The following is a 57,671-nucleotide window of genomic DNA, read 5'->3' as shown; positions in this document are numbered from 1 at the left end:
AAAACGGTACTCTTTCCTTCAATAATGCGGTAAAATAAAAAAGAAAAAGGTTGTGTGTCCATTGAAACGTTGGCTGTTTTCCATCAGCTGCGCGGCATTGTTGTTAGGCGGCTGCACGGCCAAAAGCGAGCCGAAACAGGCCGAGCCGGCCAAATCGAATCATGCACAGGAGCCGTCGTCTGAGCGCCCGGCGGAGGAGACACAAACGTCTCCGTTGACCGGATTGCCGGCGAAAGGGGACATCCATCAACGGGTCGTCGGCGTGATGATCAACAATCATCCGAAGGCGCGGCCGCAATCAGGGCTCCGTGCGGCGGACATCGTGTATGAGGTGCTCGCCGAGGGCGATATCACCCGTTTTTTGGCGTTGTACCAAAGCGAATTGCCGGAGCGGGTCGGACCGGTGCGAAGCGCACGCGATTACTATATCGATTTGAGCGAAGGCTACCATGCCCTGTATGTATGCCACGGCTGGAGTCCGGAGGCGAAAGAGCGGCTTGAGGGGGGCGGAATCGACTATTTGAACGGATTGTTTTACGACGGCACGCTGTTTCAGCGCGTCCCGTTCCGCAAGGCGCCGCACAACTCGTACATTACGTTTGCCAACATTGAAAAAGGGGCGGAACAAAACGGATATGCCTGGACGGATGAAGTCGCGCCGCTATCGTTTCGCGCCGATGAACCGAGCGGCGAGAAAGTGGAGACAGTGCGCATCGCCTATTCGCACCGAGCTTATGCCCAGGTCGAATACAAATATGTTCCTGAACAAAAAGGGTATTACCGGTACAGCGGCGGCGAGCAAACGATCGATTACGATACGCGTAAGCCGGTTGTCGTGCAAAACGTCATGATCATCGCCGCCCGCCATCAAGTGATCGACAGCCATGGGCGGCGCGACATCGACCTTGCTTCCGGCGGCAAGGGGTATTTGCTGCAGGGCGGTGTTATGCAACCGATCGAATGGAAAAACGTCGACGGCCGGCTGCTGCCGTACCATAACGGGGCTCCGATCGGATTCGTGCCGGGAAAAACGTGGATCAATATCGTGCCAGAATTGGAGATCGTTCAATGGAAATAGCGAAACCGCCTGCTTTGTCCGCTGCAAGGCAGGAGGAGCCGTGGATCGACACATCGGCCGGCAGTTGGAAGACGGCTGCCGACTACCACATTTTTTGCGTCAAAAGCAAGGAGGAAACAGCTATGCAAATCGACAAACTGCGCGGCAGAGAGTTGGATCAACTGTTTAAAGCGATTTTGTCGCTGCGCGATTTAGAAGAGTGTTACCGTTTTTTCGATGATTTATGCACCGTGAATGAAATCCAGGCGCTCGCCCAGCGGCTCGAGGTCGCCCGCATGCTGCGCGAAGGATATACGTACCATAAAATCGAAACGGAAACTGGGGCGAGCACGGCGACGATTTCGCGCGTCAAGCGCTGCCTTAACTACGGCAATGACGCTTACGCCATGGCGCTCGATCGCATTAAAGAGGAGCAACAGCAAGAAGAGAAAGAAGCCAACGAAGCGGTCACAGACTGACGCGGCAAGGAGATTCCTTCCATTTGCAAAGGAACTCCTTTTCTTTTTGCGGATTTGTTATAATGGAACAATGGAGAAATGAGTGGAGGGTTACCGCTATGGAGGAGATTCGCGCTTGGCGCCATGTGTTTAAACTCGATCCGAATAAACCGATTGATGACGAGCGTCTTGAGCGCCTCTGCGAGTCGGGCACGGATGCGGTCATCGTCGGCGGAACCGACGGGGTGACGATCGACAACGTGCTTGATTTATTGGCTCGCATCCGCCGTTTTTCCGTGCCATGCGCGCTCGAAGTCACCGACGTTGAAGCGTTGACGCCGGGGTTTGACGTGTATTTCATTCCGATCGTGTTAAACAGCGGGCGGGCGGAGTGGATCGTCGGCCGCCATCATGAGGCCGTGAAACAATACGGCGATATCATGAACTGGGACGAGATTGTCGCAGAAGGTTACTGCATTTTAAATTCGGAATGCAAAGCGGCCAAGCTGACGGAAGCCGACGCGGAGCTCAGCGTTGACGATGTTGTAGCATATGCCCGTTTAGCCGAGCATTTGTACAAGCTGCCGATTTTTTACCTGGAGTATAGCGGGGCGTACGGCGATCCGGCTCTCGTGGAAAAAGTGAAACAAGCGCTCGGTCGTGTGCAGCTGTTTTATGGCGGCGGCATCACAACGCCCGAGCAGGCGGCGGATATGGCGCGCTATGCTGATACAGTCGTCGTCGGCAACGCGATTTATGATGCGTTCGAACAGGCGTTGTCAACCGTAGCGGCGGTCAAGCAGACAGCTGGTCAACGGAGCAGAGATGGTGTAAAATAGAACATATGTTTTATTGGTGGTGGAGACGATGAACTTTTTGTCAGAAAAGCTGCTTTCGCATTTAAACAAAGAGCAGCAAGAAGCCGTGAAGACGACGGAAGGTCCGCTGCTCATCATGGCGGGGGCGGGGAGCGGCAAAACGCGCGTGTTGACGCACCGGATCGCCTATTTGATGGCGGAAAAACAGGTGGCGCCGTGGAATATTTTGGCCATTACGTTTACGAACAAAGCGGCGCGCGAGATGAAAGAGCGGGTGCAGGCGCTCTTAGGCGGAGCGGCGGAAGAGGTGTGGATTTCAACCTTCCACTCGATGTGCGTCCGCATTTTGCGCCGCGATATTGACCGCATCGGCATTAACCGCAATTTTTCCATCCTCGACCCGACGGATCAGCTTTCGGTCATCAAAACGATTTTGAAAGAAAAAAATATCGATCCAAAAAAATTTGAGCCGCGGACGATTTTAGGCACGATCAGCGGGGCAAAAAACGATTTGATCACGCCGGAGCAATTTGCGAAGCGGGCATCGACGTACTACGAAAAGATCGTCGCCGACGTGTATCAAGAGTACCAACAACGCCTTCTCCGCAACCACTCGCTCGACTTTGACGATTTGATTATGACGACGATCCAATTGTTTGACCGCGTGCCGGATGTGCTTCAATATTACCAGTATAAGTTTCAGTACATTCATATCGACGAGTACCAAGATACGAATCGCGCCCAATATACATTGGTGAAAAAGCTCGCTGAGCGGTTCCAAAACATTTGCGCCGTCGGCGATGCCGATCAGTCGATTTACCGCTGGCGCGGGGCGGACATTCGCAACATTTTATCGTTTGAGCGCGACTACCCGAACGCGAAAGTCATCCTGCTTGAGCAAAACTACCGTTCAACGAAGCGCATCTTGCAGGCGGCAAACGAAGTCATTGCGCATAACGTCAACCGAAAGCCAAAGCGGCTGTGGACGGAAAACCCGGAAGGAAAGCCGATCGTCTATTATGAAGCGATGAATGAAGCGGACGAAGCGCAATTTGTCGCCGCCCGCATTCAAGAGGTGGTTGAGCGCGGGGCGCGCCGCTACAGCGATTTTGCCGTGCTTTACCGGACGAACGCCCAGTCGCGCGTCATCGAGGAAATGTTTTTAAAGGCGAACATTCCGTACCAAATCGTCGGCGGCTTAAAGTTCTACGACCGGAAAGAAATCAAAGACATCCTCGCCTATTTGCGCGTCATCGCCAACCCAGACGATGATTTGAGCCTACTTCGCATCATCAACGTGCCGAAACGCGGCATCGGGGCATCAACGATCGACAAACTCGTCCGCTATGCGGCCGAGCACGAGCTGTCGCTGTTTGAAGCGCTTGGTGAGCTGGAGATGATCGGGTTCAGCGCCAAAGCGGCTGGGGCGCTTGCGGCGTTCCGCGGTCAGCTTGAGCAATGGACGCGGCTGCAAGAATATGTTCCGGTCACGGAACTCGTTGAAGAGGTGCTCGAAAAGTCAGGCTACCGCGAGATGCTCAAGGCGGAGCGGACGATCGAAGCGCAAAGCCGGCTCGAGAACTTGGACGAGTTTTTGTCGGTGACGAAGCATTTTGAAAACGTAAGCGATGATAAATCGCTCGTCGCCTTTTTAACCGACTTGGCGCTCATTTCCGATTTGGACGAGCTGAATGGGACGGATCAGGCGGACAAGAACGATGCCGTCGTCTTAATGACGCTGCACGCCGCCAAAGGGCTTGAGTTTCCGGTGGTCTTTTTGATCGGCATGGAAGAAGGCATTTTTCCGCACATTCGTTCACTTGAAGATGATGATGAAATGGAAGAAGAGCGGCGGCTGGCGTATGTCGGCATCACCCGTGCTGAGGAAGAGCTCGTGTTAACGAACGCACAAATGCGGACGCTGTTTGGCAACATCCAAATGAACCCGCCGTCGCGCTTTTTAGATGAGATTCCAGCGCATTTGCTGGAGACGGTCTCGCGCGGAAAACCGTCCGTTTCTCGTTCGGCGCCTGCTGGCTTGCAGGCAGGCGGCGCTGGCGGGACGTGGAAAGTCGGCGACCGGGCGAACCACCGGAAATGGGGAGTGGGCACCGTCGTCAGCGTCCGCGGCGAAGGCGATGACCAAGAACTTGATATTGCCTTCCCGAGCCCGATCGGCATTAAACGGTTGCTCACCAAATTTGCGCCGATTGAGAAAGCATAGGAAAGGAGAACGGGTGAACGTATGGATCGCCAACAAGCCGAACGGCGCGCGGCCGAGCTGCGCGAACTATTGAACCGCTATGGCTACGAATATTACGTGCTCGACCGGCCGTCCGTCCCGGACGCCGAGTATGACCGGCTCATGCAAGAGCTCATCGCTATCGAGGAACAATATCCGGAATTGAAAACGAGCGACTCGCCGACCCAGCGCATCGGCGGCCCGCCGCTTGAGGCGTTTCGCAAAGTGACGCACCGCGTGCCGATGATGAGTCTCTCGAACGCGTTTGACGAAGGGGATTTGCGCGATTTTGACCGCCGCGTTCGCCAAGAAGTCGGCCAAGCGGCGTACGTGTGCGAATTGAAAATTGACGGCCTCGCCGTCTCTGTCCGCTATGAAGACGGCTATTTCACTCAAGGGGCAACACGTGGTGACGGAACGACCGGCGAGGACATTACGGAAAATTTAAAAACGATCCGCTCGCTGCCGCTTCGCCTGAAAGAGCCGGTGTCGCTGGAGGCGCGCGGCGAAGCGTTCATGCCGAAAGCATCGTTTTTACGTTTGAATGAGGAGCGAAAAGCCCGGGGCGAAGAGCTGTTTGCCAATCCGCGCAACGCCGCGGCCGGCTCGCTTCGCCAGCTCGATCCGAAAGTGGCGGCATCGCGCCAGCTCGATTTGTTCGTCTACGGCTTGGCCAATGCCGAAGAACTTGGCATTGAGTCGCACAGCGAGGCGCTCAACTACTTACAGGCGCTCGGGTTTAAAGTGAATCCAGAGCGGCGGCGCTGCGCGAACATCGATGAGGTGATCGCCTTCATCAACGAATGGCATGAAAAACGACCGCAGCTGCCGTACGAGATCGACGGCATTGTCATTAAAGTCGATTCGTTTGTCCAACAGCGGCAGCTTGGCGTCACGGCAAAAAGTCCGCGCTGGGCGATCGCCTACAAATTCCCGGCTGAAGAAGTGGTGACGACGCTCATCGGCATTGAGGTCAACGTCGGGCGCACCGGCGTCGTCACTCCGACGGCGATTCTCGAGCCGGTCCGCGTCGCCGGCACGACCGTGCAGCGCGCCACCCTTCACAACGAAGACTTTATCCGCGAGAAAGACATTCGCATCGGCGATGCGGTCATTATCAAAAAAGCGGGCGACATCATCCCGGAAGTCGTCGGCGTCGTCGTGGACCGGCGCAACGGGGACGAAACGCCGTTTGCGATGCCGACGCACTGCCCGGAATGCCAAAGCGAACTCGTCCGCTTGGATGGAGAAGTGGCGCTTCGCTGCCTGAATCCGAAATGCCCAGCCCAGCTGCGCGAACGGCTCATCCACTTCGCGTCGCGGGCGGCGATGAACATTGAAGGATTGGGCGAAAAAGTGGTCACCCAACTGTTTAACGCCGGCCTCGTCCACGATGTCGCCGATTTGTACCGATTGACGAAAGAACAGCTCATCGGTTTGGAACGGATGGGCGAAAAGTCAGCAGCCAACTTGCTTGCCGCCATTGAAGCGTCGAAGCAAAACTCGCTTGAGCGGCTGTTGTTTGGCCTTGGCATCCGCTACGTCGGGGCGAAAGCCGCCCAGCTTTTGGCCGAGCATTTTGAAACGATGGAGCGGCTCGAGAAAGCGACGAAAGAGGAATTAATGGCCGTGCCGGAAATCGGGGAAAAAATGGCCGACTCGATCACCGCCTTCTTTGCCCAGCCGGAAGCGGCCGAGCTGTTGAATGAGCTGCGGCTTTATGGCGTCAACATGGCATACAAAGGGCCGAAGCGGGCGGCTGAGGCGCCCGCTGACTCCGCCTTCGCTGGCAAAACGGTCGTCTTGACCGGAAAACTTATGTCCATGTCGCGCAACGAAGCGAAAGAACAAATCGAACGGCTCGGCGGGCGCGTCACTAGCAGCGTCAGCCGCAGCACCGATCTTGTCATCGCCGGAGAGGATGCCGGATCGAAGCTCGATAAAGCCCAGCAGCTTGGCATTGAGATTTGGGACGAATCACGATTTTTGCAAGAGATCAGCAGGGAGGAACGATGAAACAGATTCTATCACTTCGTAGCTTAGTTGCCCGTCGTTGGACGAACCGGGCCCGAAAGCGGTTGGCTGCCATCGGGCTCGCCTCCATCTGTTTGTTGTCTGCTTGTGCGCCGAAGTTTGATCAAGGTCAAGTAGTGCAAAATAAGGGCGATAAAGAGCAAGAAGCGGTCATTCCGAAATACAACATTTCCGACTCGTACTACCGCGTCGTATTGCCCTTTAAACCGTCCGGGGCGCGCGGGGAGGTTGTCAATGATTTAAACACGCGCCTTGATGTCGACGAGTTTGAGACGGGACTCATGCGCCTGGCCACGGAGCAGTTTCCGACGGATGAGTACTTGTTCCAAGAAGGGCAATATTTGGACAGCGAGACGGTCGGAAAATGGCTCGCTCGCAAGAAGACGGACCGCCAGCTAAAGGAAGAGAAAATGAAGCCGGAAGACAACATCGGCTTAAACCCACCGATCAGCGACACGGGAACAAACGAACAAAAAAACAAACAAAGCCCGATTTATTTGGCGAGCATTTTGGAACATGATTATTTGGTGAAGATCGACAACGACAAAGTGAAGCTCGGCGGCATCGCTATCGGCCTGGCGTTAAACTCCGTCCACTATTACTCGACCGAACAAGGCTATCCGCGCGAGGTCAAAATCAAAGACGATGTCATCGAACGGGAAGGAAAGCGGATCGCCGCTGAGGTGTTGAAGCGACTGCGGAGCATGAAAGGGCTCGGCAGCGTGCCGATTACGATCGCTTTATACAAACAAGCGCCCCGTTCATCTGTCGTTCCAGGCCACTTTTTTGCCGTCACCCATGTCGATGAAGGAAGCAGCACCATCGATGATTGGGAGGCGGTGAACGAGGAATATTATTTATTCCCGTCCGATGAGGCGGAAGAGAACCATCGTGATGACTGGCTCAAATTCAACAATTTTAAATCAGACGTTGAAGACTTTTTCCCGAACTACACCGGCATCGTCGGCAGAGGGTTGTACGTCAACGACCAGCTTCAGAAGTTAACGATCAACATTACGATGCCGTTTTACGGCAAAGCGGAAGTGATCGGCTTTACCCAATACGTGACCGGCTTGGTGATGGAAAAATTCCCGGACTACATCACCGTCAATGTCTACATCGCCTCGGCCGGCCAGCCGGAAAGCCTCATCGTGCGCCAGGCGAAAGCAGACGAGCCGTTTGTGCATATTTATCAATGACAACGCGTCGCATCCTCTCTGGACGAGCCGGAGGGGATGTGTTTTTTGCGATGTTGCGCTTCTAAAAGGCTGGTGAAAACGGATTAGCTGGCAGCCTGTCGACGTGATTTGCCGGATGGGGGGACAGATTGGTAAAATAATGAATATCTGGATATGAGTAAAGGTGTGTCATGATCATGAAAGCCATTTGTGTGTTTTGCGGATCAAGTTATGGACAAAGGATGAAATATAAGGAAGCGGCCCAAGAGCTCGGAACGTTTTTAGCCCGAAGCGGCATTACGCTCATTTACGGCGGCGGGACGCGGGGCTTGATGGGAGAGGTTGCTGAGGCGGCGCTAGGCCATCAAGGGCGCGTGGTCGGGATCATTCCGCAATTTTTGAAAGACCGGGAAGTGGCGCATGATCGGTTGACCGAACTGTTGGTCGTCGATACGATGCATACGCGCAAGGCGAAAATGTACGAGGCGGCCGACGGGTTTATCGCCATGCCCGGGGGCTATGGAACGTACGAAGAGCTGTTTGAAGTGCTCTCGTGGTCGCGCGTCGGCCTCCATCAAAAGCCGATCGGCCTGCTCAATGTGGACGGGTTTTTCGACCCGCTCCTTGACTTGCTTCGGCATACCGTCGAAAACGGATTTGCCGCGCCGGAAGATCTCGGTCTGATTGTCAGCGCTGAGGATGTTTCGACGCTGTATGAGCGGATGAAAATGTTCTGCCATCACCGCCGCTCTTGACGATTGGGGGGAGGCGGAACGGTTCGCCGCCTTTTCTATTGCTGGGCGAAGGGCGCTATGGCTATTTATCCGGCTGGTAAGTCGTTCACTTCATGAGCGACGCGGATGCCGGATTCGATGGCTCCTTGAATCCAACCGTGATGAGTGGAAGCATGCTCCCCGGCAAAATGCACTCTTCCTTCGGGAGCGGCGATATACGGCGACAGCTCTGTCACTTGGTTCGGCTTCATCATCGTGAAGGCGCCGCCGGAGTATGGATAGCGCGATCAAGTCCTAATGTTTGTGTAAAATCCGACTCTCATCCAGCGAACTTAAGTTTCCGGAAAATAGAACCGCTTGGTGCTACGGCCCCGCTTCTTTTTACACAAATTCTTGGACTTCATCTAAAAAGGATCAAGTCCTGATTATTGTGTAAATTTTCATTTCTTGGTTCAGCGATTTGGAGAAATCAAACTACTTTTTCCGTTTCTTTTTACACAAAATCTTGGACTTAATCGATAGCGCACCCAACTATGGCTTGTTCCCGTTTCAAATTCACGGTAGACTTGTTCGCCATGGATGACAGCTAAGTTTTTTAGCGTATATTCAAGCCGCTCCCCATCGCCTAAGCTGTCCCATGGGATCGTGTCATCTTCCCACGTATAACTGGCTAGTACAACGCCCGGTCCCGTAGTGCCGATGCCTTGGCTTGGGTATTGGGTGTATCGAATCGGCAAGTCCGAGACCGTTTTGCCGCCGAACATCCCTTCCTTTTCCCAAAACCGTGTTTTAAACTGGATGCCGGTTTTCGTTGAACCGGCATAATGCAGTTCGCGAATGGCTTTCCATTTGTTTTCGGAAAACGAATGGCGCGGCTCCATTTCAACAAACTGCAAAATTGAAAACGGGATGGTGATGATCACGCGATCTGCTGTGATTTGAAACGGCTGGAGAATTTTTGTATGGGTGGCGTGGATGGTGACGCTGTTTTCGTGCTGAACGATTTTTTGCACTTTATGGCTAAAGAAGATCTCATCCTTCAGTTTTGGCAGAAATGCCTTTGGAAGCCGATCGTTTCCGCCGGCAATTTCGCCGCCCTTGCCGTTTTCACCGCGCCAGGATGAAGGCGCGGTTAATTCCATCTTATTCGGCGGCAAAGGGGAGTATGTGAGAACAGGAATGTCCGTCACGATCTGGAAACGATATACGTCCCGCCATCTATTTCAATGCGGTGCTGCTCCTGTATACCCACAAGCCGGCACAAAAACGGACGCGTCGACGGCTGGCGGTGGGCTGGGCTTCATAAAAATGAAGGGTAATGCCGCCGACGGCTAGTTCAGCGTACGCACCTGCCTCATCGCGCCCAAAGCGGGGGTCAGGAAGGCCAAACAGCCGCCGATACACGTCGATGGTGCGGCGAAGGTCGAGCGTATAGACGCTGATGGACGACAAAGAAAGAGACCCAACCGGGTGGCGAATCAGCGGCGCCAGCTCATTCATCCGCACGTCATCGTCATCGCCCCACTGGATAAAAAACGGGTAACGGAACGCCCCGTCTATGTCGTCTTCTATAAACAGCATGGTCCACGTCAATCGTTTGCCATCATAGCGCTGGCGGCTGCCAGGGAGCGGCCCGATCGGGGTGAACCCTTTGTTTTTGAGCTGTGCGGCCAACGTTTCGATATCGTTCGTTCGAAAGGCGAACTGGGAAAAGCCGTTTCCGTCTTCGCGGTCGGCGACAAGCTGGGCGATGAGCGGATTTCCGCACGTTTTTGCCGTCTGCTCATCGGCAATGCCGATCCATTCGATGTAGCGCAAATGGTCGAAATAACACAAAGCATTATACGTTCCCCATGACGGATGGCGGCCGCCATGGATGGATGTAAACCCCAACTGTTCAAACGCAGCTTTCGCCTGTTCCGGCCGCTCGGTCAAATGGACGAGATGGTCAAACGCAACATTCATGGCGGCGGGCTCCTTCCGTATTGAGAATCGATTAACGAAACAGCATTTCTTTGAGCTTGTAAATGATTCGTTCGTTATCGACGGTGCGGTGGGCGATGAAATTCAAGTCCAGTTTGATGTCTTCGATCTGGGCGGCCAATTGCTCGTAGCGGGAGTCCATTTTTTGTTCGAGGTGTTCCACCGTTTGCTTCAATGAAGCGAATTCCTGATGAAGATGGTGGACGTCAGCGGCGAGAGCTTCCAGCTTCGCGTCCGTTTCGTCTTGACGATGAAGAAGGGCGGTCACGATGCCGTTCAATTCCTTTTGTCCGGTGCGAAGCGAATCTTGTTCTTGGCGCAGACGCTGTTGTTCCAAACGGATTTCTTGCTGCTCTTTGCGAATCTCTTGTTGTTCTTTTCGAATCTCCTGTTGCTCTTTCCGGATTTCTTGTTGCTCTTTCCGGATTTCTTGTTGCTCTTTCCGGATTTCTTGCTGTTCCTGGCGAATGGCGATTTGTTCCCGCTCAAGCCGCTCTTGGCCTTCCACGAGCTTTTGCAGTGTCCCGTCCATCGCGTTCAAGCGGTCGAGCACTTGGGCGAGCAAGGCTTCACTCATCGTCATTATTCCCCCTTTTTCATCAGTTATGGCTATTATAGTACATATGTTCGGACGTGTCAATGGGCAACAAAGCAAATGTTGGCTGGAATGTTGCTTTATTTCCTTAACGTTTGGTATCATCATAGTATTGTGGAAGGTCGACCATGCGGAGGTGAACAAAATGTCGCGAATTTCGATTGAACAAGTGAAACATGTCGCCGATTTGGCACGGTTGGCGATTACGGATGAAGAGGCGGAGATGTTTACGAAACAGCTCGATGCGATCATTACGTTTGCCGAGCAGTTGAATGAATTGGATACGGAGAACGTTCCGCCGACTTCACACGTGCTCGATATGAGAAACGTCATGCGCGAGGATGTTCCCGAACCGGGGCTGCCGCGCGAGGAAGTGTTGAAAAACGCACCGGACCAGCAAGACGGCCAGTTCCGCGTGCCGGCCATTTTAGAGTAAGGAGGGGGATTTATGCCGCTTTTTGATCATACGGTGTCGGAATTACATACGTTGCTGCAGAAAAAGGAAGTATCGATTTCCGATTTAGTCGACGAATCGTTCCGCCGCATCGGCGAAGTGGAAGAGAAAGTGCAAGCGTTTTTAACGTTAAATGAAGAACAGGCGCGGGCGAAAGCGAAAGAGTTGGATGACCAGCTCGCCAAGGGCGAAGAAACGAACCCGCTGTTCGGCTTGCCGATCGGCATTAAAGACAACATCGTCACCAAAGGACTGCGCACGACATGCGCAAGCAAAATTTTATACAACTTTGACCCGATCTACGACGCCACCGTCATGGAGCGGTTGCACGCCGCAGGGACGATCACGGTCGGGAAGCTGAACATGGACGAGTTCGCCATGGGCTCGTCGACGGAAAACTCTGGTTTTCAACTGACGCGCAACCCGTGGGACTTAGAGCGCGTTCCGGGCGGCTCGAGCGGCGGTTCGGCGGCGGCGGTGGCGGCCGGTGAAGTGCCGTTTTCGTTAGGCTCGGATACGGGGGGGTCGATCCGCCAGCCGGCGGCGTTTTGCGGTGTCGTCGGACTGAAGCCCACATACGGCCGCGTCTCGCGCTTTGGCCTCGTCGCGTTTGCGTCGTCGCTCGACCAAATCGGCCCGATTACGCGCACGGTCGAAGACAACGCCTATTTATTGCAAGCGATCGCTGGCGTCGACCCGATGGACTCGACGTCGGCGAACATTCCGGTGCCGAACTATGTCGAGGCGCTGACAGGAGATATTAAAGGTTTAAAAATTGCCGTGCCGAAAGAATATGTAGGCGAAGGCGTCGAAGAAGGCGTGCGCCAGTCGGTGTTTGAGGCGCTCAACGTACTTGAGAAGCTCGGTGCGACGTGGGAAGAAGTGTCCCTGCCGCATTCGAAATATGCGCTCGCGACGTACTATTTGCTTGCTTCGTCGGAAGCATCGGCGAACCTCGCTCGCTTTGACGGCGTGCGCTACGGCTACCGGACGGACAACGCGAAAAACTTGATCGATATGTATAAACTGACACGAAGCGAAGGGTTTGGAGCGGAGGTCAAGCGCCGCATTATGCTCGGGACGTTCGCGTTAAGCTCGGGCTATTACGATGCGTACTACAAAAAAGCACAAAAAGTGCGGACGTTAATCAAACGAGATTTTGAGAACGTCTTTGAACAATATGATGTCATCATCGGTCCGACAACGCCGACGCCGGCGTTTAAAATCGGCGAGAAAACAAACGATCCGCTGACGATGTACATGAACGACATTTTGACGATTCCGGTCAACTTGGCAGGCGTGCCGGCCATTTCTGTGCCGTGCGGCTTTGTCGACGGCTTGCCAGTCGGCTTGCAAATCATTGGCAAGCACTTCGATGAAAGCACCGTCTACCGCGTCGCCCATGCGTTTGAGCAGGCGACGGACTACCATAAGCAAAAACCGGTGTTGTAAGGGGGGTTAGGTGATGAACTTTGAAACGGTCATCGGACTTGAGGTGCACGTCGAGCTGAAAACGAAATCGAAAATTTTCTCAAGCAGCCCGAACGCGTTCGGCGCGCCCCCGAACACGCAAACGAACGTCATCGACTTAGGGTATCCGGGCGTGCTGCCGGTCTTGAACCGCCAGGCGGTCGAATTTGCGATGAAAGCGGCGATGGCGTTAAACTGCGAAATCGCGACCGAAACGAAATTTGACCGCAAAAACTACTTTTATCCGGATAACCCGAAAGCGTACCAAATTTCGCAATACGATCAGCCGCTCGGCAAAAACGGCTGGATTGAAATTGAAGTGAACGGGAAAAAGAAAAAAATCGGCATCACCCGGATTCACTTAGAAGAGGACGCCGGCAAATTGACCCACACAGGCGACGGCTATTCACTTGTCGACTTTAACCGCCAAGGGACGCCGCTCATCGAGATCGTCTCGGAACCCGACATCCGTTCGCCGGAAGAGGCATACGCCTACTTGGAAAAACTAAAAGCGATCATCCAGTACACGGGCGTCTCCGACTGCAAAATGGAGGAAGGGTCGCTCCGCTGCGACGCGAACATTTCGCTTCGCCCGATCGGATCGGACAAGTTCGGCACGAAGACGGAGTTGAAAAACTTAAACTCGTTCAACTTCGTCCGCATGGGGCTCGAGTACGAAGCGAAGCGGCAGGAGAAAATTTTGCTTTCGGGCGGCGTCATCCGCCAAGAAACGCGGCGCTTTGACGAAGCGACAAAAACGACGGTGCTGATGCGCGTTAAAGAAGGATCAGAAGACTACCGCTACTTCCCAGAGCCCGACTTGGTTATGCTTTACATTGACGACGAATGGAAAGCGCGCGTCCGCGCCTCGATTCCGGAGCTGCCGGACGCCCGCCGGAAGCGGTATGTCAAAGAGCTCGGCTTGCCGGAATACGATGCCAAAGTGTTGACATTGACAAAAGAAATGGCGGACTTCTTCGAAGCGACCGTTGCGAACGGCGCCGATCCGAAACTGGCGTCAAACTGGCTCATGGTCGAAGTATCCGGGTACTTAAACGCCGAGCAAAAAGAGCTCCATGACATCGCCTTGACGCCGGAAAGCTTGGCTGGGATGATCAAACTGATCCAAAACGGTACGATTTCGTCGAAAATCGCGAAAAAAGTGTTTAAAGAACTCGTCGAACACGGCGGCGACCCGGAGAAAATCGTCAAAGAAAAAGGGCTCGTGCAAATTTCCGACGAAGGAGCGCTGCGCAAAATTGTACTCGAAGTGCTGGACGCCAACCCGCAGTCGGTCGAAGACTATAAAAACGGCAAAGACCGTGCGCTCGGCTTCCTCGTCGGGCAAGTGATGAAGGCGACGAAAGGCCAAGCAAACCCGCCGCTTGTCAATAAGCTGCTCGTGGAAGAAATCAAGAAGCGCTAAATGACAAGAAAAGCCCGCCAATCAGCGGGCTTCTCCTATAAGGAGATTTTTTAGATTTTTTGAAAAATACAATTGACAGCCCACAGCGGAAATGGTAGATTTTTATATAAAACCAACTGAATTAGTTGGATATAGACACCAGGATGAGCGGGAGAGGAAGAAACAAAAAAGAGGGGGATAAAAACGATGAGTGAAGAACGCGCTTTCCGCCCGGAGACGCTCGCCGTTCACGCCGGGCAAAAACCGGATGCGGAGACGGGCTCACGGGCGGTGCCGATTTACCAAACGAGTTCATATGTGTTTCGCGACAGTGAGCATGCGGCCAATTTGTTTGGCTTGAAAGAGGAAGGATACATTTACACCCGCATTATGAACCCGACGAACGATGTGCTCGAAAAGCGGATCGCCGCACTCGAAGGCGGGATCGGGGCGCTCGCGCTCTCATCAGGGCAGGCGGCAGTGTTTTATTCGATCATCAACATCGCCTCGGCGGGCGATGAAATCGTCTCGTCTTCGTCCATTTACGGCGGCACGTACAACTTGTTCGCCCATACGATGCGCAAGTTCGGCATTACGGTGAAGTTTGTCGATTCGTCCGATCCGGAAAACTTTGAGCGGGCGATCACCGACAAAACGAAAGCCTTGTTCGCCGAAACGATCGGCAACCCGAAAAACGATGTGTTGGACATTGAAGCGGTGGCTGACATCGCCCATCGCCACGCCATCCCGCTGATTGTCGACAACACGGTAGCGAGCCCATACTTATTGCGGCCCATTGAGTTTGGCGCCGATATCGTCGTCCACTCGGCGACGAAGTTTATCGGCGGGCACGGCAATTCGATCGGCGGCGTTATTGTTGACAGCGGCAAGTTTGACTGGAAAGGAAGCGGCAAGTTCCCGGAGTTCACCGAACCGGACCCGAGCTACCACGGTTTGGTGTATGCGGATGCCGTCGGTGAAGCGGCGTACATCACCAAAGCGCGCATCCAGCTGTTGCGCGATTTAGGAGCGGCGCTGTCGCCGTTTAATGCGTTTTTGCTTTTGCAAGGGCTGGAGACGCTCCATTTGCGGATGCAGCGCCATAGTGAAAACGCCCTCGCCGTCGCCAAGTTTTTAGAAGAGGAAGAGGCGGTCGAATCGGTCAGCTATCCAGGCCTTCCAAGCCATCCGTCGCATGAACTGGCGAAAAAGTATTTGCCGAATGGGCAAGGGGCGATCGTCACGTTTGAAATCAAAGGCGGCGTTGAAGCCGGCAAAAAACTGATCGACTCGGTCAAGCTGTTCTCTCATTTGGCCAACATCGGCGATTCGAAATCGCTCATCATCCACCCGGCCAGCACGACGCACGAGCAGCTGAGCCCGGAAGAACAGCTGTCCGCCGGCGTCACCCCAGGCCTTGTGCGCCTGTCCGTCGGCACGGAAGCGATCGACGACATTTTGGACGACTTGCGCCAAGCCATTCGCCAAAGCCAGACGGTGGCGGTGAAGTAGCGGACATCAGGAGATGCTTATTCAACGCCATATTACACGATGATCAATATGCTAGATTCTTTAAGGCATTTCCTTTGGTGGAAATGCCTTATTAACATGTTTATTGCAAAATAAAAATGCAGAGATCTGCAGAGAATTTGGCTTAGGCCAACTTGACATGGAGTGGGGGGTGTGATAGCCTTTTTAGGCATAGCCAGCCCTTGATATTGCTGGCTTCCTGGCTTTTTAATCACGCCCCCAGAGGCTCCATGTCAAGTTGTCATTCTCTGCACTTGTCCTTGCAAAACTCTGTATTTTTTCGTTGCAGAAAACATTATTAACTATAGATACAACGAAGAAGTTTAACATATCCTTGACGGAAAAGCGGTTTGTCCATTTTCGGCTGTCGAAGGCAAGCGACAGGCTTGCCTCCGTCACGTCAAGGCGTGACGGAAGACTGAACAACCATGCGCTTTACAGACCTAGGGATCTGGAAGCGCGTTCTTCGTTCGCTCGACAGTCGAGCAAACGTTCGATAAGAGTGACAAATGTTAAAGCTTCAAGGTATCTGTGAATAATCGTTTATAATACCGCCATAAAACCATATTCCAAGCCCCCTGACGCTTCATCATTGTTCTGTTCACTTCTATAAGCATGGATAAAATCCCTAGTTTGAAATTTTTGATATAGAGACATTTGGTGTTAATTTTGTTAAATTATTGTTTTTTTTTTTTTAGCTTTATAATATTTCATAGGACCGGTCCTGCGTTTTCAAAAATTGATTAGGGGAGAGGGGATCGAATCATGAAGCAAAGACTTAAAAAAGTTGCTGCTTTGCTTGCTTTTATCTCATTCATTGTGGTAGGGGGAGTCAGCGCCGCATCTTATGTTACGTATGCTGGGGTTCTCCCTCGCTTTCAAGGCGATACGGAATTAGCAAGCGCCAATAAAGCGACGAACAGTAAAAGCAAAGTGGAAAATTCGGTTGTTGGCGCTGAATATAAAGCCAATATGTGGATTCAGCAAGGCTCGACGAAAGTGTCGCCAACGGCAAAGGATGTAACCGACAATGACACGCGTTATTTCACGGTCGATCAAAGCGCTGTTGGTAAAAAAGTTTCATTAGTGGCGGAAAATGCATCCTTCACTTACGTTACGGTTGACATCGCAGGCAAATTTTATCCCGACAATTGATTGAGTTATAGATATGTTCGGTCAACTTGGATAAGAAAGCGGTTTGCTTCATCGGGTTCGTCTTCTTCCATTATCACGAAGAAGACGGACCTTAACAGAAGAATTAGGGGATGATATGATGTATGCGGAATTGCTCAAACTTTTGAAAAATAGGAACCTTTATATTAGCGTGGCTTGCCTGTTGTTGCTCGTCATTGGCGCCGTTGTGTTGGGGGTGAAAGATTATCGTGAAAACGTGCAGTTGCTTCAACGAATTTATCATCACGACCCAAATGTTTTCGCCTTGACTTCCCCCCACCTTGAATGGGTTGGTCTAGGGGGCTACCGCTTTAATGTACTTTCATCTCTATATTACTTTCTTTTTCCACTATTGTTGTCGATTCCATTGGTAGATTCGATTTATCGTGAGCGAAAGAGCGGAAATGTTCATTATCAATTGACGCGGATGGGAAGAAACGTTTATTACAGAAGGAAATTTCTGTTTGCTTACATTAGTGCTTTCCTCCTGTTCCTCCTTCCTCTCGTGCTGGGAGTTGTGCTGGTGAATCTTTTGACGAACCATTGGGATTATTCGAGTTTTTCACAGGCCTACCGGCAATTGGTCAATGGCACGTTGCCGTTGCCAGACAATTCATTTGAAGGGGAAAAGAAACTCCTGTTTTCTCCTTTATTGCAAATCTCCCCTTATTGGTATGTTCTCGCGTATTATGTCATGGGCGGGTTGTTTGCCGGCGGCTACGTTTGTCTTGGTTTGGGATTTTCTTTTTTATTGAAAAATCGATATTTGATTACTTTGATGCCGCAAATCATTTATATGGTTTGTTGGGCGGCGCTGACTATCACCAGCCAACTTGGCTGGGATCCGTTTAATTTCTTAATTCCTTCACAGCCAGTGGAAGGATTGTCCTATTGGAAAATCGTCATCGTGTTTGTCCTCCAATTGTTGATTGCGGTAGGGGTATTTTCATATGGAGTGAAGAAAAGTGAAGATGTTCTCTAGACAGAACGTTTTTTTCGTCTGGCAAGATTTGATGTTACAACGAGCCGTTCTCAAGATTATTTTGGGTGTTATGGCTTTGTTGATGGTGGCGGGCATCTTTCCGTTAGGAATGGTGACGGTTGGGAAGTGGCACAGTCTTAAAGATTTTATCTTGCTCTATCGATATGAATTTTTTCATCTGCCTGCGTTTTTGTTTCTTTTAGGCTCCGCGCTTCAAACTAATGCGTGGGTAGTCCTAAGAAGGTATCGCACGCGAAGGCAAATCGGGCTGCATAAAGCGTTGTTGGTCATCGTTCTGGCAGGGGGCGTGTCTCTCTGGGTTGCCGCAGTAGGCGGATTATGTACAACGTTTGCGAAATACATCATCTATCCCAATATACAAAACGTCCATGCGGCTTTTTTGTACGTGCCGCATAGCGGAGATAAAAGCTCGTTTCCCTACTTTCTTGTTATGTATTTTTTTATTACAGCTATATACGGATTGTTGTTTATAGCGTTCATTGATTTTGGATGGAATCGCTTTTTCGCCTTCGTTGCCGTCATCATACTGGCTATATTGGATATGTTCACTGTGCACATGCTCCCTTATTTGTTTTACATAAGCGAACGGACGGCTCCCGTTTGGACAATTTTGCTTCTCATTATGATGATGGTGGTGTTGGTCTATATCATTTGTCTTTCGTCAAGCCAAAAAAACTACTATGTTCAGGATGATCTTTTATGAAGCCGATGGATTTGGAGTTTACCCTGATCAAAATCGATGCTAAAAGAATTTTCATCACCTGCCTCCTGTTTCCACTGTTGGGCGCTATGATGTCCAGTCGGTCAGAGGCGTTTTCTTCCCAACGCCTATCGGAGTTGTTCGCCCGCTTATTTGGAGCGGTGACGTTTTCCAATTGGATGTATTGGTTGATGATTTGTTTCGGCTATATCGTGTTGCTCCAAATCGTTTGGAAAAAACGGGATAAATATTTTGAGCATAAACTGTTCCTTGTGTTGAGGGATGCGACGTCATATACAATGGCTAGGCTGCTGGCAGGGGCCCTGTTTACATTGGGATATGTCTTGTCGGTGTTTTTGATCGCTGGCGGCTTCGGCCTTTTTGTGGCGCATATGTCGTTTTCGTTTGACCGTTCGCTGGTGCTCATGTTCATTGGCATCGCCGTGAATTTATATTGGCATGCCGGTTTGTGGATGTTGTTGAACGTGTATGCCAACCATCATGTAGCGAATGCCGTCATTCTCGCTTTGTTTTTTGTGGGTGTCAAGATGCCGATGCCTTTTGTTCCTTTGTACTACAGCATGGTGGATCTTGTGCGGAGCAGTTCGATATGGTGGTCTGCCTTGATCGTGGAACTCTTGTCAATCATTGCGTTCGGGTATTGGACGATCAAGAGAGTGAAGAACGCGGATTATATTTAGGAGGTTTTTGACATGAAGGCAGTCGTTTTGTCCAATGTTTCGAAAACGATAAAAGCAAGGGAAGTTTTGCGCAATATCAACTTAGAGTTGGAGAAAGGAAAGATTTATGGATTCGTCGGGCCGAACGGATCGGGGAAAACGATGTTATTTCGAGTCATAAGCGGACTTGTCAAACCGTCCAGCGGCACAGTGACGGTATTTGGGCAGACGTTGCATCAAGACGTATCGTTTCCGAGCGATATTGCTGTTTTGTTGGAAAAACCGGGTTTCCTTGAGCAATACTCAGGATTCGATAATTTACATTTTTTAGCCATGATTCAAAACAAAATCGGCAAGCGTGAGGTGGAAGAAGCAATCGAACGGGTGGGTCTAGATCCGCGTGATAAAAGGCCGGTGAAGGCGTATTCTCTCGGAATGAGACAAAGGCTGGCCATCGCGCAGTGCATGATGGAGAAGCCGCAACTCATGTTGCTCGATGAACCGATGAATGGGTTGGATGAAAAATCGGTAGACCAAGTGTATGAGATTATCAGGGAAGAAAACGAAAGAGGCTGCACCATTTTGTTGACGTCTCACCACAAAGTAGATATCGAGTCGCTATGCCATCATGTGTATTCCATGAACGAAGGGGTCATCACAGGTATGACAACGCTGCGTTCAAAATAATCCGATCTCAGAACACAAGCGTGAGAGGGTGTGGACAAAATTGGAAAAAGGTTTTGCTTGGAACGACTCGTTGCTGAGCCGTTTGGGTGATGGCCCCATTCCGTTGGCCGCCGTTTCTGATCGGGTAAAAGCGTTACGTAGAGTGTCTTAGTCGTCCGTTCTATTGACCCAAGCTGGCCTCTTTTGATGAATCATCACGAACAAGCCGCTGTTTTTGGAAGACGGTGAGGGTCGCTTTGTCAGCGGCCAAGGGGGCTGACCTAAAAGGTAATTTTCACAGAGAAAAGAAGATGTCCTGATCGTTTGGGGACACCTTCTTCAAGTTGTTTTTAATCATAGAACATTTTGCGTAAGCGCGGTCGTGTTTGTGGGCTGTGAGGCGGTATGTGTTTCGAATTAGGAGTCGACGCTCACGGATCGTTTACAGTCCTTTCGGCGTCACTTTCTTTTCGACTTTGCGCAGCAGCCAGTCAAACAAAATCGCTAATATCGCAGCGGGGATGGCGCCGGCTAAAATCAAGTTTTTGTCGGCGATGCGCAAGCCGCGGTCGATCAAGTCGCCAAGCCCACCGGCGCCGATGAATGTCGCCAACGCGGCGACGCCGATTGTCAGCACCGTCGCCGTGCGCACGCCGGCCATGATCACCGGGAGCGAGAGAGGAAGCTCGACCATCCATAAAATTTGTCGCGATGTCATCCCCATCCCCCATCCAGCGTCCACAAGCGCCGGATCGACGCCGAGAATGCCGGTATACGTATTGCGCAAAATCGGCAACAGGGCGTACAGCGTCAAGGCGATGATCGCCGGCAGTTTGCCGATGCCGAAAATCGGAAGCATAAACCCAAGCAAGGCCAAGCTCGGAATCGTTTGAATGATGGCGGCGACGCCGATGATCGGCTCGGCGAGCTTCCGGCAGCGCGTCAAAACGACGCCAAGCGGTACGGCGACGGCAATCGCGATGCCCATGGCAATGGCCGATAGCAGCACATGCTCTTGAAAGGCGATCCAAATTTCTTCTTTTCGTTCGATAAACGTTTGTAATAACTCCATTGTATCCCTCCTTGGCGGAAAAAGCGGCAGCGCTTAGCCGCCGCTTAGTCATGGATTGAGGACGAAAGATGGATAAGGTTCATTTTCGCCAACGGCCGATTCCTGTCGGCAGACGGGCCGTCTTTTTGAAAGGAGCCGCGGCCGAGCCAAGTTCCTAGCACCAGGCAGCGGCACGGTGTTTCCACCGGCTATTTGCCCGCTGTTCCTTACGCGCGCTGCTGGAACGTCCACTCAGCGAGCGCCCGCATCATGCTCGAGCGTGTAATCCCGCCGACAAGTCGGTCGCCGTCCAACACCGGGATAATGCGCACATCCGGGTTTTGAAACAAGGCGGCGACGTTCGTGACGTCCGCTTCTTTCGCCAATGTTGTCACATCGTAATCGGCGATGTCGGCGACTAACAAATGCTCTTCATTATAGCGCTGTTCGATTTGTTTCAGCGTGACGATGCCGAGAAAGGCTTGCTTTTTATCGACAACGACCAAACTATCTACTTTTCTCGCTTTCATCAATCGGAACGCTTCGGCCAAGCCGCGCCGCGGGGAGATGGTCGCGACATCCGCCGACATTAAATCTTCCGCCGTCGGCACGGCCGTCTGCTTTGTAAGCAATCGGTTTTCCCCAATAAACTCGCGCACAAACGAGTTCGCTGGCCGCCGAAGCATTTGGTCGGGTGTGGCGAACTGGATGATTTCCCCGTCTTTCATGAGCGCGATCCGATCAGCGATTTTAATCGCCTCATCCATATCGTGGGTGACAAAGACGATCGTTTTGTGGATTTCCTCTTGCAGGCGGACGATGTCATCTTGCAGCTGCTCGCGGCTGATCGGGTCCAAGGCGCTGAACGGCTCATCCATTAAAATGATATCCGGCTCGGCGGCCAAGGCGCGGACGACGCCGACGCGCTGCTGCTGACCGCCGCTGAGCTCCGATGGATAGCGGTGCTTGAACGTCGAAGGGTCTAACCCGACGAGCTCGAGCAGTTCGTCAACCCGTTTTTCATAGGCGTGTTTTTCCCATTTTTTCAGCTTCGGCACGAGGGCGATGTTTTCCGCGATCGTCATGTGCGGAAACAAGCCGATTTGCTGGATGACATAGCCGATGTTGCGCCGCAGTTCGACCGGGTCAAGCTCGGAAATGTCTTGCCCGTCGATATACACTTTGCCCGATGTCGGCTCGATCAACCGGTTGATCATCCGCATTGTCGTCGTTTTTCCGCACCCGCTCGGCCCAATCAAGGCAACAAGCTCCCTCTTGCGGATGTCAAGATTGATATTTTTTAAGGCGACAAACCCGTCTTCATACTGTTTCGTCACGTTTTCAAAGCGAATCATGGGCATTCCTCGCTTTCTAGTCAATCAGTCCTTCCTTCTTCAAGAAGTCAATCGCCACCTCGCGCGGCTGCTTTCCTTCCAAGTTGACTTCGCCGTTTAATTTCATCATTTTTTCATCGGTCAAAATGTTGGTCAGTTTGTTCAGTTTTTCTTCCAGTCCTGGGTTGGCATCGAGCACCTCTTGGCGGATGATCGGCACAGCGTGGTACGGCGGGAAGTAATGTTTATCATCTTTTAATACAACAAGATCATATTTTTTAATGCGGGCATCGGTCGTGTAGGCGGTGATGACGTCAATCTCGCCGTTTTTCGCCGCTTCGTATTGCAAGTCCGGGTCGATATTGACCGTTTTTTTGAAGTGAAATCCGTACGTATCGACAAGCCCGTCATAGCCGTCGCTTCGCTCAAAAAACTCGGCGTCCGACCCGAACGTGAGGGAGGACGAATGCTTGACCAAGTCGGAGTACGTTTTCACCCCGAGCTTTTCGGCGAGGTCTCTTCTCATCGCCAACGCATACGTGTTGTTAAATCCGAGTGGTTTGAGCCAAGCGATGTTGTATTTTTCCTTATATAGTTTCTTCGTTTCGTTGTAAATTTGTTCGGGCGTCTTTGCGGGATCGTACGGCTGTTTTAAAATGTTCAAATACCCAGTCCCCGTGTATTCGACATACATGTCGACATCCCCGTTTTCGATGGCTTGCTGGAGCATAAACGCGCCGCCTAAACTGTCTTTCACCTCAACATCCAAATCCGTGTTGGCTTTCACATACTCCGCCAGCAAATGCGTCAAAATGACTTGCTCGGTAAACTTCTTTCCAGTAATCACGATTTTCCCTTTCGCATCACTTTCTCCGCTGCAGGCTGCCAATCCGAAAACAAGCCCGACAGCGAGCAAAGACATGAACCATTTTCGCAACACCATTTTCCTCCTTTTTCCGTTAGTGTCATAAGGGGGGATGAAAAAAAGAAAAGGCGGCAAAAGGACGCGGAGGGGATGAAAAAGCGTCGCAAACAAAGGATACCGTAATTTGGGCACAGCTGGCAAATTTGGTATCGGTCGATATCGTTGCCTGTCGCTTTCTCTCACGGCGATGAACGCTCTCTCCTTTCCGATGCTGAAAAATGCTCCGGAATGCTTTCGAATCCTCCCGAATACTCCGAATTCGAGATGTTCGAACAGGTGTTTTTTCTTTCTCCATGAGCGCCATTAACGACGAGAGGCGTGGTTGTGTCATTCAACGTTTATGATAAGGCCAATGGTTCCGTGGGCTTCGCATAAAAAACGGCAGCCTACGGCTGCCTAGTGAAAAGGGAATAGGTGTTGAACATTTCTCTGTGGGGAACGCGTTACGCATGAACAAGGCGATGAAGGGCGCTTTCCGTTTTGAAGACGCGGGCGTTTAAAACATGCAATCCCGCTTCATGTTCGGCGAGGGCAGGCAGCACTTTTTCTTCCAAGATGGATGTGATATGGGTGAGGTCGCCTTTCATATGGTGAAGATCGTGGGCCATCGCCTCGTATTTTGCGGCCAGCACTTCTTGCCCGTGGCGGAGCGCTTCCGCAATCGCCTTCGTTTCGTTCGTGCGCTCATAAAGCAGGTCGATTCGTTGTTCAAGGGTGTTTGTCTGCTCGTTCAACTGAGCGACTTGACGTTCAACAGAGTCCATGCGCTCATTCAACTGGGTGACTTGATGTTCGACAGTGCCCATGCGCTCATTCAATTGGGCGGCTTGATGTTCCACGGTGCCCATGCGCTCATTCAATTGGGCGGCTTGATGTTCCACGGTGCCCATGCGCTCGTTCAATTGGACGACTTGGTGTTCAACAGAGCCCATGCGCTCATTCAGCTGAGCGACTTGGTGCTCAAGGTTGCTTGTCCGCTCGTTCAGCTGAGTGACTTGGTGCTCAAGGGCGCTCGTTCGCTCATTGAGCTGGGCCATTTGCGCTTCGAGAGCGCCCGTTCGTTCATTAAGGTTGGCCACTTGCACTTCAAGGGCGCCCGTTCGTTCATTGAGATTGGCCACTTGCACTTCAAGGGCGCCCGTTCGTTCATTAAGGTTGGCCACTTGCACTTCAAGAGCGCCCGTTCGTTCATTGAGATTGGCCACTTGCCCCTCCAAGGCGCCAACTCGCTGCTCGAGCGACTCGACCGCCACGCGCGTCGCTTTCACTTCATGCAAAATTTCTCTTAGCAACGCCTCCATTTGTTTCACCTCCTTTTCGCCTCTATTTTACAAAAAACGCGCACCGATGGCGAGAAAAAATAGGAAAATGGTTTTGGCTAGAAAAAGAGCGGGATGAATCGTTACAATAGACATAGGAAAAAACGGAAGCGAAGGTGGACGGAGATGGACGCCTCATGGTTGAAGCCCATTGTCGAAACAAAATATTTATCGACCGAAAACGCGCACCGCTACCGGGCGATTTTGCGCTATTTCTACATTCAGCACGAGCGGATGCGGCAATATTTGTTTCCGGAAGAAGTGTACGCCTTTTTAAAGCAGCACGAGGAATTTGCCGATTACACCGAGGAGGAGCTGCAACAAGACCTCGACCAGCTCGTCAAATGGAACAACTTGATCGCCCGCCAAGAGACCTCTCATGTGCGGACGATAGAAGAGTTTAAGAAAAAGCGGTTTCGCTATCAGTGCAGCCCGTATACGGTTGAAATCGAACGGATGATCCGCACGCTCGAGCAGCTTGGGGATTCGTTTGGGGGGTCGCTGGAGAAAACGCGGTTTGACCGCTTGTATGCCTCCCTTTCCCGCATCGAAACGATCATCGCTTCTGATTTTCAAGAAAAACCGGACGAAATGCATCAAGTATGGGAAGAGACGTTCGATTATTTCAAGAAAATCATTCAAAACTCAGCCGACTATATCGCTTATTTGCATAGCGAAAACTTGGAAGAGCGAATGACCTCAGAGTCGTTTCTCGTCTATAAGGAGCAGTTTACCGCCTATTTGCGCGATTTTATCGTCGCCTTGCAAAAAACGTCGATGCAAATTGAACAATTGCTCGAAGACCTGCCGGAAGACGGGATTCACCGATTCATCGAGCATGTTGTCGACTATGAGCGCTCCATCCCGCGTTTTGCCGATGCATTGCCGTCGCGTGCCGAACTCATCGAGGAGAAGCGGGAGACGTGGCGAAGTCTGCGCGAATGGTTTTTAGGCCGTGACGGGCGCGAGAGCGAGCTTTCGTTTTTGCAATATCAGACGAACGAGGCGATTCGCCGCCTGACGCGCGTCGTGCAGCGGCTTGGCGAGCGGCATCACCATTTCCGCAGCCGCAAGGGCGACTACTTGCATTTGGCGCGCTGGTTCTCGCGGCTTTCTTCGATCGAAGAGGCGCATTGCCTGTCGGCGGTTGTGTTCGGCTGTTTCCATACGAAACATCTCGTCGCCGATACGGGGGCGACCGACAATATATACCGCGACGTGTGGGACGAGCTGCCAGCCGAATGGGTGACAAAACCGCGCGTCCGCCATTATGGGGAAAAGAAAAAGCCGCAGGCGATTGAAGAGAAAGAACGGGAAAAAGAAGAAGCGCGCCTTCGCTATTTGGAAGAAAAAGCACGCGAGGAAGCCGAGCTGAAGCAGCTTGTGACCGATGGAAAAATCGTGCTCGCCGAGCTTCCAGAGGTGACCCCATATGTGCGGAAAACGTTGCTTAGCTGGATCGCCAAGGCGATGGGGCGCGAGGGACAAACGGTGAAGACGGAAAACGGTTGGAAAGTGAACGTCATTCCACGTGAAGGCACGGTTTGCCTTCGTGCGGAAGACGGGGAACTCGTGATGCCCAACTATGAAATTCGCTTGCTTTCGGGAGGGGAATGAGCGTGGAGTCGGCGTTTGACGACAAAGCGAAAGAAGCGCTCGCCGCGCTGTTTGAACAGTTTTGGATCGTTCGTGACAAAGAGCCGGAGCTGTACCAGCTCGTCCGCGAGCGTGAACATGTGCTCAAGCGATACGTTGAGGAAAAGTTCGGCTATCGGCTCATCGTCCACCGCTATTTCGCCAAACTGGAGAAAATCCCAGCTGATCCCGAGCCGTGGATGGGAATCGAAACGTTTCAAGAGCCGCTTGATTATGCATTGTTTTGCTGCTTGATGGCGTATTTGGAAGGCAAGGCGGTGGAAGAAAAGTTTTTGCTTTCTGACGTATGCGAGGAAATCCGCGCCATGTATCCGGGCGACGTGCCGCTCGATTGGACGAACTACTCGCACCGGCGCGCGCTCATTCGTGTGTTGAAAACGGCCGAACAAATCGGGCTCATCCGCCGAATGGACGGGGAGATTGAGGCGTTCGCCCATCATGTGGAGGAAGAGGCGCTGTACGAAGTGCCAGTGCTGGCCCGTTATTTTATGCGCACATATCCGAAAGATTTGCTGCAATATGAATCGATCGACGAATTGCTCGCTGAGGAATGGAAAGCGGCGCCGCAAGACTATCGGCGCCATCGCCTGTATCGAAAGCTGTTTTTATCCCCGGCGGTGTATCGGACGGAGGGAGACGAGCAAGATTTTTACTACTTGCGCAACTTCCGCCATCGATTGCGCGACGATATCGAAGCGCATACGCCGTTTCATTACGAGCTGTATAAAAACGCCGCGATGCTGACATTGCCGGAGCGGCAGGCGCCGTACAACGTATTTCCCGACCAGAAAGGGACGTCGGAGATCATTCTTCATTTTGCCGCTTTGGTGCGCGAGCGGTTGGAGTTGTTTCCACCTGATGAGTACGGCCGCATCCAGTTGACGCCAGAGCAGTTTTCCGCTTGGCTTGTCGACTGCCGCCGCCGCTATGGGGCTGGGTGGGGGAAAACGTACCGCGACATGTCGTCCGCTGAGCTTGTCCGCGAGGTGCTTTCGGCGTTGAAAGAATGGCGCATGGCTGATGTGGAACACGACACCGGAACGATCGTCCTCTATCCGCTCCTCGGGCGGCTTTGCGGGCGGTATCCGGATGATTTTGACGCGAAAGAGGGGGAAGATGATGGCCAATCCGTGGGTGCTCCATCGCGCCGGGCTGATTAATTTCTGGTATTACGATGAGCAATATTTCTATTTCGCCGATGGCAAGCTGCTGTTAAGAGGAAGCAACGGGGCGGGCAAGTCGGTGACGATGCAAAGCTTGATCCCCGTGCTTTTGGACGGCAAAAAGACGCCCGATCGGCTCGACCCGTTCGGCTCGCGAGCGCGGCGGATGGAAGACTACTTGCTTGGAGAAAAAGATGTCGTGGACCGCGATGAACGGACGGGGTATTTGTTTTTGGAATATAAGCGAAAAGAATCCGACCAGTACGTCACAACCGGCATCGGCTTGCGCGCGAAGCGGCAAAAAAGCCTCGACTTCTGGGGGTTTGTCATTTTCGACAACCGCCGCATCGGGCATGATATCACCCTATATAAAAAGGAAAAAACTGGGGAGAAAATCCCGTTAACGAAACGTGAGCTGGCCGCAACGCTTGGCGTGGGCGGAACGGTCGTCGAGACGCAAAAAGACTATATGGAGCTCGTCAATAAACATGTGTTTCGCTTTGAATCGCTTGAGGCGTTTCAAGAATTGATCGAGTTGCTCATTCAACTGCGCAGCCCGAAGCTGTCAAAAGACTTTAAGCCGACAGTCATCTATGAAATTTTGGAAAGCTCGCTGCCTCCGTTGACCGATGATGAACTTCGCCATTTGTCCGAGACGATCGAAAACATGGATCAAGCGAAACAGCAACTCGAGCAGCTCGAGCGCGACGAACGGTCGTTGAAGCGTTTGTGCGACCAATACCGCCAGTACAATGAATATATGATTGCAGAAAAAGCGATGGAATACGAGAAAGCAGCGAAACAAGCCGAACAGCTTGCCGCCGAGCAGCACCGCCGCCGAAGCGAAGAGGAGCAGGCGCAGAAGGGGCTTGCCGAGCTTGACGAGAAAATCACGAGCCTTCGCCGCGAAGAAGACGTGCTGCGGGCGCGCGAAATCGACTTGGCTGGCCATGAGGTGTTCCGGCAAGCAGACAAGTGCGAAGAGCTCAAAGCCGAGCGGAAGCGTCTGCAAGAACGGCGGGAGCGGCACGAACGGGCGATCGAGGAAAAAGAACGGCTTGGGCGGCAGCACCGCCGCCGCCTCGATGAAGCGGAAGCACGGGCCGATGAAATCGAACGCGCTCTTGAGGATGAACTCGAACAGCTGCGCGCTGATGCCGAAGAAGGCGCGTTCTCCAGCCATGCGGTGAACGAAGACGATTTTCTCCGCCATCGCCGAAAGCAGCAGGAATTTCTGTTCGCCGCTTGGAAGCGGGAAGCGGATCTCCATATCGAGCGGCTCGAGGAGCTGGCCCATCTTTGGCGCCGTCATGACGATTTGAAAGGGCGCTATGAGGAGGCGAGCAAAGAAGCGGGCGAATTGCAGCGGGAAGTGGACGAATGGCGCCACCAGCAGCGAAAGTGGGATGAACTGCTCGAGCAAGAAAAAGAGCGCTTTGAACAGCAGGTGCTCGCCTGGCTCGAGAGGGAAGAAATCGAGGTTTCGGAAGCGGATATTCAGGCGTTTCTGCGGCAAGTGAGCGCCATCTATGAGCGGTATTCGATCGATGACATCAAGCGCCCGTTCGCTGAAGCGTATTACGCCGCCATCGGCAAGAAGAACGACGAGAAGTGGCGGATGGAACATGAGATCCGTCTGCTGGACAGCGAACTGGTGGACCGTGAAGCCGAACTTCGCCATTGGCGAGACGAACGAGACCCCGAGCCGGAGCGCGACGAGCAAACCGCCGCCGCCCGCGCCGAACTCAAGCGGCAAGGGGTGGCCTTTGTCCCGTTCTATGCCGCCGTTGAATTTGTCGACCATGTGCCAGAGAACGTGCGCGAGCGGATCGAATCAGCGCTCTCGCACGCCGGGCTGCTCGATGCGCTCATCGCGGACCGCGATGTCGATGTGGTTTGCGACCGCGTGCTCATTCCGAACCCTGTCCATATGGCGCATACACTCGCCGACTATTTGCGTCCCGATGCGGACGCGCCCGTGTCTGCTGAGCGGATTGATGACGTTCTCCGAAGCATCGTCATCACCGATGCGGAACAAGAAGGAGGCATGGCGCTCGATGAGGCGGGTCGCTATGCGATCGGCCTGTTGCGTGGGCACGCGCCAGTGAGAGAGCAGGCGATGTTTATCGGCCGCACGGCGAGAGAACGGTGGCGGATGGAGAAAATCGCGGCGCTGGAAGAAGAAATCGCCGCGTTGCGGCGCCAGCGCGACCGTTTGCGGACGGAACATGAATCAGTCGAAGCCGCCATTGCCGCGCTTGCGGACTGGTTTGCCGCGTTTCCATCCGACCGCGATGTGCGCACGGCGTTTGAGGAACGCGAGGAAGCCCGCCGCCAGGCCGAAAGCAAAGAACGAGACTGGAAGCGGCAAGAAGAAAAAGCCGCCCGCTTGGCCCGAGAGTGGCAACAGTTGAAACAGACGCTGCGTGAACAGTCGGCGGGGCTTGATTTGGCATTTTCTCCGGACGGCTGCGAACAAGCACGGCTGGTCATGAAATCGTACGTCCGCCACTTGCACGAGCTGGAAGTCCATTATCGCGAGGCGTGCCATATCGCAGCAATGATCACCCAGCAACAAGAGCGGCTGGCGGCGCTGACCGAAGAGATCGATGAGGCCAAAGGAGAGCGAAATCGGCTACTCGATGAAGAGGAACGGCTGGCTTTGCGAATTTCGGAAATGGAACGGACGCTTGCGCAAATGGGAGCGGACGACATTCGCGCGGAAATCGCCCGCATTCGGGAACGGCTCGCTGCGTTGCGCGGCGAAATTCCGCGGCTTGTCAACGAACGGGCGCGGACGGAACAGCAGTTGGCGTTCGTCCGCGCAGAATTGGAAAAAGGAGAGAAACGGGAAGCATTCGCCCGCAGGCTTGCCGCCATGTGGGAAGAGTCGTTCGCCCGCGAAGCGGCGCTCGGGTTGGTGGAACTAGACCGCTCGCGTTCGCTTCCGGAACAGGCGAAAGAAGCGAAACGACGGTATGAAGCGGTGCTGAAAGAGACGCGCTCCTCGCTTCTCGCCCGACTGAACACCGTCTTTTTCCAAGAGTCGTCCAACTTGACCGAATACCGGGCGACGCTCGAGCGGCTGCCGGATGACGGAGATCACGAATGGATCACATCCGCACCAGACGACGAAATGGCGATGAAAGCGGCGGACTGGCGGGAAAAACAGGAGCGCCACGTCATTTTCCTCGACTACAAAGGCCAGCGCGCCACGCCGTTTGCGGTGTTGGCGGAAGTGGAACGCGACATCGTCTTGCAGCACGAATATATGAAAGAACAAGACCGCGAGCTGTATGAGGACGTCATTTTAAAATCGGTCGGCCGCATTTTGCGCAGCCGCATCCAGCGCGCCGAGCGGTGGGTGAGCGATATGAACAAGCTGATGGGCGGGCTTGATACGTCATCAGGACTCGTGTTGTCCATTCAATGGAAACCGAAAACGGCAGAAACGGAAGCGGAGCTCGACACGAAGGAGTTGGTCCGCCTGTTGCGGATCGATCCGCGGTTGTTGAAAGAGGAAGATTTGCAGCGGGTGACGAACCACTTCCGCTCGAAAATCGCCCGTGCCCGCGAACTGCTTGAGGAGCGCGGTCAAGGCAACACGCTTCATCAAATCATAAAAGAAGTGCTTGACTATCGAAAATGGTTTGCGTTCACCCTTTATTACGAAAAAGCGAACGAGCCGAAACGCGAGCTGACGAACCATCGCTTTTACCAATTCAGCGGTGGGGAAAAGGCGATGGCGATGTACATCCCGCTCTTTGCCGCGGCGTATTCACGTTACCAGGAAGCGGGCGATGACGCGCCGTACATCATCTCGCTCGACGAGGCGTTCGCTGGCGTCGATGAAAACAACATCCGCAACCTATTCGGCCTTGTCGAACAGCTCGGCTTTAACTACATCATGAACTCGCAGGCGCTCTGGGGCGACTACGACACCGTGCCCGCTTTATCCATTTGTGAGCTCGTCCGCCCGCGCAATGCGTCGTTTGTCACCGTCATTCATTATCGTTGGAATGGGCGCGTCAAACAGCTCGTCACCGATGACCAAGAATGGGAGATGATCGAGACGTGAGCACAGCCAAGGAAGCATCCGCCTTTTTCCGCTCTGAGCCAGCGTTCCACCGCCTATTGGTCGAGATGAAGCGCAAGTACGAGTCGCTCGGCCGCGTTGGCGGCACGGTTTCGTTGGCGGCGTTTTCCGATGAAGAGCGGGAGACGATCGCCGCCTTTTTCGGCAAAGACGTCTCGCGCGTCTCCCTCTCTGATTTTGAAAAACAGCTCGAACAAACGCGGTTCGCAGGCATTGGGCTTGTGGAACTGCTCGAACAATATTTCGGCGAGAGGCTCGTGTCAAAAAGAGAACAGCGGCAAGCGGCGGAAGAAGAAAGGGAGCGGTTTTTCGCGCGCCTTGTGAAGGAGCATCATTGGGTTGAGGCGGTTCGCAGCCAGCGCTTCGTCCAAGCGGCGTACGAAACCGACCGCAACGGCCTTGAGGCCGCCGTCCGCCTTGTCGGCGCCGCTCTGCGCCGCCTGCCGCTCTCTTCGTACATGCGCCTCCCGCTCTTTGCCCAGCAAGTGGCAGGCGATCCGCATGCGTTCGATTTGCCCACGCTTTCCGGCAAACTGTTGTTAGCCGCCTTGCAAGCGACTGTACCGGGCGAGTGGGATGTGGCGTCGGTCGAGAGCGTCAATGAATTGTTGCAGTCAGTCGGGCTGCTCCGTGAGGATATATTGAACTTTGTCACGTGCGCCAACATCCTAGCGGAAACGGAAAACGGTTCCCATCCCGTCTTTTCCGCCGCCGCGGAAACAAACGCGGCGCTGAACGTGCCGCTGCGGGAAGTGCTGCCGCTTGCGCGCGCCTATCCTGCCCGCGGCGGGACGGTGTACATTGTGGAAAACGCTGGTGTTTTCTCCACGTTGCTTGACACCCGCGCCCCGCTTGTGAGCACAAACGGGCAAATGAACTTGGCGACGATGAAACTGCTGGATTTGCTCGCTGCCTCTGGCGCGCGCCTGCTTTACTCCGGCGATTTTGACCCGGAAGGATTGGCCATGGCCGAACGATTGCTTGAACGGTACGGCTCGGCCGTCGCACTCTGGCGCTTTTCCTTGGACGATTACGTGGCGGCCAACCCAGCGATCGAACTTCCACCTGAGCGGCTCGCCAAACTCGCATCGATCTCGGCAGAGGACTTGCTTCCGGTGAAAGAAGAGATGAAGCGGCGCAAAAAGGCGGGGTATCAAGAGGCGATTATCGGGAGGTTGGAGGGGGATATAGAGAAGGACGGGGCGAACAAGTCCTTTCCTTAGCAGGATGGGGATAATGGAAGAAGCGTCATAGTTCCCCTGAGATTATCGCTGTGGTATAATTTGATCGGAGCAATCGTTGTAAAATTTAAAGTCATAGTTCCCCTGAGATTATCGCTGTGGTATAATGGCGGTCATGGCGTGGACGGAATGGCGTCGGTCATAGTTCCCCTGAGATTATCGCTGTGGTATAATCAAGTCTAAGAACAGGTTTCCTTGGATCAGGTCATAGTTCCCCTGAGATTATCGCTGTGGTATAATAATTCATTTGTATTAAAATCATACATATCTGTCATAGTTCCCCTGAGATTATCGCTGTGGTATAATAATTCATTTGTATTAAAATCATACATATCTGTCATAGTTCCCCTGAGATTATCGCTGTGGTATAATAGGTGTGCATGTCTGAGGAATACAAGCGGTGTCATAGTTCCCCTGAGATTATCGCTGTGGTATAATCGCACTCACCAATGACTCGCGGTTCCTCAAGTCATAGTTCCCCTGAGATTATCGCTGTGGTATAATAAAAATGCGCGACAATGAAGCGTTTGTATTGTCATAGTTCCCCTGAGATTATCGCTGTGGTATAATATAAGCAATATAAAGACACTGTGAGCCATTGTCATAGTTCCCCTGAGATTATCGCTGTGGTATAATGGAGTACTGACTTGTCCTCCGTGGGACAGGTCATAGTTCCCCTGAGATTATCGCTGTGGTATAATTCTGAACGGAGAGGGATTTAAATGGATGCGTCATAGTTCCCCTGAGATTATCGCTGTGGTATAATGCGTGTCGCGAAACTTGAGGCAGACATGGTGTCATAGTTCCCCTGAGATTATCGCTGTGGTATAATTATAATCAGAAAAAGGAAATAACATAGGAGGTCATAGTTCCCCTGAGATTATCGCTGTGGTATAATGACGATTAGTTCAGTGTTAGCCTTGCGAAGGTCATAGTTCCCCTGAGATTATCGCTGTGGTATAATGGTGGCGGTTTGAAAAGGGGGTTAATCGGGTCATAGTTCCCCTGAGATTATCGCTGTGGTATAATATACGTGGTCTTGTCGAGTACGAGGTGAAGGTCATAGTTCCCCTGAGATTATCGCTGTGGTATAATAAATTAAAAAAGCTATGTACACAACAGCTGTCATAGTTCCCCTGAGATTATCGCTGTGGTATAATACGTATCCAAAAAAGCCTGCTATCTCAAGGATCGCAGGCTTTTTTGCTTTCAAAAAATGCAAATGTGCTTATGCAAAAAAGGGGAACCATTCCCGTTTTTTTTAAAAAAGCGTCAGCTGGGTGGATGTGATTTTCTTTTCTTGTGCTGTCGGCTCCCCAAGAAGCAGCTGCATTTTTGCGTACTGCTTTTCCGTTACGACCATTGCCCGAATCGATCCTCGAGGGGGTAAGTTGCGTTTTAACCTTGCTAGGTGTTTGTCCGTTGCTTCGTGTCCATGGCAGACGCGGCTGTAGACCGAAAACTGCAACATATCGTACCCTTCGTTTAGCAGGAATGTGCGAAATCGCCGGTATTCGCGCTTCTCCCGATTGGTCACGACGGGAAGGTCAAAAAAGACGAGCAATCGCATAAACTTACTCATACACGTGCAGTTGCAATGGGAGAAGTTCCGGCAATTTCAACAACGAAGGGTCTTGGCTTCGGCTTGCGGTGACGAAGCTTTTTGTCATTTCTTCCACCGCGTTCACGACGGTCAGCTTTTCTCCATTCAATAGTATGTCCATATTGGCCAAATTATATAAGTCTGCCCGAACGGACGGAGAAAATTCATCATCCAGTTGAATGTGTTGGGCCACGTATAGGTCGACGAGCGGGCGCAGTACTTCCATAAAGTCATCAGCGAGATTAAATTTGTTCAACTCGTTATCGTGGTAAATTCCTAAGCACGGGAAAAAACCATACCCGACGAGAGAGCGGGCGACCAGTCCCCGCATAATGGCGTATCCGTAATTTAAAGAAGCGTTCACCACTGAGTCGCTTCGTCGGGTAAATTCACTGCCAAATAAATACTGGAAGTACTTTTTGGCTCCATACGCTTCACGGTTATTGCTGTCTCCAGAGTCGACGGTTTTGCTGATGCGGTATAGCTCGTCGGCTCCTTCTTTGTGAAGGAACTCTAGGCATTTTCCTTGGTTGACCAACTTTTGGATGACAATTCGCTGCCAAATTCGCTTTTTAAAAGGTTTGGAGTAGGCGTACTGCATGTGCAGCACGCCTACTTGCCGGGAATGTTTTTGGAACGGCTGTAATATTCCGTTTGGCAGACGCTTTTGATCGCAAGTGAACAGGGTGATGTTATACTCCGCCATTTTGCTTAAGGCGGCTGCTGTCACGCTGACCGCTTGCTCTTCAATCACAATGGAACAAATATCTTCTAATGGGATAGAAACTTTTTCTTCTTGTTCAATCACGAGTTGATTGTAACGGACGGACAGTTTCCCCGGTTTTCGAATGAGCAGATGACGCCAACCCAACTCTCTTTTCCCCTCTCACTTTGTAGATGTTGCCGAGTACATCTACTTGGTATTTCTCGAATCGTTTGAGGGTTCTTGAACCGACGCCTGAGAGGGAGAAGCTACAGTCATGGCTGACTAATTCCAGTCCTGCTGTTCCCGAATGAATGGTTTTATAGTAGGCAAAAAGATCCTTAATTTTGATTTCCTCGCCCCCGGCGGTTTTGATTGTTTTTTCCCGAGGAAGCTCAATGCGGATGAGATCATTCGGATATAAGCTGAATCGGAACGTATAGTCTTCCGTCATTTCCTTCCACTCAGAGTACGGTTTGTTTGGCTCAATGGATTTGTTTGGCAAAACACCTTTCATGATGTCCATTGTGTAGACGGGAACGCAATAGTATTTGCCGTCTTTCTCGAATACATCGACCCGGACGATGTTGCTGTTGTAGGCGACGGTTTTGCCGTCATTTAGCGGGATGACTTGGTTTTTCGTGTCGATGATTTTCACTGTCCGAATGATGGGCCCGGGTTCCCCGTTCTTTTTCGGCTTGTACAGAGGTTCCTGGAACGCCTTTTTCGGATCGTTGTTATGCTCAAGCAGACGCTGGCGGATCGCTTCATATGTCCGCGGATCGCTTTCTTTGCCGTACATCGGGAAATGCCCTGTCTCATCCAGTTTAATTTCGGACAGTTTCGTTTTGACAACGGTTTGGATTTTCCCGCTCCGCTCATCGATGCCGATGTATCGCCGTAACGTTTCTTGATGAGCCGCCCCTGTAACGCTCCGCTTCGGCATTCGGGATACAAAAACCGGCTGCAACGATTCGAGTTTCTGATCATCATAATTTCCAAGATTGAGAGCTTTTATACTCTCTTTCGGATTTTTTGATAAACGTGCCCGCAGTTCATCGGCGAAGTGCGGCCAAGGTTGCGGAAAGTGCGGTTCTGCTTTCTTGGCCGATTCTTTACATTGCTCGCGCCGTTGATAAAAGGCGGTGACTCGGGCAATATCGCTTGGCGATGTACAGGCGACGATCGCGGCATCGACGGCATGATGCAAATCCGATTCTTCACGGTTTTTGTTGAAATCCCAGCGGCTTCGCAAATGGGCGGTAACGCGGCCGTTGACCGTATATACTTTTTGCTTATCATCACTTTCGGCGAATTTGAGATGCTCACGAATAAAGTTGGCGAAAAAGCGTGAAATGTACCGGGTGTCATTTAAGTTTCGGTTTTTCCATTCCGCTTCTTCGTTTTCATCGTAATGGAGCCGGAGCAGCCGATCCCGTTTCTTTTTGGAAAACTGCTTGTTCGTTAATACAAACGTCTTGAACTGTTGCCAGCGTTCTGTGCCTACTCCTAAATACTCGGCAGGGATGCGGTTGCCTTTTTCGCGGTTTTCTTTTGTCAATACCAACACTTTATTTGTATAACTGTCGTCCAAGCTTCGGCTATACGGGATGACGTGATCCACTTCTACATAACCTGGTTCAAGCAGCCGCTCAATTTCAATCGGTTGAAGCGAGTAGGCGCATCTCCCATTTTGTTCGCTCCAAAGTTTGAACTTGACAATGTCATGGCCGGTTGGATTTATCGTCAAGCCATATTCCATCAGCTGGCGAATGGCCGTCTCGTTTTTCTTCCGGTTTTCATCTTGTTCTCTTTTGGTTTTCCGCCGCTCGTCAAACGTTTGTGATAAATCGCGGGCTAATTCGATATGAATGGATACCGGCGAACCGTACTTTTTGATAATGGCGTTCACCACTTTCCTCGCCTGTGTCAATGCGCGCATGACGACCGGATTGGCGATCGGCGGAATGTTCGGGAGCAATAATGTTTTTTGTTTTTTCTTTGGCCCCGTAAATGTGTACCCTGCCCGCTCACAAGCAACTGAGTAGACCTCGCCTTGTTCCATATAAGGAAGAATGTTGCGAAGCGCCTTTAGCGACAGATGGCCGAATTTTGTGAATGACAAGTTCAATAGTTCCTCAATTAGCTCGTTGTCATATACCTTGTTCGCTAAATTTGGCATCCGTTTTCCGTTTTGTTCATATTCGTTTCGCAAGTAACTGCGAATGTCGGCATCATCTTTAAACAACGTCAGGGCGTAACCGAATGTATCAAAATCGATGGGGAGGAATGAACTTGACTTCCCCTTCCCATAAACTTTATCGACGGCTTTCCGAATTTGATGATAGGCGTCGAGTTCAAGGAAGCGGATCGTTTCGCTTTGCTTTAACGGTGCGCCCCGGTCATAGACAATGCCTTTAAAATAGGTGTCATCGGGCAAATGGAGCAACGTCCGTATATCATGATAGGTGATTTTGTTTTTATGGAACGCTTGTTCATACAAAAGACGGCGTTCCTCATCCGTGAGTCCCCGTGTGCCTGTCGGGGAGACGAGCCGTAATTTATTGATGTGCTCCCAAGCAACGAACGATTGGAATGTGTACGTTGCTTTCGGCGCCCGCTTTTCTTTTGGTTCAAATGTGCAAAAACCGACTTTTTTCTCGATGTCATTTTTAGAAGCAAAAGGGCGCTGTGATGCCCAAATCATGATATATTCGTTTTCGAATGTCTCTGTGCAAACGATGTTCCCGTATTCGCGCTGTTTGGTGAAAATTAGTTTGATTTCCCGTTCGAGATCGTCACGGGCGATGGTGTTCGTGTAATTTTCTCCTTTATTGCGTTTGTGAAATGCAAATTTTGGATCTTTTACGATCATTTCGGCAACGGTTCGGTAGCCTGAGAGAATGGCTCGGTTTTCTTCGATGTGTTTGAGCATGGTGCTATTTTCTTTGTTGTTGCGCTCGCTTTTGCGATTGGATTTAAAACCGCGCCGTTTGGCCAAGTGAAGAAGGACGCGGGCCAACTCATCATTGTTTAATTTTCGATCCAATGCCTCTACGCGCAACTGCCAGACATCTATTTCATGTTTCTCCTCAAACAGCTTGTCCAGTTCTTCTTTCGTTAAAATTCCTTCGCGGATGAGAAGACGGCGAATGCGTTCCAGCCGATGCTTGCGGCGGCGCAGGCGACGTCGAGCCGAGCGGGCGAGGCGCCGCGGGAGAGCTAGTGATTCTCCCGTTTGCGGGTTTTCCGCTCTGTCAAAAATGCGGACTCCTAAATCTTCAATGCGAGGAATGTCCAAATTAATGACTGCCCAACCGACAGAGGTAATGCCGATATCAAGGCCGATTTTATGTCTCACTTGTATCCCCTCCCAATGAATATTGCTATGTAGTAAAAAAGACCTTAGCGTTTTCCGCCAAGGTCTGATTTTGCGCAAGGATGGGGAATGCCCGCCAAAAGCGGGCGACAGGCGATCCCCAACGCCGCGGGTCAGTCTGCCCTAGGCAGAAAGCCCTTATCATAGTAACCCTGAGATCATTGCTGTGGTATGATCTTATTGCTATAATAATAAATATATTTGGAAAATTCAAGGCCTTTTTTTCATATTTCTATACTTTTTGGCAATGCTTAAAGCAAGGTGAAGAATGCAGAACAAGTTTTTATCGTACCTATGAGGGATTGAAACAGTGGCAATGGGAAGATAATTCCTATTCGGATGACGAATCGTCAAGATTGTTCTAAAGTGCAGTGCTATGAGTCAGAGCCATTTTATATAGATGCAATTTGAAGCTTTAACATTTGTAGCTTTTACCGAGCATTTGATCGACTGTCGAAGGCAAGCCTGTGGCTTGCCTTCGACAGTCGAAAAATGGACAAGCCACTTTTCCGTCAAGGATATGTTAAACTTTTTCGTTGCATTTATCCTGAAAATACTTAAATTCCAAAATGTATAAAATTAAAATGTTCGACAGAAGGGTATTTTCATCCTTCCGATGGCGCCGAAATTTTTTCGGCATGGGGGTCTATATAGGATATCGTGCACGAAGGAAAAATAGACATCGCGAAGAGAATGTTGGCCAAGGGGCATGATGTGAAGATCTTTCACGAACTGACTGGGTTGCCAGTTGAGCGGATTGAAAAAGATGAAGGAATAAGCTGGGGAAGTATGGACAGGCCACCCGAGTCTAACCCGTACGTTGTCGTCGACCCTCAATCGCGCAAAAATCCCGGGGGATCGACGACAATTGTTTTTTACGCCAAATCCCTACAGCCATTACGGACAAAAATTGACGGAATTTTTAAAATATGATATTCTGAAGATAGCCCGAAAAGAAAAAGCTTGATATTATGCGCGGTTTTGGGGTATTTATCGTATCTATGAGGGATTGAAACATTCTAACAGTGTCGATGTGTGGCAGGATTTAGATTGTATTTATCGTATCTATGAGGGATTGAAACCCGACAGGAATGGGGAAAACGCTGGCAGGCCTTCACGTTTTTATCGTAACCTATGAGGGATTAAAACCGTTTTTAGGATAGTGGCAGCGAAAAAGGAGATTTTGCGTCATATCTTTCCATCACATCCCTGAAAATGAAATAAGGTATGAATAGTTTGAAGTGCACATATATAATCGTATACATAAACCTGCAAATGTCGGAGGAGGAAACATGCACATCACAATTACGTTGCAAAGTGACACTCCTTGGGAGATTCCAGTCAATTACAACCATTTCCTGCAAGCGGCGATTTATCGCCACCTTAGTCCGGAATTCGCTGAGTTTCTTCACAATCAAGGGTATATCGTAGATCGTCGACGGTTTGCCCTCTTCTCGTTCTCGCGTTTAATAGGCCCTCATGATTATGTCTCTGCATCCAAAATGTTAGTCTTTCAAAACACGGCCAAACTCATGCTGTCCTCACCGATTGAGCAGTTTATACGGGAAATCACCCAAGTTTTGCTCATGGAAGGAATACGCATCGGAAGCCAGTTTTTGCGTGTCACATCCATCCAAACCGAGATTTTTAAAGTTGAGAAATCTGTCATTGAAGTGGAGACGCTTTCGCCAGTGGTCGCTTATTCCACGTTATTGCGGTCGGATGGGCGAAGATATACGAAATACTTTCATCCGGGGGAAAAAGATTTTCAACGAATCATTTCTGACAACCTGGTGAGGAAAGCCAAGCTGATATACGGAACGGATCTCACGTTTGCGCCTGTCTCTATTGATTCAATCGGAGATTTCCGTAAACAGATCGTGCTTTACAAAAACACCATTATTGAAGCGTACAACGGGAAATTTATCCTTGAGGGGGATTCTCGTCTGTTGCAAGCTGCTGTTGATGCAGGTCTTGGTGGTAAAAATTCATGCGGATTCGGCTGTATCCGCCCCATCAGCCGTTAATCAGGAGGTGTCCGTTCGTGAATCTGCCGCAGCTGACAGCGTATCTCGGGTCGTTAGTGCCTGCGGATTATGACCCGCTTGCGTCGAAGGTGAAATCGCTTAAAACGAAGATCAAATCGGAAGAAAGGCCGTATGCAGTTTTTTTGACGTTCGACCTAGAGAGACGGGTCATTCGGATCGAAGACCCCATTCCGTATTCTCAAGACACATTGTATGAATACGGGTATTTTGGAAATAACGATGCAGCCACCTTGCAAAGTTATCTCGTGAGAGAAGTGGAATCACTACATTATCTCTTGACAAGTGTATGGAACGATTTGCAACTAGCTCTTCGGAAACAGCATATGGAAGATTCTCAATTGTCAAAATGGATCGCGAAAATGGAAGCGGCTGAATTGATTGTCACTGGCAACAAAAAAGGGAGCGGAAAGGTGCGCTTGGATCGCTTTCAGCTCCCGGATTCTCTTGAGGGGAAATCCGTCATTTTGCAGAAGGAGAACCAAACCATCTGCGTCGGTTCCCAAGAGTTCAAGTATGAGGCTTTTGTTCGCGCAATGTTGGAGCACGAAAATAAAAAAGACCGATTTGTGTTAGTGATCCCTGCTGTATTTGAGCAAGGAATTCGTATTGTCCTGTCGCAGCATGAAGACTATCGAACATTGGTGCGAAAAATCAACAATTTAGAGTTGCCGAATGAGCGGGAGGAAGCATTACACTCGAGTGAACAGCGGGTGTGCCACGTATGCCAACAGCTGAAGCCCTCGGTGAAGAGTAAGTATACGACTCAATTTAGCCGAACTGGCATTAATAAAGTGTTTACTACCACTACGATCAACTCGGCGCGGTACAAGGCGGATGGGTACAATTACGATGACGCTTACGCAATATGCCTTGAGTGCTACCGGCATTTGGTCAACGGTGAGGCGCTGATTGAAAAACGGTTTAAAGGTTCAATTGCTAGGGAGAGCGCTTTTTTTCTCCCCGAAGGGCTGTTTGAGCCGTTTGATTACGACAGCATCGGCCGCATCAAAGACCAATTGGACTTTGCGTTTCAATGCAAAGCGGCAGAAGAGTGGATGAAAATGGTCGAGGCGGATGCGGAGTGGATGCAACGTCCTTACTTTGCCATCCACATTATCGTCTATCGGACGGATGGCGTTTCTTTCACTGTGTTGGAAACGATCGAAGATGTCCCTGCTTTGAGGTTCATGCAGGTTATGAAGACGGTCAGACAAGTAAGTGGGCAACTAAAACCATTTCTGAGAGGGATGTCGCTTGGCAACATATACCGCATGGTGCCGATCCGTGAAACGAAGAAGGGGGAGCAGGTGGATGTAGGCCGGGTTTTGTCAATTTACAAAGCCTTGTTTTCCGGCCATCGCATTCACTCGGAAACCTTGTTCAACTATGCCGCTGAGGCCCTAGATAAAGGGATGCAGCAACTATCCAAGGAAAAGATTGACAACTACCGCAACATGGGGTTGGAGCAGTACCATCCCGACAAAGCGGATCTTTTTATCCAGCGTATTGCCATGCAGTACTTGGCCTTTATTCAAGTTTTACATCAGTTGGCCATATTGGACAAACCTGTTTTTACACCATCATTCGGAACGGAGGAGCGAGACATGCAATCATATGACTCCGTGGAAGCGGTCGAACAGTTTCTTGATCGCCAAGGATTCAGTTCAGAAGCGAAGGCTTTATTTTACCTTGGGTGCATGATTCATCGTGTGGGGGTTGAACAGTATAAAAAAGGACACAAAACGAAACCCGTGCTCAAGAAGATTCATTTTCAAGGGATGTTGGCATCGGAAGTATATCGCCTGTACTACGATGTGTTGGACAAGTTGCGCCAGTATGATGCGTTTGATCGGTACAGCGAAGTGCTCATTGAGGGGTTTCACCGGCATTGTGGGACATTGAAGGAAAAAGAATGGCCATTGAGTGATCATGCTAATGTTTTTTATATCATGTCCGGCTACGCTTATCAGGTGGGGATTTTGGCTAACCATAAAGGGAAGAAGCAGGACGGCGATCAAACGGAATCCGATGCTGCTCCTGCTATGACGCCATAAAAAAGTTACCATGATGGGGAAAGGGGTTGTAGTTTGATGGTCATTCAGCAAAATAGCGATTTTCTGTTTCTCTTTGAAGCAGTCATGACCAATCCAAACGGAGATCCAGATCAAGAGAATAAGCCGCGCATGGATTATGAGACATCCACACTGTTGGTCAGCGAGGCGCGCCGCAAACGGGATTGTCGTGATTTCCTCAAACAAAAAGGATTTCCTATTTTTGTGGATACATTAGCTGACCGGAAAGTATCGGTTTCGCAAATGTTTGAGCATATCCGGGAACAGTGGATGCGGGATGCGGAACGGTTTCGTAATTTGCTTGGCGAACAGCCATTGATCGCTAAGGCTTGGAATGATCTAGTAGAGTCGGACGGTGATGATATCCTTTCTTTATATGATAAAGTGAAGGGGGATAAGAAGAAAAAGCAAGCGTTAACCGATTTTCACAATCTCTTCCTCACTGAAATCATTAAACGATCGCTAATCGATATTCGTCTGTTTGGCAGCGCGATGGCGGTGGAAAATGTATCTCGCACTTATACCGGACCGGTGCAGATTACTTGGGGGTATTCTCTTCATCCGGTTGAGCTGGTGAAATCCAATACGATCACGACCATCATGAGCGATGACAGCTCTACATTCGGAAAAAAGTACAAGGTACACTATGCCTGTGTCGCCCATTACGGCACTATCAACAAGTTTAACGCCCAACGAACCGGAATGAGCGAACAGGACCGGGAGATTTTCCGCAAAGCACTGGTGCAAGGGATGATGGCGAACCAGACTGACAGTAAACAAGGGCAAACCCCGCTCTGCTACTTGGAAGTCGTGTACACCCCGACATTTGATGGATATCTAGGCGACTTGCGTCGTTTTTTGCGAGTTGAGGTGGATGAAGACAGACCAATCCGCAGTCTTTCTGATCTACGTGTTGATTTTGCAGCCCTTGCATCAGTTCTAAAAGAGATGGAACAAAAAGGATATGTGGAACGTGTAATTGGCTGGATTCATCCGTTCGCGGATCGGCAATCACTGACGAAGATGCCAGATTTTGAGCCCATTGACTTGTGGGAGCCATTGACTGTATTTGGAGGTTCGTGAGCGTGCAAGTGTTGGAACTTCGGCTTTGCGGCAAGATGGCTCATTTTCGACGTTACTATTCTAATTCCTCGGCACTGTCCTATTCAGTCCCACCACGTACGACGATCATCGGCATTTTGGCAGGGCTGTTAGGATATGAGAGAGATTCTTATTACGAAGACTTTTCTTTGGACGAGTGCCAAATTGCTGTGTCCAGCCATGCGCCGATTAAGAAAATGATTCAGAAAGTGAATTTGCTAATGGTGAAAAAATGGGATGACTGCAACGGGTCTCAGGAAAACCATAGCCAGACGGCGACAGAGTTGGTCTTGCCCCAGGACATCCGCAACGGATACCTAGATTACCGAGTGTACATCTCTCATCGCAATCCGAAGATTATGCAACGATTGAAGGAGCTCATGGCTGTTTCTACATCGGGAGGCTACGGTAGTTTAGGAATCTCCGTGGCCCTGGGCACCGCTTACAACTTAGGGTGGCTGCAGTATGAAGGTGTCTGGGAAGGGGACGAAAGAAAAGAAGAGAAACCGGTGGCGGTGTCGTCCGTATTGCCTGTACACTCCGTGAAGAGGATTGACCTAGCGCCCGCGGCGGAAGGGTCTTACCGATTGGTTAAAGAGGATTTGCTTTTAGAATTTGACAGAGAACGGCGTTTGACGCCCCGGGGCAAAACGAGCGTGGTCATTAATATGAACAACTCTCCTATTTATGCAAACGTCAATTCTTATATAACCTTAAGCAACGGACGTAACATTGTCTGGATGCAATGAATGTGAGAACCGGCGACGCTCCATTGCGTTCCGGTTCTGTCCATTGGGGAGGAGGAATTTGGATGAAGTATTACGCCCACTATGATCGAGGGAGTGGGATATTCCATCTATTAGCTGAACATCTTCATAATGTGTCTCAAAATGGCCAACATGCTATTCCTCCTACCGTGGCCTTTCCTAGTTTGGAACATCAGGATGTGAAAGTTTTAGCAAAGACTCTTCTTTTTGTTCATGATATTGGGAAGTATACGGATTATTTTCAGTCGTATCTCACAGAGCAGAAAACGTCCAAACTGAGTAGTCATGCTCACATTTCCGCCTGTTTTGCACGGGCGTTTGTAAAAAGTTGTCTAGAACATGTTCCTGATCCTGAAAAACAGGTTTGGGCGTTCATCGCGTATCTTTGTGTGCGCTTTCACCATGGAAATCCTACCTTGAAAGAGTTGTTTTCGAATGACGTATGGTGGACTTTGGAGCAACAACATGCCAACCTCAGTCAAAAATGGATAGACGTTTTAACTGACCTTGGCTTGCAGGAGGATGAAGACTTTCTCCGGTTGCTGCAACATGTTGATTTATGTCAGTGGCGTTCTGATACCCGCTATTTTCTGCACATGCCCCAGCATATGAAAGGGCGATTGCGGAAAGATTACTGGTTTTTTGCTCTATATTACTTTTTTTCTCTGCTCATTGATTCCGATAAACTAGATTCCGGGGGGATCTTGCCTTCTGTTGTGAAGACAGTCCCTGCTGCAAGAGTGACCGACTACATTCGCGCTAAGCATGGAGGAGAGATATCTTCACCAATGACAGAGCAAAGGGAGAGAGCGCGCCAACAGATGCTATCTGTCTTGAAGGGGTTAGGGGATGAGCAAATTCGCAAGGAAAAATTTTTTACGATTACCGCTCCTACCGGGATCGGAAAAACGCTTGCGTCGTTGGAATGCGCCCTTTACCTACAGCAACGGATTGCTGAATTGGAGGGATACGTTCCACGGATTATCACTGCAATTCCTTTCATCAATATTATTGAGCAGAGCCGACAGGATTATGAGGCGGTGTTTGGGAAGGACATGCATGTGCTTGCGCATCATCGACTCGCAGATTTGTGCTTTTCTACTGAAGGGGACGAAGGGCTGCCGCTAGACCAACGCTTGTTACTAACGGAGGCATGGGAAGCCGATGTTGTATTGACAACGTTCGTCCAGCTGTTTCATTCGATCTTTACCAATCGGAACCGTCCGCTTAAGAAATTTCATAAACTGGCTGGAAGCATTATTATTCTAGATGAAGTGCAGGCGCTTCCTGAAAAATACATGCCACTCATAGGGGCGGTATTGAGAAAAATCGCAGAGTACTATGGAACCCGATTCATTCTAATGACCGCCACTCATCCTCAATTGTTGGAGCTCGGGGATCGATTGCTTGGTCAATCGTTCTGTAAGCCTGTAGAGTTGCTGCCTAGCTATAGAGAATATTTCGCCAGCTTGACTCGCACTAGGCTCATTTCACAAATCGGACGTAAAAGAAACGGTGAAGAGTTTTTTAACCTCTTTCTTGATACTTGGCAACCGCATCAATCAGCACTGATTGTAGTGAATACTATTCGGAGAAGCAAGGAGATTTATCAATTACTGAAGAAGGCTCATTCAGAAGGAATATTGGGGAATGTAGAAATTTTTTATTTGTCGACCAATATCGTTCCTTGGCAACGAAGTCAAGTAATCGAGGCAGTGAAGGAACGGTTGGATGATCGGAACGGAAATCCTGTGATTTTGGTGTCAACCCAAGCGATTGAGGCAGGGGTCGATTTGAACTTTGATATTGGATATCGCGATCTCGCTCCATTGGAATCAATTATCCAAACAGCCGGCAGGGTAAATCGTAGTGGAGAGAGGGGGGAACTTTGTCCAGTGTACATAGTGAAGCTTGGTAATGATGCACAATATATATATGGCTCTCATCATCTCAATTGGACAAAGAAGATATTTGATATGTATGAAGAAATTCCTGAACCGCTCTTTCCCAGTTTGCTGTTTGACTACTATCAGAAATTAGCAGAACATCTTCCAATGGATGCTTCGCGTGATCTATGGAGTGAGGCTGTTTGTGGCCTTGACTTGGACAAACTTAATGAATTTCAATTGATTGAGACGGACGGAGTTGCTGATGTGTTTGTTGAATTAACAAAAGAGGCAACTAAGTTAGCTGATGAGTATGAGCGTATTATGACAGCGAAAAATATGCCTATTTACGAAAAAAAGGCGGTTCTCCGCCGTATAACAACAGCGATGGGCCAATATATGGTTCAAATAAGGGTTAACCGATTGATGAACAGTCAGCTAGCGGAGTTTGTTACTCGTGGAGGTGTCAAGGGGAATTTCTTTTGGGTGCCGCCCAATGAAGTGGATAAATTTTACGACATGCAGACTGGTTTCAAAGACGAAAGTGGAGCGGCGTATTTGTATTAAGGGATGAATAGGTAGAGGGTGACGATTTAAAGTTGTGTTACTGTCGTCGACCTCCAATCGTGCAAAAAACCCGGGGGATCGACGACAATGTTCTTTTGCGTCAAAATCCTACAACCATCACGGCCGAACCGTATTGACAGAATTTTTGAAACGTTATATTCTGGAAACAGCCCAGAGGGAAAAAGCTTGATTTGATGCGCATGGTTTGGGTTTTTATCGTACCTATGAGGGATTGAAACATCTCCCTTTCTTATCACTTTTTCCGCGTCCACATCGGTTTTTATCGTACCTATGAGGGATTGAAACCAAGGAACAGAAAAACAAGTTGCTTGGGCTCTGAAGGTTTTTATCGTACCTATGAGGGATTGAAACTATTCACGAAAAAACGCGTTATTCCGACGCTCATCCGTTTTTATCGTACCTATGAGGGATTGAAACACCGACACGATGATTAATGACGCAATGCAAAAAATCGTTTTTATCGTACCTATGAGGGATTGAAACAGAAGCACTGACAGGGGATATATGGGCAATTCAGTGGTTTTTATCGTACCTATGAGGGATTGAAACACGTGTTAACATCGCTTTCTCTATATCGAGTTCGGGGTTTTTATCGTACCTATGAGGGATTGAAACCAGACTCATGGATATACGTGTATCCATGGTCGTTTTCGTTTTTATCGTACCTATGAGGGATTGAAACACGATCCCGGAAGTGGTCGTCAACCGCATCATGGAGTTTTTATCGTACCTATGAGGGATTGAAACATGTCTGCCCGTAGGATGACGTTGACATTAAATTTAGTTTTTATCGTACCTATGAGGGATTGAAACGACATTTTCGTCCACCTCCATCATTTTCCATGACCGTTTTTATCGTACCTATGAGGGATTGAAACAAACATCTATTTTCATTCGCCAATTCCCCAATCTCGTTTTTATCGTACCTATGAGGGATTGAAACTTTTCCAACTCTTCCCGCTCTTGTCCAAGAGCGAAGCGAGTTTTTATCGTACCTATGAGGGATTGAAACCTTGAACAACAACCAAATCGGGCAAGCGGAATTTTGTTTTTATCGTACCTATGAGGGATTGAAACAATCAAACGCCGCATCGTATCGTATTTGAATACTTGTTTTTATCGTACCTATGAGGGATTGAAACGATACACCGATCACAGAAGTCAAGGAAATCTATGAGGTTTTTATCGTACCTATGAGGGATTGAAACCTATCATCGCCCAGAAATTCGAGCGATGGCATTGGGTTTTTATCGTACCTATGAGGGATTGAAACGCGTTCATAATTCCAGCAACAAGGTCAGCTTGCAAGTTTTTATCGTACCTATGAGGGATTGAAACTACGGTCCAAGATCCGCGGCTGTGAGTCGTTTGCATGTGTTCCTCGTACCTGCCGACAGGCTAGTTATCTTTTTTTTCCGCTTTTGTTGTCTTTGTTTGAGATGTGAGGGCCTGCCCGTCCCCTCCCATTGAAATCCTCGCCACGGGTCAAGGTGTTTCTTCTCCTGCTTTCTGCTCCCCTCTCGCAGCTGCCTTGTTCGATGCGGTATACTTGATAGAAGGAGCAACGTTGGTTTGCTTCCGGATGGACGTTTGTGGCAAGCAAAGGGAAGAAAGGGGAATGGGGATGCGCTGCAAGCTTCGCGATCTCGGGTTTTCCATCGGTACGCTTCCGGTGGGGAGGCGGAATCAAATCACGGATGTGTCAGGGGTTCGGGTTGGGCATGTGACGATTCGGGAAGATATGGATGAGCGAACGGCGATCCGCACCGGAGTGACGGCGGTGCTGCCGCACGGGGGCAACTGGTTTTTGGAGAAAGTGCCTGCCGCTTGTTTTGTGTTGAACGGGTTTGGGAAAACGGCCGGGTTGGTGCAAGTCGAGGAGCTCGGGGTGATCGAGTCGCCGATTATGCTGACGAATACGTTCAGCGTCGGGGCGGTTTGGCAAGGGACGCTGGAATATATGTTGGAGGCGACGCCAGAGATCGGGGATGTGACGGGGTCGGTCAACATTGTCGTCGGCGAATGCAATGACGGCTACTTGAACACGGCGCGGGTGATGGCGGTGACGAAAGAGCATGCAAAAGCGGCGATTGCCGCGGCGCGCGTGGAGATGGAAGAAGGGGCGGTCGGGGCAGGAACAGGGATGATGTGTTTCGGTTGGAAAGGGGGCGTCGGCAGCTCGTCGCGGGTCGTGGGCGGGGGATATACGGTCGGGGCGCTTGTCGTGAGCAATTTCGGTCGGCGCGGGGAGCTGCGGTTCGTGCCATATGTGCCGCCGTCGTTCGATGAACGGGACGTGCCGCCTGGGTCGATTATGATGATCGTCGCGACTGATGCGCCGCTTGATGCGCGGCAGTTGAAGCGGCTGGCGCGGCGGGCGGCGGTGGGGCTCGGGCGGACGGGAAGCTGCGTCCATCACGGGAGCGGCGATATTGTGATTGCGTTTTCCAATGCTTATACGATCCCCCATTTCTCTGATTCGGTTCTACAATCCGTTCCGCCGCTCGTCCGCGACGATGCGCCGCTGATGAACGAGTTGTTTCAAGCCGCGATCGAGGCGGTGGAAGAAGCGATTTGGAATTCGCTCACAACGGCGGAGACGACGACGGGGCGGAACGGACGCATTGGGGAGGCGATGCCGTATTCGCTGCTTCGACGGACGGAAAAATGATAGACATCGGCCTGAAGGGTTTCCCCTCAGGCCGTTTTTCATTGTCCTTGCCGCGCTGTCAGTGCCGGATGTGAAGGCGGTGCGCCCAAGCGGCGATTTTCTCTTTCATGTCCTCGCGCCATGCGCGGTCATGGGCCGCATAGCCGACCAGGACGCCCGTGGCGATGAGAAGCACCCCTGATAAAGCGAAAATGGCGGAAATGGATGCGAATCCTGCGATGGCTCCCGCTGCCGTCGGGCCAGCGAGGTTGCCGAGGAAGCGGCTGCTGGCCGTGACGCCGAATACCCGGCCTTGGATGCGGCGCGGGCATTGTGCGTTGATCAGCGCTTGAATGGCAGGCCATACGCCGCCGACGACCAGCCCTTGCAAGAAGCGCCAGACGTACAATTCATAAAGATGATCCGTCCATAGTTGCGGCAAGGCGAACAAGCCGGAGAGCAGAAGCAAAATCGGCAGCATTTTCCCTTGCCCGATCCGGTCGCCGAGTTTGCCTAAATACGGCGCGCCGATGATGGTGGCGATCCCTGTGATCGAGGAGGCGAGCCCTGATAGAAATGCGAGATTGCTAGAATGGCCGACGAGCGATTGGACGAAAATCGTCATCATCGAGTTGACGCCGAGAACGGCGATTTGCACGAGAAACGTAGCGGCGAACAAGACGAGGAGCGTCCGTTGCTCGAACACTTCTTTGAAACTCGCCTTGTTTTCTTTCGCCCGCAGCGCGACGGGGTCTTTTTCGAGCCAAAAGACGACAGGAAGCAATGTCGCCAAAATGCAAAACCCGGTCACGAGAAACACCGGGCGGAAGCCGAACCAATCGGATAAGGCGCCGCCGATGAGCGGCCCGATGATGTTGCCAGCGATGCTTCCCGTCTGCAGCGTCCCAAGCGCCTCGCCGCTATGATCTTTCGGCACGACGCGCGCCAAATAGGAAAACGAGACGGTGATGAACCCGGAGAAAAAGCCGACAAGGAATCGGAGGGCAAGCAACGCCATCGGCGAATGGGCGAACGCCATGCAGCTGGTGATGAGCCCCATGCCGACCCCCGCGCGGATGAGGTTGGCGCGCTGGCCGTACTTGTCGGCGAACATGCCCCAAATCGGCGCCATGATGGCCGCCGACAAAAACGTCGCGGAAAAGACAAGACCGGTCCAGACGCTCAATGAATGGTGCTCGGTGACGCCCATTTCCCACAACAGCAGCGACAAAAACGGAATGACCATCGTCATCCCCGCGGACACCATGAAATTGCACAGCCAAAGGATGCGGACGCTTCGTTTCCAGTTCACGGCAGGTCATCTCCTGTATTCTTTCGTCTCTCTAACAATTTTAGCGCGATGGAAAAACAAAGGAAACGATTTTGCTTATCAATGGGATCAAGACCATGGCATCGGGCATCGTTCAGGCTTGTCGCGGGCCGCATGCGCTTGCCTGTTCAAGGGAGCGGAAAGGTGTGTAAACAAACGAATCCCCCTTGCCAACTAGGCAAGGGGGTCATCTATGTCAAAAGGGGGGAGGGGGCAATTAGGCGTTATGGGCTTGGGCGTCTTTCCATTTCGCTAGTTCGCGTTCGACTTCTTCATCAAACGGCGCAGGGGACAACACGGCGTTCGTTCCGAACCGGGCGGCGGCCGCTTCGGCTTCTAACGCGATGACGCGCTCTTCCATGCGGGCGAACCCACGCAGCGCCTCGTCGGCGGAAAAGGAGGCGAGCGCCGTGTCGATTTGTTTCAACGCCCGCGCCGCGTTGACGCGGGCGGCGAGCTCCAGCTGTTTGGCTGCGAGCTCATCGTACCGCTCGCGCAATTGGTTGAGCCGATTGGCGACTTCCACCGTTTTCGCTTTGATGGCCTCATAGTGCTGTTTGTACGCTTCAAGTTTCTTCTCATACAGCAACTTGTCGCGCAAAGCGAGTTTGGCGACGGCTTCTTCGTTGCGCTCGAGCGCCAGTTTCGCTTGGCGGCTCCGTTTTTCAATCGTCGCCTCCGCTTGGGCGATGAGCGTCTCGTAGCGCCGCTCGGCGACCCATTGCTGGGCGAGCGCCTGGCGCCCTCGTTCGAGCTGCTCTTCAAGTTCGCGCAAATATTGTTTCGTCATGGCGACGGGGTCTTCCCATCGGTCGATTTGTTCGTTCACTTCAGCGAGAACGATCGTCTTGATTCGGCGAAAAATGCCCATTTGTTTGTGCCTCCTTTTGGATCGTTTTTTCCCATTCATCGAGCCAATCGGTGGAAACGGATGGCGTCGCTGGCATCAACGCTTCAACGGCGGATGGTTTGTGCGCTTGGCGCCGCCCTAAGGCATACACAGCGGCCAGTGCGAGCAAAATCAACACCCATTTTGGCAGCAACGCCGCAATCCCGAGCGCGACGAGCACCCAGCCGATCCAGCGCTTCGACCGCGCCGCAGCGAGCCACACGGCTCCGGCGGCGGCAAGCAAAAGAGGGATGAGCCACTCTAGGAACAACATCGGCATCATCCAGCCTTCGCGCCGCTCCATGATGAACTCCCGAGGGTGATGACCGAATCCGCCCGGCATGCCGTCAAACGGAGCGCCTGGACGCCCGTGCGCCATCACTTCATGCGGGGCGAGAACGTGAAACAGGCTGATCCCCGCGAGAGCGACAAAGGCGAGCAGAAAAACCGCTCGAGCTTTCTTCAATCTCGTCACCTCCTTTTCCGTGGTGGACTGGCTTACGGTTTGTATTGTAGAAGGGGAAGGAGAAAATTAGGTGAAAAGCGAATGTTTTTTGAAGGAATTTTGCGCATATCATCCATTAGGGGGATCCGCGCAAGATGGACGGTGATTTTCGCATGACATTGTGGGGGAGGAAGGAAAGACGTGGTTCGGTCGTATGGGCTTGATGTGGGCGGCGCTTTGTTGGTGTTGTTGTTTTCCTTTTTGTTTCCAACGTTTAATGTCGGATATTATGCGTACGGCTCGTTTCTCGCATTTGCCATCGGCTCGTTGATCGTCGGCCTGGCGAGAATTCGATGGAATCCGCATGCGCGGTTAGGCGGCGCTCTGGTCGGTTCGTTCCTCATCATCGCAGTCTCTGTCCTCATCATCCGCCTGTTTCCCATCGAAATTCGCGATGCTGCCGACTTAGTCATGCCCTATGTCAATGCCGTTATGAATGCGTTGATTTATTTTCTGATGATGAACGCCCTCCACTTGTGGCATCGCCTAGCAGCGGGCAACGTTTCGTTTTGGAAAAAAACGGTAAAGTGGCTCATGTGGCCGTCGTAAACAAAAGGCGCCCCAGTCTGCCTAGAGCGCCTTTTCCTTCAAAAGTCCGAGCGCCGTGTTCTAACGCCTAATAAAGTGAATACACGAACCCTAAGTTGATCGGTTTTCGATAATAAATATCTGACCCTGATGAATAGCCGTACGTGCCCCTGCCTCTTTAAAAGCTGAAACTGTCTCACCGTTCAAGAATCATCGGTTAAGGAAACGACATGATTCCTTACTCAAGAATACGAAGAATGGTTTGGGCAATGCCAACTTTGTACGTGCGAGGTGAATTCCCTATGAGGAAACGTTATGGTTTGCTGTCTATTCTTCTTTTATGCATATGCGGAGCAGTTATTTTCTTTCAAACATCCACAAAAATAGATTTCAATCGCAAGGAAACAGAAGTCATTCGAGTAACAAGCAGAGTCGGGGATTTTTCTGATATTCATGAAATTCGAGATAAAAGAAAAATAAATAGAACAATAGAAATTTTGAATTTGGTGGAATGGTCAAAAACGGCCTAAGTCGATGGACATCAACCTGACTATCGTTTTTGGCTCGAACATCCAAAAACGAAGGACAGGCTATTCAATTACAACATTTGGTTTAAGAAAAATCATACAATGATCTTCGATAAAAAAACAGGAAAATGCGGGGGCGTTCCTTCAAAGTATGAAACGGAATTGAAAAGTTTGCTCAAGGAGTAGGCAATGCTTAACACGACGGATTGGTTGAACACCAGCTCACAAAGGAGAGGTGCGGTAGAATCAGGGGCGGATATAAATCCCCAATCCCCCTTTTTTGGAGGGGGATTGGGGATGCTTAATGATGGATGTCATCCCCATCATTCACTGGGCGGGAATGAACGCGAGCTATACGTCGTATGGTGAGCCGCTCCCTTCTACTCGATTAAGAGGAGAGCCCGAGCGCCTTGCCGCCTGCCAATGGCAAGCGCGCCCTAACATCTAAGCAGGCAAACGGACGAGAAACTCCGTCCCTTGCCCGAGTTGGCTGTGGACGTGGATCGCGCCGCCGTGGGCGTCGACGATCCATTTGGCGATCGACAGCCCGAGGCCGTGGCCGCCTTGTTGGCGCGAGCGCGCTTTGTCGACGCGGTAAAAGCGGTCGAAAATGCGGCCGATGTCTTCCGGGGGGATGCCGATGCCCGTGTCTTTGACGGAAAGGACAAGCTGCTTCGGTTCGGTGCGGATCGACAGCGTCACCTCGCCGCCTTCTGGGGTGTATTTGATCGCGTTGTCAAGCAAAATGTACAACAGCTGCGTCAATTTGTCCGGATCGGCGGTGACGATCGCTGGCTCGGGAGCGTGAAAATGCATCGCGATCTGCTTTTTCGCCGCGAATTCCGACATCAGCTGGAACGTGCGCTCGGCGTGCGGGCGGAAATCGAACGTTTGTTTTGAAAGCTCCAGCGCCGCATGTTTTGCATCGGCGCGGGCGAGCGTCAACAAGTCGTTCATCAGTTTCGTGATCCGCTTCAGCTCCTCGCGCAGACGGTCGAGCAGGCGGCGGGCGAAGTCGTTTTTCGTCACGTCTTCCTCGAGCGCCAGCGCCTCGACGGATGAGAAAACGACGCTCAAGGGCGTCCGCAGCTCATGCGACGCGTCGGCGACAAACTGGCGCTGCCGCTCGTACGCCTCTTCAATCGGAAGAAGCGCGCGCTTGGACATGAAGAAGCTGAGCGCGACGCCGACGGCAAGAAACAAAACGGCCAAGCCGATGAGGACAATGAGCAGCCAATGGAACACGCCGAAAAACGACGTGACGTCCATGCCGATATACAGCACGCCCGCGAAATCGCCGTGAATGACGAGCGGGCGGGCGGCGGCGAGCACGCGCCAGTCGCGGGCCGCCTCGCGCGCGAGGCCGGGCATATGTTCCGGCAAAGAGACGTTTATGTAGACGGGGGTGCGCTCATTTGCCTTGAGATGGGATAAGGCGTTTAAAAAGTACGGGCGCAGGCGTGGGTGGACTTCATCCCCCGCCAGCAAGCCCCCGTCCGGGCTGATGACGTAGAAAAAGAGCTGGTCTTCGCTTAACAAAATGACATTTTCCTCATCAAACAAGTCGAAGCTGCTTTGCTTGAGCATCACTTGTTCGATCGTATTCGCCTCTTGCTCGGCGAGGCGGCTGATGCGCCGCTCTTGGTCAGATGTGGCGATCCAATAAAACAACGCGGCGGCGATCATGACAAACAAGGCGAGAAACAAGGTGAAAATGCCGCTATAGAGCGCCGTCAGCCGCCAATGGGCGCGGCGGAACAAGTCGGCGCTTCCTAAGCGGCGCAGCCAGCCGCGCCATTCGCTCCAGTTATTTTTCAATTTTATACCCCACTCCTCGAACGGTTTGGATGACGTCGTCTTTCAATTTCTTGCGCAACAGCTTGATCGTCGCATCGATCGTTTTCATCGACACATCGGCGTCCCACCCCCAGACGCGGTCCAACATCGTCTCGCGCGGCACGACTTGCCCTTGGTTTTGCACGAGCAAGTCCAGGAGCTGGAACTCGCGCGGGGTGAGGAAAATCTCTTCGTCGCCGCGGTGGAGCGTATGGCTGGTCCGGTTCAACGTGAAGCCGTGAAACGCCACTTTTTCCTCTTGAAGCGGGACGAACGTCCGCCGGGCGAGCGCTTTGAGCCGCGCGACGAGCTCGTCGATTTCAAACGGCTTGACCAAGTAATCGTCTGCCCCCGCCTCAAGCCCTGTGACGCGGTCGTGGACGGCGTCTTTCGCCGTCAGCATCAAAATCGCGCCTGTATAGCCGTTTTGCCGCAGGCGGCGGCAAATGTCCACCCCATCGCCGTTCGGAAGCATCCAATCGAGCACGACGACATCGTAAAACTCCGCCATGGCGTAGTCGTACGCGTCTTCCCCTTCCTGCACCCAATCGATATGGTCGATGCCTTTCTTTTTCAATAAATGAACGATCAGCTCCCCAAGGTGAAGATCGTCCTCGGCAAGCAAAATTTTCATTGTCACTCCTCCCGTTCCGCCTTTCTTCCTTCTTATCATACCAAATCATTCGTGAAAAAACGGTGAAAACGCGGCGCGTTTCTTTGTGCGGAGGAGTGCGGATTTTCACCATTTTTTCACTTTCCTTGGCTATCATGATGGACGAAGAGGTAAAGGAGGAAAACGACGATGAGAAAAATGCGGAATTTGCATCTTTGGATTGGGCTCATCAGTTCAATCTTTTTGCTGGTCGAGGCGGTGACGGGGCTCCTTCTATCGGAGCCGTGGCTCATCGGCCAGACAGAGCGCGGCGAGATGCATCGCGCCGTGCAGGAGGGAATGTCGTCGTTCGGAACGGGGGCAGGAGCGTCCACGGCCCCGATGGCGCCGCGCGCTGAGGGAGGAGGATCGTCGCTCATGATGTTCGTCCGCCAGTTGCACGAAGGGCGCCTCGGCTCGCTCGACATCCGTTGGGCGGTTGATGTCGCGGCGGTGGCGATGATCGTCTTGACCGCGACGGGGATTTTCTTGCCGATCCGCACGCTCGCAGCGGGGCGGAAGCGGAAGCAGAAGCGGATGACGCCAGCGTCGGAGACGACCTAACCCATGGAGGAAGGGATGGAATGATGCATCGGAACAACCGGAAGAAGCGACGCCGCTGGTCTTCTCTTTATGCGAGGCCGATGGACGCAGGCAGCACGGTGGTGTTTTCCCCGCCTTTTCACTGCTTGGCGGCCATTCGCTCAAAGATGCCGCATATCCGATTAGGGATCATGAAGGAGGAGATGAACCATGGACATGATGCCGTTTGAACCAACTCCAACGCCGCAGCCGAAACGACGCGGCCGTTTCATGTCGTGGCTCGCCGCTTCCGTCGCGGGGGCGGTGATCGGGAGCGCGGCGACGTGGTATGTGGCGCCGAAATGGATTCACAGCGAAGCCAATTCCGAAAACGCCGCAACCGAAGCGGCGGCGAAAAGCGAGGCGCTGCCGCTGCAGCCGACGGCGAACGTCAACACGAACATGATCGCCGCCATTAACAACGTGGCGGATGCGGTGGTTGGCGTTGTCAACATTCAAAAGCAAGTCGACTTTTTCTCGGAGCAAGCGCAAGATACGGAAGCGGGGACGGGCTCAGGCGTGATTTTCAAAAAAGACGGCAATGCCGCCTACATTGTAACGAACAACCATGTCATTGAAGGCGCGAACAAAGTCGAAGTGGCGCTCGCGAACGGGAAAAAAGTGAAAGCCGAGATCGTCGGCGCGGATGCACTCACTGACCTTGCCGTCTTGAAAATCCCCGCTGAAGGCGTGACGAAAGTGGCGAGCTTCGGCGACTCGTCGAAGGTGAAAATCGGCGAGCCTGTCGCGGCGATCGGCAACCCGCTCGGCTTGGATCTGTCGCGGACGGTCACCGAAGGGATCGTCAGCGGCAAACGGACGATGCCCGTCTCGACGTCAGCAGGCGATTGGGAAATCGACGTCATCCAAACCGACGCCGCCATTAACCCAGGCAACAGCGGCGGCGCGCTCATCAACAGCGCGGGCCAAGTGATCGGCATCAACAGCATGAAAATCGCCGAAACAGGCGTGGAAGGACTCGGCTTTGCCATTCCGAGCGAAAACGTCAAACCGATCGTCGAGCAGCTGATGAAAGATGGGAAAATCAAACGTCCGTACC

44 protein-coding genes, 3 pseudogenes and 2 CRISPR repeat arrays (2 of these 49 cut by a window edge) are annotated in these 57,671 nt (G+C 51.5%); of the genes and pseudogenes, 31 read left to right on the top strand and 16 right to left on the bottom strand.

Annotated elements, in window-relative coordinates; all coding sequences use genetic code 11:
- The 8 genes from GJ1_RS01190 to GJ1_RS01155 form a co-directional block, all read left to right on the top strand.
- Positions 1-33, top strand: partial view of an adenine deaminase C-terminal domain-containing protein gene (locus GJ1_RS01190; protein ID WP_066227356.1) — the final stretch only. The gene continues 1,713 nt to the left of window position 1, outside the view; the window shows 33 of its 1,746 coding nt (coding positions 1,714-1,746); the start codon falls outside the window, past its left edge; it ends in the stop codon at positions 31-33.
- A gap of 28 nt (positions 34-61) precedes the next feature.
- Positions 62-1,078: a DUF3048 domain-containing protein gene (locus GJ1_RS01185; protein ID WP_066227352.1), complete on the top strand. Its 1,017-nt coding sequence runs from the start codon at positions 62-64 to the stop codon at positions 1,076-1,078.
- Between the two features lie 122 nt (positions 1,079-1,200).
- A complete protein-coding gene (locus GJ1_RS01180; RefSeq protein ID WP_011229782.1) occupies positions 1,201-1,536 on the top strand; it encodes a YerC/YecD family TrpR-related protein in 336 nt (111 codons plus the stop codon).
- 98 nt (positions 1,537-1,634) lie between these two features.
- Positions 1,635-2,354, top strand: a complete 720-nt coding sequence (pcrB, locus tag GJ1_RS01175; protein ID WP_066227349.1) for a heptaprenylglyceryl phosphate synthase — start codon at positions 1,635-1,637, stop codon at positions 2,352-2,354.
- A 28-nt stretch (positions 2,355-2,382) separates the two neighbouring features.
- Positions 2,383-4,557, top strand: coding sequence for a DNA helicase PcrA (gene pcrA, locus GJ1_RS01170; protein ID WP_066227343.1), 2,175 nt, complete (start codon positions 2,383-2,385; stop codon positions 4,555-4,557).
- 21 nt (positions 4,558-4,578) lie between these two features.
- A complete protein-coding gene (gene ligA / locus GJ1_RS01165) occupies positions 4,579-6,591 on the top strand; it encodes an NAD-dependent DNA ligase LigA (protein ID WP_066227340.1) in 2,013 nt (670 codons plus the stop codon).
- Positions 6,588-7,808, top strand: a complete 1,221-nt coding sequence (locus GJ1_RS01160; RefSeq protein ID WP_066227337.1) for a CamS family sex pheromone protein — start codon at positions 6,588-6,590, stop codon at positions 7,806-7,808. Before ligA ends, GJ1_RS01160 begins: the two co-directional genes overlap by 4 nt.
- A 176-nt stretch (positions 7,809-7,984) precedes the next feature.
- Entirely contained in the window at positions 7,985-8,542 is a 558-nt protein-coding gene (locus GJ1_RS01155) for an LOG family protein (RefSeq protein ID WP_066227334.1), read from the top strand.
- Positions 8,543-8,607: 65 nt separating this feature from the next.
- Here GJ1_RS01155 and GJ1_RS17480 read toward each other — a convergent pair.
- The 4 genes and pseudogenes from GJ1_RS17480 to GJ1_RS01140 all read right to left on the bottom strand — a co-directional run.
- A pseudogene (locus GJ1_RS17480) lies at positions 8,608-8,790 on the bottom strand (FAD-dependent oxidoreductase); the annotation flags it as partial.
- A gap of 186 nt (positions 8,791-8,976) precedes the next feature.
- Positions 8,977-9,711, bottom strand: a pseudogene (locus tag GJ1_RS01150) (flavin monoamine oxidase family protein); the annotation flags it as partial.
- Positions 9,708-10,486 (bottom strand): annotated as a pseudogene (locus GJ1_RS01145) (VOC family protein). The pseudogenes GJ1_RS01150 and GJ1_RS01145, both read right to left, overlap by 4 nt.
- Positions 10,487-10,517: 31 nt before the next feature.
- A complete protein-coding gene (locus GJ1_RS01140) occupies positions 10,518-11,087 on the bottom strand; it encodes a hypothetical protein (RefSeq protein WP_066227331.1) in 570 nt (189 codons plus the stop codon).
- Positions 11,088-11,244: 157 nt separating this feature from the next.
- Between GJ1_RS01140 and gatC the strand changes: the two genes are divergently transcribed.
- The 9 genes from gatC (at position 11,245) to ccmA (ending at position 20,201) form a co-directional block, all read left to right on the top strand.
- Positions 11,245-11,535, top strand: a complete 291-nt coding sequence (gene gatC, locus GJ1_RS01135; protein WP_044733284.1) for an Asp-tRNA(Asn)/Glu-tRNA(Gln) amidotransferase subunit GatC — start codon at positions 11,245-11,247, stop codon at positions 11,533-11,535.
- 12 nt (positions 11,536-11,547) lie between these two features.
- On the top strand, positions 11,548-13,005 hold the full coding sequence (gene gatA, locus GJ1_RS01130; RefSeq protein WP_066227326.1) for an Asp-tRNA(Asn)/Glu-tRNA(Gln) amidotransferase subunit GatA: 1,458 nt from the start codon (positions 11,548-11,550) through the stop codon (positions 13,003-13,005).
- A 13-nt stretch (positions 13,006-13,018) separates the two neighbouring features.
- Positions 13,019-14,449: an Asp-tRNA(Asn)/Glu-tRNA(Gln) amidotransferase subunit GatB gene (gene gatB, locus GJ1_RS01125; protein WP_044732430.1), complete on the top strand. Its 1,431-nt coding sequence runs from the start codon at positions 13,019-13,021 to the stop codon at positions 14,447-14,449.
- 186 nt (positions 14,450-14,635) lie between these two features.
- Positions 14,636-15,940 carry a homocysteine synthase gene (locus tag GJ1_RS01120; RefSeq protein ID WP_066227323.1) on the top strand — a complete coding sequence of 435 codons (1,305 nt, stop codon included), beginning with the start codon at positions 14,636-14,638 and terminating at the stop codon, positions 15,938-15,940.
- 783 nt (positions 15,941-16,723) lie between these two features.
- Positions 16,724-17,113 carry a hypothetical protein gene (locus GJ1_RS01115; protein ID WP_066227320.1) on the top strand — a complete coding sequence of 130 codons (390 nt, stop codon included), beginning with the start codon at positions 16,724-16,726 and terminating at the stop codon, positions 17,111-17,113.
- A gap of 118 nt (positions 17,114-17,231) precedes the next feature.
- On the top strand, positions 17,232-18,113 hold the full coding sequence (locus GJ1_RS01110; protein WP_066227317.1) for an NADH dehydrogenase: 882 nt from the start codon (positions 17,232-17,234) through the stop codon (positions 18,111-18,113).
- Positions 18,097-18,837 (top strand): hypothetical protein, encoded by a 741-nt coding sequence (locus tag GJ1_RS01105; RefSeq protein ID WP_066227316.1) that lies wholly within the window; start codon positions 18,097-18,099, stop codon positions 18,835-18,837. Before GJ1_RS01110 ends, GJ1_RS01105 begins: the two co-directional genes overlap by 17 nt.
- The gene (locus tag GJ1_RS01100; RefSeq protein ID WP_066227313.1) at positions 18,834-19,535 is read left to right on the top strand and encodes a hypothetical protein; all 702 of its coding nucleotides are present in this window, start codon (positions 18,834-18,836) and stop codon (positions 19,533-19,535) included. The genes GJ1_RS01105 and GJ1_RS01100 overlap by 4 nt, the downstream gene beginning before the upstream one ends.
- Positions 19,536-19,547: 12 nt before the next feature.
- Entirely contained in the window at positions 19,548-20,201 is a 654-nt protein-coding gene (gene ccmA / locus GJ1_RS01095; RefSeq protein ID WP_066227311.1) for a heme ABC exporter ATP-binding protein CcmA, read from the top strand.
- Positions 20,202-20,622: 421 nt separating this feature from the next.
- Here ccmA and GJ1_RS01090 read toward each other — a convergent pair whose 3' ends face one another.
- The 4 genes from GJ1_RS01090 to GJ1_RS01075 all read right to left on the bottom strand — a co-directional run bounded on the left by GJ1_RS01090 (position 20,623) and on the right by GJ1_RS01075 (position 24,791).
- Entirely contained in the window at positions 20,623-21,252 is a 630-nt protein-coding gene (locus GJ1_RS01090; RefSeq protein ID WP_066227308.1) for an ABC transporter permease, read from the bottom strand.
- A gap of 206 nt (positions 21,253-21,458) precedes the next feature.
- A complete protein-coding gene (locus GJ1_RS01085) occupies positions 21,459-22,586 on the bottom strand; it encodes a betaine/proline/choline family ABC transporter ATP-binding protein (RefSeq protein ID WP_066227305.1) in 1,128 nt (375 codons plus the stop codon).
- A gap of 16 nt (positions 22,587-22,602) precedes the next feature.
- A complete protein-coding gene (locus tag GJ1_RS01080; RefSeq protein ID WP_066227401.1) occupies positions 22,603-23,505 on the bottom strand; it encodes a glycine betaine ABC transporter substrate-binding protein in 903 nt (300 codons plus the stop codon).
- A 428-nt stretch (positions 23,506-23,933) separates the two neighbouring features.
- Positions 23,934-24,791 carry a hypothetical protein gene (locus GJ1_RS01075; RefSeq protein WP_066227303.1) on the bottom strand — a complete coding sequence of 286 codons (858 nt, stop codon included), beginning with the start codon at positions 24,789-24,791 and terminating at the stop codon, positions 23,934-23,936.
- 144 nt (positions 24,792-24,935) lie between these two features.
- Between GJ1_RS01075 and GJ1_RS01070 the strand changes: the two genes are divergently transcribed.
- From GJ1_RS01070 to GJ1_RS01055, 4 genes are read left to right on the top strand one after another with little or no spacing between them, the layout of a single operon-like run.
- Positions 24,936-26,426, top strand: coding sequence for a TIGR02677 family protein (locus GJ1_RS01070; RefSeq protein WP_066227300.1), 1,491 nt, complete (start codon positions 24,936-24,938; stop codon positions 26,424-26,426).
- Positions 26,427-26,428: 2 nt separating this feature from the next.
- Entirely contained in the window at positions 26,429-27,625 is a 1,197-nt protein-coding gene (locus GJ1_RS01065; protein WP_066227297.1) for a TIGR02678 family protein, read from the top strand.
- A complete protein-coding gene (locus GJ1_RS01060) occupies positions 27,585-31,706 on the top strand; it encodes a TIGR02680 family protein (RefSeq protein WP_066227294.1) in 4,122 nt (1,373 codons plus the stop codon). Before GJ1_RS01065 ends, GJ1_RS01060 begins: the two co-directional genes overlap by 41 nt.
- Complete coding sequence (locus GJ1_RS01055; RefSeq protein WP_066227291.1) at positions 31,703-32,947, top strand: TIGR02679 family protein; 1,245 nt, start codon at positions 31,703-31,705, stop codon at positions 32,945-32,947. Before GJ1_RS01060 ends, GJ1_RS01055 begins: the two co-directional genes overlap by 4 nt.
- 24 nt (positions 32,948-32,971) lie before the next feature.
- A CRISPR array of direct repeats spans positions 32,972-34,125; the repeat unit is 36 nt; unit sequence GTCATAGTTCCCCTGAGATTATCGCTGTGGTATAAT.
- Between the two features lie 101 nt (positions 34,126-34,226).
- On the opposite strand, the gene cas2 is transcribed toward GJ1_RS01055, so the two are convergent.
- The 3 genes from cas2 to cas9 are packed head-to-tail and all read right to left on the bottom strand — an operon-like array spanning position 34,227 to position 38,632.
- Positions 34,227-34,535 (bottom strand): CRISPR-associated endonuclease Cas2, encoded by a 309-nt coding sequence (cas2, locus tag GJ1_RS01050; RefSeq protein ID WP_023633352.1) that lies wholly within the window; start codon positions 34,533-34,535, stop codon positions 34,227-34,229.
- 4 nt (positions 34,536-34,539) lie between these two features.
- Positions 34,540-35,439: a type II CRISPR-associated endonuclease Cas1 gene (gene cas1, locus GJ1_RS01045; protein WP_066227288.1), complete on the bottom strand. Its 900-nt coding sequence runs from the start codon at positions 35,437-35,439 to the stop codon at positions 34,540-34,542.
- Positions 35,369-38,632, bottom strand: a complete 3,264-nt coding sequence (gene cas9, locus GJ1_RS01040; RefSeq protein WP_066227285.1) for a type II CRISPR RNA-guided endonuclease Cas9 — start codon at positions 38,630-38,632, stop codon at positions 35,369-35,371. Before cas9 ends, cas1 begins: the two co-directional genes overlap by 71 nt.
- Before the next feature lie 1,310 nt (positions 38,633-39,942).
- On the opposite strand from cas9, the gene cas6 reads away from it, so the two are divergent.
- The 6 genes from cas6 (at position 39,943) to GJ1_RS01005 (ending at position 49,783) form a co-directional block, all read left to right on the top strand.
- Positions 39,943-40,677, top strand: coding sequence for a CRISPR-associated endoribonuclease Cas6 (gene cas6, locus GJ1_RS01030; RefSeq protein WP_066227281.1), 735 nt, complete (start codon positions 39,943-39,945; stop codon positions 40,675-40,677).
- Positions 40,678-40,694: 17 nt separating this feature from the next.
- A complete protein-coding gene (locus tag GJ1_RS01025; protein ID WP_066227278.1) occupies positions 40,695-42,752 on the top strand; it encodes a TM1802 family CRISPR-associated protein in 2,058 nt (685 codons plus the stop codon).
- Between the two features lie 36 nt (positions 42,753-42,788).
- Complete coding sequence (locus GJ1_RS01020) at positions 42,789-43,853, top strand: CRISPR-associated protein (protein ID WP_066227274.1); 1,065 nt, start codon at positions 42,789-42,791, stop codon at positions 43,851-43,853.
- Between the two features lie 2 nt (positions 43,854-43,855).
- Positions 43,856-44,620, top strand: a complete 765-nt coding sequence (cas5, locus tag GJ1_RS01015; RefSeq protein WP_066227271.1) for a CRISPR-associated protein Cas5 — start codon at positions 43,856-43,858, stop codon at positions 44,618-44,620.
- Positions 44,621-44,682: 62 nt separating this feature from the next.
- Positions 44,683-47,091: a CRISPR-associated helicase/endonuclease Cas3 gene (locus GJ1_RS01010; RefSeq protein WP_066227268.1), complete on the top strand. Its 2,409-nt coding sequence runs from the start codon at positions 44,683-44,685 to the stop codon at positions 47,089-47,091.
- Between the two features lie 209 nt (positions 47,092-47,300).
- A CRISPR array of direct repeats spans positions 47,301-48,450; the repeat unit is 30 nt; unit sequence GTTTTTATCGTACCTATGAGGGATTGAAAC.
- 286 nt (positions 48,451-48,736) lie between these two features.
- Positions 48,737-49,783, top strand: a complete 1,047-nt coding sequence (locus GJ1_RS01005; RefSeq protein ID WP_066227265.1) for a DmpA family aminopeptidase — start codon at positions 48,737-48,739, stop codon at positions 49,781-49,783.
- A gap of 58 nt (positions 49,784-49,841) precedes the next feature.
- Here GJ1_RS01005 and GJ1_RS01000 read toward each other — a convergent pair whose 3' ends face one another.
- The 3 genes from GJ1_RS01000 to GJ1_RS00990 form a co-directional block, all read right to left on the bottom strand.
- On the bottom strand, positions 49,842-51,074 hold the full coding sequence (locus GJ1_RS01000; protein WP_066227262.1) for an MFS transporter: 1,233 nt from the start codon (positions 51,072-51,074) through the stop codon (positions 49,842-49,844).
- Between the two features lie 235 nt (positions 51,075-51,309).
- Entirely contained in the window at positions 51,310-51,963 is a 654-nt protein-coding gene (locus tag GJ1_RS00995) for a PspA/IM30 family protein (RefSeq protein ID WP_066227258.1), read from the bottom strand.
- Positions 51,923-52,447: a hypothetical protein gene (locus GJ1_RS00990; RefSeq protein ID WP_066227255.1), complete on the bottom strand. Its 525-nt coding sequence runs from the start codon at positions 52,445-52,447 to the stop codon at positions 51,923-51,925. The genes GJ1_RS00995 and GJ1_RS00990 overlap by 41 nt, the downstream gene beginning before the upstream one ends.
- A gap of 180 nt (positions 52,448-52,627) precedes the next feature.
- Here GJ1_RS00990 and GJ1_RS00985 point away from each other — a divergent pair, with 180 nt between their 5' ends.
- Positions 52,628-53,035: a hypothetical protein gene (locus tag GJ1_RS00985; protein ID WP_066227252.1), complete on the top strand. Its 408-nt coding sequence runs from the start codon at positions 52,628-52,630 to the stop codon at positions 53,033-53,035.
- 281 nt (positions 53,036-53,316) lie between these two features.
- Positions 53,317-53,544: a hypothetical protein gene (locus GJ1_RS18905; RefSeq protein ID WP_245629315.1), complete on the top strand. Its 228-nt coding sequence runs from the start codon at positions 53,317-53,319 to the stop codon at positions 53,542-53,544.
- A gap of 441 nt (positions 53,545-53,985) precedes the next feature.
- Here the strand turns inward: GJ1_RS18905 and GJ1_RS00980 are convergent, their stop codons facing one another.
- Positions 53,986-55,359, bottom strand: a complete 1,374-nt coding sequence (locus GJ1_RS00980) for a sensor histidine kinase (protein ID WP_066227249.1) — start codon at positions 55,357-55,359, stop codon at positions 53,986-53,988.
- The gene (locus GJ1_RS00975; RefSeq protein ID WP_066227246.1) at positions 55,349-56,011 is read right to left on the bottom strand and encodes a response regulator transcription factor; all 663 of its coding nucleotides are present in this window, start codon (positions 56,009-56,011) and stop codon (positions 55,349-55,351) included. Before GJ1_RS00975 ends, GJ1_RS00980 begins: the two co-directional genes overlap by 11 nt.
- Positions 56,012-56,179: 168 nt before the next feature.
- On the opposite strand from GJ1_RS00975, the gene GJ1_RS00970 reads away from it, so the two are divergent.
- Together GJ1_RS00970 and GJ1_RS00965 are read left to right on the top strand one after the other, a co-directional pair.
- Complete coding sequence (locus tag GJ1_RS00970; protein WP_066227243.1) at positions 56,180-56,593, top strand: PepSY-associated TM helix domain-containing protein; 414 nt, start codon at positions 56,180-56,182, stop codon at positions 56,591-56,593.
- A 189-nt stretch (positions 56,594-56,782) separates the two neighbouring features.
- Positions 56,783-57,671: the 5' portion of a S1C family serine protease gene (locus tag GJ1_RS00965; protein WP_066227240.1), read on the top strand. The gene runs 317 nt beyond the window's last position; the window shows 889 of its 1,206 coding nt (coding positions 1-889); it begins with the start codon at positions 56,783-56,785; the stop codon falls past the right edge of the window.

This window comes from Geobacillus jurassicus NBRC 107829, from assembly GCF_001544315.1.
Lineage (GTDB): Bacteria > Bacillota > Bacilli > Bacillales > Anoxybacillaceae > Geobacillus > Geobacillus jurassicus.
This window is presented reverse-complemented; position numbering and strand designations above follow the sequence as displayed.

Coding starts and splice junctions, on each gene's coding strand:
- GJ1_RS01010 (WP_066227268.1), top strand. CDS start 44,683: ATGAAGTATTACGCCCACTATGATCGAGGGAGTGGGATATTCCATCTA.
- GJ1_RS01110 (WP_066227317.1), top strand. CDS start 17,232: ATGTATGCGGAATTGCTCAAACTTTTGAAAAATAGGAACCTTTATATT.
- pcrA (WP_066227343.1), top strand. CDS start 2,383: ATGAACTTTTTGTCAGAAAAGCTGCTTTCGCATTTAAACAAAGAGCAG.
- GJ1_RS01070 (WP_066227300.1), top strand. CDS start 24,936: ATGGACGCCTCATGGTTGAAGCCCATTGTCGAAACAAAATATTTATCG.
- GJ1_RS01115 (WP_066227320.1), top strand. CDS start 16,724: ATGAAGCAAAGACTTAAAAAAGTTGCTGCTTTGCTTGCTTTTATCTCA.
- GJ1_RS01085 (WP_066227305.1), bottom strand. CDS start 22,586: ATGATTCGCTTTGAAAACGTGACGAAACAGTATGAAGACGGGTTTGTC.
- GJ1_RS00975 (WP_066227246.1), bottom strand. CDS start 56,011: ATGAAAATTTTGCTTGCCGAGGACGATCTTCACCTTGGGGAGCTGATC.
- GJ1_RS01160 (WP_066227337.1), top strand. CDS start 6,588: ATGAAACAGATTCTATCACTTCGTAGCTTAGTTGCCCGTCGTTGGACG.
- GJ1_RS01060 (WP_066227294.1), top strand. CDS start 27,585: ATGGCCAATCCGTGGGTGCTCCATCGCGCCGGGCTGATTAATTTCTGG.
- GJ1_RS01155 (WP_066227334.1), top strand. CDS start 7,985: ATGAAAGCCATTTGTGTGTTTTGCGGATCAAGTTATGGACAAAGGATG.
- GJ1_RS00970 (WP_066227243.1), top strand. CDS start 56,180: ATGAGAAAAATGCGGAATTTGCATCTTTGGATTGGGCTCATCAGTTCA.
- GJ1_RS01140 (WP_066227331.1), bottom strand. CDS start 11,087: ATGACGATGAGTGAAGCCTTGCTCGCCCAAGTGCTCGACCGCTTGAAC.
- GJ1_RS01075 (WP_066227303.1), bottom strand. CDS start 24,791: ATGGAGGCGTTGCTAAGAGAAATTTTGCATGAAGTGAAAGCGACGCGC.
- GJ1_RS01100 (WP_066227313.1), top strand. CDS start 18,834: ATGAAGCCGATGGATTTGGAGTTTACCCTGATCAAAATCGATGCTAAA.
- ligA (WP_066227340.1), top strand. CDS start 4,579: ATGGATCGCCAACAAGCCGAACGGCGCGCGGCCGAGCTGCGCGAACTA.
- GJ1_RS01005 (WP_066227265.1), top strand. CDS start 48,737: ATGCGCTGCAAGCTTCGCGATCTCGGGTTTTCCATCGGTACGCTTCCG.
- GJ1_RS18905 (WP_245629315.1), top strand. CDS start 53,317: ATGAGGAAACGTTATGGTTTGCTGTCTATTCTTCTTTTATGCATATGC.
- gatB (WP_044732430.1), top strand. CDS start 13,019: ATGAACTTTGAAACGGTCATCGGACTTGAGGTGCACGTCGAGCTGAAA.
- gatA (WP_066227326.1), top strand. CDS start 11,548: ATGCCGCTTTTTGATCATACGGTGTCGGAATTACATACGTTGCTGCAG.
- GJ1_RS01090 (WP_066227308.1), bottom strand. CDS start 21,252: ATGGAGTTATTACAAACGTTTATCGAACGAAAAGAAGAAATTTGGATC.
- cas6 (WP_066227281.1), top strand. CDS start 39,943: ATGCACATCACAATTACGTTGCAAAGTGACACTCCTTGGGAGATTCCA.
- ccmA (WP_066227311.1), top strand. CDS start 19,548: ATGAAGGCAGTCGTTTTGTCCAATGTTTCGAAAACGATAAAAGCAAGG.
- GJ1_RS01120 (WP_066227323.1), top strand. CDS start 14,636: ATGAGTGAAGAACGCGCTTTCCGCCCGGAGACGCTCGCCGTTCACGCC.
- pcrB (WP_066227349.1), top strand. CDS start 1,635: ATGGAGGAGATTCGCGCTTGGCGCCATGTGTTTAAACTCGATCCGAAT.
- cas2 (WP_023633352.1), bottom strand. CDS start 34,535: ATGCGATTGCTCGTCTTTTTTGACCTTCCCGTCGTGACCAATCGGGAG.
- GJ1_RS01020 (WP_066227274.1), top strand. CDS start 42,789: ATGGTCATTCAGCAAAATAGCGATTTTCTGTTTCTCTTTGAAGCAGTC.
- GJ1_RS01180 (WP_011229782.1), top strand. CDS start 1,201: ATGCAAATCGACAAACTGCGCGGCAGAGAGTTGGATCAACTGTTTAAA.
- gatC (WP_044733284.1), top strand. CDS start 11,245: ATGTCGCGAATTTCGATTGAACAAGTGAAACATGTCGCCGATTTGGCA.
- GJ1_RS00995 (WP_066227258.1), bottom strand. CDS start 51,963: ATGGGCATTTTTCGCCGAATCAAGACGATCGTTCTCGCTGAAGTGAAC.